The organism is Neisseria sp. P0001.S005, assembly GCF_051963715.1.
In genome coordinates this window covers 1-56,272 of sequence record NZ_JBQCTZ010000001.1, presented here as the reverse complement: position 1 = coordinate 56,272, position 56,272 = coordinate 1, and the positions used below count along the sequence as shown (strand labels likewise).

Here is a 56,272-nt window from a genome sequence, read left to right as displayed (position 1 = left end):
TGTTGCATTGATTTTCAAAGCTTACCGCTCATTTTCACGCATATGAAAACCCACAAAATCCTTTTCGTCTGCCTCGGCAACATCTGCCGCTCCCCCATGGCCGAATACGTCCTGCGCCACCGCGCCCGCGAAGCAGGCATGGGCAATGCCGTCATTACAGCCAGCGCAGGCACATCAGGCTGGCACGACGGAGAAGACATGCACGAAGGCACGCGCCGCGCACTCAAGCAACACGGCATCGACCCGTCAGGCTTTACCAGCAGCAAAATCAAACCCAGCGATGCCGAACATTTCGACTACATCATCGTGATGGACGACAACAACCTCAGAGAAACCGAAAAGCAGCTCGGTTTCCACCCCGGCAAAATCTTCAAACTGACCGACCTTATTCCCGATTCAGGTTACAACCACGTTCCCGATCCGTGGTACACGGGCGACTTTGACGAAACCTACCGTCTGGTCGATGCCGGCAGTTTGGCCTTGTTGGAAAAATTGAAACAGGCTTAAACCGGCTTTAACAAAAAAAGGCCGTCTGAACAGGTATCTGCAAAAGCCATGCTTTCGTGATTACCTGTTCAGACGGTCTTTATCTATGACCTCAATCAACCTACGCGATAAAACGCCAGACTGCCCAATAAATTCGGCAGATGTTTAATCTGTTTATTGCCGGTCATGACCGCACGCTCAAGCACGCGGATTTTGTTTTTGGCGCACAATAAATCGAAGTCTTTAAGGGTACACCAATGGATATTGGGCGTATCGTACCAATGATACGGCATCCGCTCGGAAACCGGCATATGGCCGCCGACGGCAATTTGAAAGCGGTTGCGCCAGTAGCCGAAGTTAGGGAAGCTGACAATAGCCTGCTTGGCCACGCGCATCAGGCAGCGCAGGATTTTTTCCGTGTTCTGCATCGCCTGAATGGTTTGGCTCAAGACAATCACATCAAAACTTTGATCGCCAAAAGCCACCAAACCTTCTTCCAAATCGGCTTGAATGACGTTCACGCCGCGGGATATGGCGGCAATCACGCTGTCGGTATCGATTTCAACGCCGTAGCCGGTGCAATTTTTATGTTCCACCAACGCGGCCAACAGTTCGCCGTCGCCGCAGCCTAAATCAAGTACGCGGCTGCCTTCGGGTATCCAATCGTAAATGAGTTGCAAATCGTCGCGCAGATTCATTTTTGGCAGTCCTTATAAACGTTGTTCATGTAAGCGGCAACCGCGCGGATATAGGCTTCATCTTCCATCAAGAAGGCATCGTGGCCGTGATTGGATTTGACTTCAATGTATTGCACGGATTTTTGCGCGGCGATTAATGCCTTGACCAATTCATGCGAACGTTGCGGCGAGAAGCGCCAGTCAGTACTGAAGCTGGCAACAAAAAATTTGGCCTGCACATTCTCCACGGCGCGCGTGAGGTTGTGGCCGTAATCGGCGGCCGGGTCGAAGTAGTCGAGTGCCTTAGTCATCAGCAGATAAGTATTGGCATCAAAACGACCGACAAACTTATCGCCTTGATAGCGAAGATAAGATTCCACTTCAAATTCAACGCCATAGCCGTATTGATAACCATCTGATTTTAAATCGCGGCCGAATTTTTTACCCAAGCCGTCTTCGGCAAGATAGGTGATGTGCCCCATCATGCGCGCGATACGCAAACCGCGTGAAGGAACGGTACGATGGCTACGGTAATTGCCTTCATGGAAATCTGGATCGGTCAAAATGGCCTGACGGGCAACATCGTTAAACGCGATATTTTGAGTGGAAAGTTTAGGCGCAGAAGCGATAACGAGCGCGTGGGCAACGCGTTCAGGCAAAGAAATCGTCCATTGCAATGCCTGCATACCGCCCAAGCTGCCGCCGACAATGGCCGCCCATTTTTGAATGCCGAGGTAATCGGCAAGCATGGATTGGGACTTCACCCAGTCTTTGACGGTTACAACCGGAAAATCCGCGCCATATTCGTGGCCGGTTTCAGGATTTTCGGACAAAGGACCGGTACTGCCGTCGCAGCCGCCCAAGTTGTTCAAACCGACAACGAAAAAGCGTTCGGTATCGATGGGTTTGCCGGGGCCGACCATATTGTCCCACCAGCCGGCGTATTTATCCTCCGCACTGTGCTTGCCGGCAACGTGATGATTGCCTGACAGGGCATGACAGATAAGGACGGCATTGCTTTTGTCGGCATTGAGTGTGCCGTAGGTTTCAATCATCAGGTCGAAACGGGGTAAGGTTTTGCCGTTTTCCAGAGCAAACGGTGTGTCAAACGGGATTTTCTGGGGCGTTACAATGCCCACTGAGGCATTTGTTGTCATTTGTAATTTCCAAGTGAAGCGGCAAAAGGGGTATTATAACGTTTCGTTTTTGTTTTGTGCATAAGGCTTCAGACGGCCTGCCCTGATTAAAGGCAATATTTTTGGGAGAATGTGAAATGATAGGCAGGCTTTTGAGATTTTTTTTCTTTTGCGCCATAGCGGCATTGATTGTGAACCGTTTGTTCAGCCGCAAACAAAAGCGCACCATTCGGGAAATCGCCAAAATCAGTGCGTGGGTATTGCTGGGTGCGGCGGCCGCTACGCTGTTTTGGTATCTGATGATGCTGTTTTTCAAGCATATTCCCAATTCTTATTGAAATAAAATATAAAAGGCCGTCTGAAACCTTAATCCAGCGTTTTCAGACGGCCTTTTGATGTTCAAACTTAAAACAGCTCTTCCGGAATCTTGCAAACCGGAATCGGATTGACTTTGTGCTGCATGGCTTTGTGCAATCGGGTATAGATTGCCAAAACTTCGCGCTGTCTGCCCTCAAAATCTTCAGGCTTGTGGCTGTCGTACACGCTCATCGCCCATTCGAGTTCAGGATATGATGCGCCCATTTGCTCTTCATCGGTACGCTCGGTATCCCAAAGTCCGTCCGTCGGTACGGCTTTTTGAATATCCTCCGACACGTCCAGCTCGGCTGCCAACGCGTACACTTGAGTTTTGGTCAAATCGGCAATCGGGCTGATGTCCACGCCGCCATCGCCGTACTTGGTAAAGAAACCGACGCCAAAATCTTCAATTTTATTGCCCGTTCCCGCCACCAGCAAACCATGCAACTGACCGTAATAATAAAGCGTCGTCATGCGCAGGCGGCTGCGTGCATTGGCAAGTGCCAGCTGTTTGTTGGGAAATTCGGTTTCGCTGACATCAACGGTATCGGCAAACGTATCGAAAGTTTGAGTCAAATCGACGCTTTGCGCTTTCACATTGAGATAACGCTGTTTCAGACGGCCCATGTGCTCTTGCGCGCGGTTGACTTGGTCGGATTTCTGACGAATCGGCATTTCCAACAACAAAACCGACAAACCGGTTTGCGCGGCAAGTGTGGAAACCACGGCAGAATCGATGCCGCCGGATACGCCGACGACAAAACCTTTGGCACGCGCCTGCTCGGCGTAATCTTTGAGCCATTGAACAATATGGCGGATGATGGCTTGGGTTTGCATAGGGATAAATGTTCGCTTCAAATAAAACGAATGATAGCCTGATTTGCACTTGTCTGAAAGCCGACAGGGTATAATGCCCTTTTTATTTCTTGCACGCACACCATGTCCAAACCCATACTTCTGCGCTGGCTCGTTGTCTGCCTGGTTCCGCTCGCCACCCTCTTGTGGTTTGCCCTCAACCCGCCCGAAGATAAAACGCAACACCTCATCAACGGCATCATCCTTGCCTGCGAAGCCACGTTCCTATTTAAATTCGTCCTCTTTGACGTCATCAAACACCACCTCAAACAAGAGCCTGAATTGAAACGGCAAAGCATTTTGATGTTTATCCCGATTGTTTTGCTGATTGTTTATTTGTTCCACTATTTCGGCGCATTCTGATGTTTTCAGACGGCCTTGGGCATATTTTTCCATGAACACCAACCCACCTTATACCTGCTGGATTTTCTGCAACGTCATCGACAACTTCGGCGACATCGGCGTTTCATGGCGGCTGGCGCGTGTTTTGCAACGCGAACTCGGTTGGCAAGTGCATTTATGGACAGACGACTTCCCGTCCCTTCAGGTACTCTGCCCTAACTTGGCCTCGATTCCCAATATCCACCAAGGCATCGGCATTCACGCTTGGCAAGCCGACCATGCCGAAGATACCGATACAGCCCCTACCCCCGACATCGTCATCGAAACCTTCGCCTGCGAACTGCCCGACAACGTTCAAACCATCATCCGCCAACACCGACCGCTTTGGCTTAACTGGGAATACCTCAGCGCGGAAGACAGCAACGAAAGGCTGCACTTAATGCCCTCGCCTCAAGCCGGCGGCATACAGAAATATTTTTGGTTTATGGGTTTCAGCGAAAAAAGCGGCGGCCTGCTGCGCGAACGCGATTACGCCGAATCTGCCCGCTTTGATACGGAAGCCTTACGCCGACAACTCAAACTTCCCGAAAAAAATGCGCCCGAATGGCTGCTTTTCGGCTATCAAAGCGATATTTGGGCAAAATGGCTGACCATGTGGCAACAGGCCGGCCAACCCATTACTCTGCTGTTGGCAGGTACACAAATCATCGCCAGCCTGAAAAACAGCGGCCTAGTGCCGCAAAATGCCCTGCTTGAAGACGGCGATGTGTATCAGAGCGAACACGTTACCCTGATCAAAATCCCTTTCGTTGCCCAACAGGATTTCGACAAACTGCTCACCCTTGCCGACGGCGCCGTCATTCGCGGCGAAGACAGCTTTGTCCGTGCCCAGCTCGTCGGAAAACCTTTCTTTTGGCACATCTATCCGCAAGAAGAAAATATCCATCTCGACAAGCTGCACGCGTTTTGGGACAAAGCGCATCAGGTTTATCCGGATGTTGTCTCCACGGCACACCGCCGCCTTTCCGACGAACTCAACAACGGTGAAGCACTCAGCGACAGCCAGCGCCTGCAGGCATGGCAAACCCTGACGGCACACCAAAACGAATGGCGGCAAAGCGCGGCAAAATGGCGGGACGGACTTTTTGCACAAAAAAGTGCCGTTGAAAAACTTGCCGCCTTTATTTCAAAGCACAAAAAAATACGCTAAAATAGCGCGTTTTATTACAACCGATTTGATTGGAAAACTACAATGAAAACAGCACAAGAACTGCGCGCCGGCAACGTATTCATGGTCGGCAACGACCCTATGGTTGTTCAAAAAACCGAATACATCAAAGGCGGTCGCTCTTCCGCCAAAGTCAGCATGAAACTGAAAAACCTGCTGACTGGTGCCGCTTCTGAAACCATTTACAAAGCCGACGACAAATTCGACGTCGTAATCTTGGCCCGCAAAAACTGTACTTACAGCTACTTTGCCGATCCAATGTACGTCTTCATGGACGAAGAATTCAACCAATACGAAATCGAAGCCGACAACATCGGCGACGCGTTGAAATTCATCGTTGACGGCATGGAAGACGTATGCGAAGTAACTTTCTACGAAGGCAACCCAATCTCCGTAGAATTGCCTACCATCATCGTTCGCGAAGTTGAATATACCGAGCCTGCCGTTAAAGGCGATACCTCCGGTAAAGTGATGAAAACCGCACGTCTGGTCGGTGGCACTGAAATCCAAGTGATGTCTTACATCGAAAACGGCGACAAAGTCGAAATCGATACCCGTACCGGCGAATTCCGCAAACGTGCTTAATCAGCCCGTAACACAAAAAGGCCGTCTGAATATTCAGACGGCCTTTTTCTCAATCTGCCTTATTGTTTCTTCAAGCCCTTGGCTTCGACAGTCGCAATCGTACCGTCAATACCTTTGCTCTTAATCAGCTCGCCAAATTGATTGCGGTATACCGTTACCAGGCTGGTACCGTCCACGCGGATGTTGTAAATCTTATACGCACCGCCGCTTTCGTAAAGCTGGTAGGCCACTTCATACTTGGTGCCTTTTTTGGTCTGAATTTCCGAGAAAACGTCAAACTTATTGCCGTTTGCCGTCATCTTCGGCAACAGGCGCACATTCGCATCCGCCGCACCAATCAGTGCAGAATGCGAGTACATCGCAATCACCATATCTTTGAATGCACGGATAAAATCAGCTTTCTGTTTGGCAGAAAATTCACGCCATGGCGCACCAACCGCCAAAGCCGAAATACGCTCATAATCCAAATAACGGTTGGCATACTGCTCAACTTGTTTCACACGTTGCGCTTCTGTCAAAGACGTATTGCGTGCAATTTTCAACACGGCATCAATGTTCTGCTGCATCTGCTTTTGCGCCGGATGCGTTTCCGCTGCCACATAAGGCGCGGCAATTACCATCGGTGCAGCCACAATCAAAGACTGAAGAAAACGGTTCATGACGATATCCATCCAAAATAAAACCGCATTGTAAAAACAATCTATTCCAAAAAACTTAATTCTTTGTAAAAGCAGTCATGAGCAATGAAAAATCCTGCAATTAAATTTCAGACGGCCTGATAAAAATAAGATAACATATGAACGTTATTTTAAAAGGAGACAGCCATGCCTTACGTCAACATCAAAGTAACCGGCGGCAGTGAAGCCCCGAGTGCAGAGCAAAAAGCCGAATTAATCCGCGGCGTAACCGAATTACTCTCACGCGTTCTCAACAAAAACCCTGAGACAACCGTTGTCGTCATTGACGAAATCGATATGGATAACTGGGGCATAGGCGGAAAAAGCGTGACGGTTCGCCGAGCCGAAGCGCGCAATAAGTAAGCTTTGGCCGTCTGAAATGCTTTTAATTTACCCGCAAAAAGAGTACATTTACCCCCATTGTTAACAATTTTACGGAACACACATCATGGAGAAATTTCCCAAATCGTCCAAGCTGGATCACGTTTGCTACGACATCCGCGGCCCGGTTCATAAAAAAGCCCTGCAACTGGAAGAAGAAGGCAACAAAATCCTCAAGCTCAATATCGGCAATCCTGCCCCATTCGGCTTTGAAGCGCCTGATGAAATCTTGGTTGACGTGATCCGCAACCTGCCGACCGCGCAGGGCTATTGCGACTCCAAAGGCCTTTATTCCGCACGCAAAGCCATCGTTCATTACTATCAAACCAAAGGCTTGCGCGATATTACCGTCAACGACGTTTACATCGGCAACGGCGTCTCCGAGCTGATTACCATGTCCATGCAGGCATTGCTCAACGACGGTGATGAAATCCTGATTCCTGCGCCTGACTATCCACTGTGGACCGCCGCCGCGACACTGGCCGGCGGCAATGTGCGTCATTATTTGTGTGACGAAGAAAACGACTGGTTCCCGAATCTGGCCGATATAGAAGCCAAAATTACGCCGAAAACCAAAGCCATCGTCGTCATCAATCCCAACAACCCTACCGGCGCGGTGTACAGCAAAGAAATCCTGCTGGAAATCGCCGAACTGGCGCGTAAACACGGCCTGATTATTTTTGCCGACGAAATTTACGACAAAATTCTTTACGATGGTGCTGTACACCATCACATTGCCGCCCTCGCTCCCGACTTGCTGACCATTACCTTTAACGGCCTCTCCAAAGCCTACCGCGTGGCCGGTTTCCGCCAAGGCTGGATGGTGCTCAACGGTCCGAAACATCATGCCAAGGGCTATATTGAAGGCCTCGATATGCTCTCTTCCATGCGTCTTTGTGCCAATACGCCGATGCAACACGCCATTCAGACGGCCTTGGGCGGCTATCAAAGCATCAACGAATTTATCCTGCCAGGCGGCCGCCTGTTGGAACAACGCAATAAAGCATGGGAACTGATCAACCAAATCCCCGGTGTTTCCTGCGTCAAACCAATGGGCGCGATGTATATGTTCCCAAAAATCGATACCGAAATGTACGGCATTCATGACGACATGAAATTCGTCTACGATTTGCTCGTGCGTGAAAAAGTCTTGTTCGTCCAAGGCACAGGCTTCAACTGGATACGCCCCGACCACTTCCGTATCGTTACCCTGCCGCCCGTTCATCAAATCGAAGAAGCCATGGACAAACTCAAACGCTTCTTGCAAAACTACCATCAATAAACCTAAGCCAAACAGGCCGTCTGAAAAAGCAAACTGCTGTTCAGACGGCCTTTTCAATCAATCGGCAACTTGGCAAAGCACGCTGACATGCGTATAATCGACTTTTCCTATCTGGGGGCGATCTTGGTTTCGACGGGGGTTGCAAAGCAGATGCGGGCATACCGGGGTCTCAGATTTCCCGTTAAACACTGAATTTAAATAGTCGCAAACGACGAAACTTACGCACTGGCCGCTTAAGGCCTGCCGTTGCAGCAGTTGGTCAATGGGCTGTGTAGCGCAAGCTACCGCAACGTCATTCTACATTGACTGGTTTTCTGTCAGGTTACTTGGCAGGAAACGAGATTTAAGGTAACTGGTTCTCTGAAGGCCTGTTGGTCGGCATGATGAGGACGAGATTCTAAATAGACACAACTAAGTATGTAGAACGCTCTGTAGAGGACTTTCGGACGGGGGTTCGATTCCCCCCGCCTCCACCAGATTTAAAGCGCAAACTTTTGACATAAAAAGGTTTGCGCTTTTTTATAAACTTAAACAGGCCGTCTGAAACTTTTCAGACGGCCTGTTTTTGTCTCAAATATCCAAGTGAAAAAACTTTTTCTTTCGATACATTGCCAATAGTGCTTTAAAAAAATTTCAACCTTACATTTTTCTATCTGATTTCATATTCATTTTACGATGCGGCCTAACCGTTACACTCAATGGCAGATGATCTGACAAATGCTGCCAGTCTTTACTGTTGTGGATTTCAGAATCAATGACATCAAGGTTGCGCGTGTAAATGCGGTCGAGGCTGAGGATGGGCAGGCGCGAAGGGAAGGTTTTGGGGCGTTTGCCTGTATTATCGACGAATACTTCGTTCAAATCTAATGCCCTGCCCAGCTCATGGGCTGATTTCTGCCGCCAGTCATTAAAATCACCGGCGATAATCAACGGGCTTTCCGGACAAATATATCGGCCAACGTAGTCGCTGATGGCACGGTATTGTTTGAGGCGGTCCGGCTCGCGCAGGTTGAGGTGGACGCACAAACACACCAGCGGATCTTCCCAACCTTCGGGCACGACTTCGCAATGCAACAGGCCTCGTTGTTCAAGTTTGTTGACGCTGATGTTGAGGTTGTTTTCCGTTTTCAGCGGCAGGCGGCTGAGAATGGCGTTGCCGTGATGGCGTTTAGGATAGACGGCATTTTTACCGTAGCTGCGATGATAATCGAGGCTGTCGCCGATGATGTCATAATGCGGCGCATCGGGAAAGTCGGTACGGCGGCTTCTGTTGAGATGTTGTCCTTGGACTTCTTGTAAAAACAAAACGTCCGAACCCAATGCACCCAGCGCGTCAGCCATGCGGTTGACCTGCACTTTGCGGTTGAGCGCAGACATGCCTTTGTGCATATTGTAGGAAGTAATGGTAACTGGACGGGGAGACATGATGTGTGATGAAGCGGTTTATTTGTTTCAGTATAGCACCGGAGCGTGTGGTTTTACGGCAATTTTGGTTATACTTGTTTAAAGAATAAAACGGCGTTTTGACAGGGAATTTCCCAATCAAAACGCCTTCTGTTTTTCAGATGGCCTTGCGTCCGAATTAGTTGTTGATTACTTCAACATTGGTTTCAAAAGTAACGGTGTGTTGATATTTAGATGCAGTTTTGCGTTTCGGATAAGGATATTTGGAAACGCTTTTCACTGCGCGTTCGTCCATTTCAGGATTACCGCTGGATTGAATGATATTCACGCGGTCAACATTGCCGGCAGGAGTTGTGAAAACATCCATCAAAACGGTTTTAACGCTGCCGTTTTGCGCTTTCATGGCTTCCAGGGTTTCGGTATCAGCTGCTTGTGCGGTACCGAATACAGCGGCAAACAACAGGGCTTAGGCGAGGAGTTTAGTCGTTTTCATGTTTTAGTCCTTATTAGGGTTGTGGTTAGGTTAAATATTTCAGACGGCCTGATTCATCGTTATTTGAAATTCAAAATCGGCCAACCTTTTGCTTTGGCTTCTTTTTCCAGCTCGGCATCCGGATTGACGGCGACAGGTTCGTCCACGATACGCAGCAACGGTAAATCGTTTTTGGAGTCGCTGTAAAAATAAACCTTGCCGTAGCTTTCAAAGGTCTCGCCACGCTCTGCAAGCCATTGGTTCAATCGGGTAATTTTGCCTTCTTTCAGGCTGGGCGTACCAACATAGTTGCCCGTATATTGGCCGTCTTCACCGGTTTCAAGCTGTGTGCCGATAATGTTGTGAATACCGAAAAGATGGCAGATAGGGGTAATGATGAATTCGTTGGTCGAAGAAATAACCAACATTTCGTCGCCCGCCATTTGATGGCTTTGCACCAGCATACGCTGCATCGGAGAAATATGCGGAACAATATATTCGGCCATAAACTCGCGATGAAACTCAGCCAATTCTTCCTTGCTGAAACGGGCTAAAGGCGCGAGATGGAATTTGAGGAAGGCATCGATATCAAGACAACCGTTTTGATAGTCTTGGTAAAACTTTTCATTTTGCGCCTCGGTTTCAGCCGCATCGACTATGCCTTTTTTAATCAGGTATTGCGGCCAGGAGTGATCCGAATCGGTATTGATCAAGGTATTGTCGAGGTCGAAAATGGCAAGGTTTTTCATTGGGTTTCCTGTTGTTTTAAAAGCTGGCGTAAAAGCGGCAAAGTAATGCGCTTGCCCATCATAACGGCGTAGTTGTCGAGGGTATCGAGCATTTGCATCAGGCTGTCCATATCGCGCCGCCAATGGTTCAGCAGGTATTCGAAGATTTCCGGATCGATGGTTACCTGACGGGCGGCCGCCATGCTGACGAGCGCATCAATTTTTTCCCGGTCGGTGAGCGGTTTGACTTCGTAAACCAAGCAATACGCCATGCGTGTGCGCAGGTCTTCGCGGATAACGAGCTGTTGCGGCGTATATTCGGAACTCAAAAGCAAAAAGCCTTTGCCGCTGTTGCGGAAGCGGTTGAAGATGGCAAACAGTAACGCCTGTTCTTCATTATTAAGCTTTTCGATTTGGTCAATGGCGAGATATTCCGCATCCAGCGCGGCTTCTGTCAGCGGCGTGGCGGCGGCATCAATATAGAGGGCATTTCGTCCGGCATCGAGTGCCTGGACGACCCATGCCTGCAAGAGATGGCTTTTGCCTGCGCCCTCTTCGCCCCACACATAGATAAATTGCCCATGTTTGTGCTGCAACACATACACCAACTCGGCATTTTCTGTTCCCAGAAATTTGTCGAAGCCGGGATAATCATGGCTGGCAAAATCGAAGATGAGCTGGTTCACAAAGGCGCACCTGTTAGGTTGAAATCGGCTTTATTTTACGTTGTTTTGCCGTCCACCATCAAGGATAAAGGCCGTCTGAAGCCTATACCTGCAACATATCTGCACTTCTAAACATATCTTGACGCGCTTACGGCATTGGTTTTATTCCTCTTTGGTTTTACAATGTCGAACTTCTCGCCGAAACATTTGTCTGTTCTTTTTCAGACGGCCTTTTTATTTGGGGAACCCTAGTGATTTCTACCCTTATTGATTTCATCCTCCATATCGACCAACACCTTGTCCACCTCTCCGCCCAATACGGCCCGTGGATTTACGCGATTTTGTTTGTTGTGATTTTCTGCGAAACCGGTTTGGTCGTAACGCCATTTTTACCCGGCGACTCGCTGCTGTTTGCCGCCGGCGGTATTGCGGCCATCGGCGGCATGAACATCCACGTCATGGTATTGCTGCTCTTAGCGGCTGCCATTTTAGGCGATGCGGCCAACTTTATGATTGGCAAGTATTTTGGACAAAAACTGTTTGCCAACCCGGATTCCAAAATTTTCCGACGTTCGTATTTGGAAAAAACCCATGCTTTTTATGAAAAACATGGCGGCAAAACCATCATCATTGCCCGCTTTGTGCCGATTGTGCGGACGTTTGCGCCATTTGTCGCAGGCATGGGCGATATGCACTACGGCACGTTTATCCGTTACAACATTATCGGCGCAGTGTTGTGGGTATTGTCGTTTTCCTATACAGGCTACTTCTTCGCCAACATCCCCGTCGTCAAAAACAATCTGGGCTTAGTCATGGCGGCAATCATCGTGATTTCGATTTTACCCGCGGTAGTCGAAGTCATTCGTGCCAAACTTAACGCCAAAAAATAACAATCAATCGAAAAGTTTGAAAGTTTAAACACATCAAGGAATTGTCATGCCGTTGCTGTCCATTGAGTTTGCGGTATTCTTTATCGCATTTTTGCCGCTGTACTGGGCATTTGCACGTTTGCCGCAAGTTCAAAACGTTTTACTTTTGATTGCCGGACTGGGCTGGCTTTACCGTATCGACCCTATCTTTGCCGCGCTGATTTTGGTTTACTCGTCTGTGGTTTACCTGGTCAGCGTGCTGATGTTTTCTGAAAACGAGAATATCCGCAAATTTTGGCTGGGTTGCGGTATTTCGGCGGCATTGACTGTTTTGTGTTTCTTCAAATACTTCGACTTTTTCCGCCCGATTATTCAACAATATACGGGGCAAAGCGCCGTCATCGACATCCTTTTGCCCTTGGGCCTGTCTTATTACACTTTCCAATCGCTGGCTTACTTGGTGTATTGCTACCGCGAGCCCAAAGGAGACCGTTTTGAATGGCACGAGCTCCTACTGCATCTGAGCTTCTTCCCCACCATCACATCCGGCCCGATTATCCGTGCGGCCGCTTTTAAAAGCATAGACGGCGAACAAGCGGGCGCATTGGCGCAAATCCGCACCAAACAGGCGCGCCAACTGATTTATCCGGCGTTGGCGGTCGGCCTGATTGTATTGGGCATCGCCAAAAAGTGGTGGCTTGCCGGCGTATTGGAGGAAGGCTGGGTATCGCCTGTTTTTGAAAATCCAGCCCAGTTCGACGGCTGGGGCGTGTTGTCTGCGATTTATGGCTACACTTTCCAACTCTTTTTCGACTTTTCCGGCTATTCGGATTTGGTCATCGGCTTGGCCATGCTGCTCGGCTTCAAGCTGCCGAAAAACTTTGCCGCGCCGCTTCGCGCCATCAACATCCGCGACTTCTGGGACAGATGGCACATCAGCCTGTCCAGTTGGATTCGCGACTATATCTATATCCCTTTGGGCGGCAGCAAAAAAGGCTTCGGACGTACCCAACTCAATCTGATGATTGCCATGTTGCTTTCCGGCATTTGGCATGGCTATGGCTGGAGCTTTTTGATTTGGGGTGCGCTGCACGGTGCGGCTTTGGTATTCCTTAACTGCGGCGATAAAATCGTCGGCCGTAATGCCTTAGGCCGTCTGAAAATCGGCAAACCGCTTGCCTGGCTGTTTACCTTCCATTTCGTTTGTTTCGCTTTTGTCGTGTTCAACAGTGCAACGCTTGCCGATACGGAAATGCTGTTCAGCGCATTATTTGCCAATGACAAAGGTTGGAACGCGCCTCTGCCGACCGACCTCATGTTGTTGGGTGCATTTGCACTGATGCTTTTGCTTTACCCGTATTTGCTTCGCTTATTTGAAGCATCGGTAAAAGGCTTGGACAACCTGCCTGCATGGCTGTGGTTTATCCCCATCACGCTTATCCTCGCCCTGATTATCGTCTTCGCCCCGTCCGGCATTCCCGGCTTTATTTACGCCAACTTCTAAGGAGCAGAACATGAAACGCTTTATCTCCCTGTTTGTTTCTATTCTGCTCAGTGCGGTTGCACTGACGTGGTTTGCCCAAAACTCCATCAATGCCTATTGGCAGCAGACCTATCATGAAAACAGTCCGCTTGAGCCTTTATCCGAATACGCTTGGTGGCGTATCGGTGCAGATTGGCAACAAAAAGCCTACGAATTTTCAGACGGCCTGAAAGCTTCACTGGAAACAGAAGACGCTTGGGCCTCGGAAGACTCAGGCATTGAAACAACAAGGCCGTCTGAAAATACGGAAGACATTGAAGTATCGGACAACCAAAAAGACTCTGCTGCTTCCGATGCGGCTAACAATACGGATACCACCGCCAGTGAGCCAAGCAATCAGGCTGATCAGTCGGCAACGCAGGCCGTATTGAAAAAAGGCAATAAAGTTTTCTTTGCCGGCGACTCGCTGATGCAGGGCGTTGCACCTTTCGTACAAAAACACCTCAAGCAAGAATATGGCGTACAATCGGTCAACCTCAGCAAACAAAGTACCGGTTTGTCCTACCCCAATTTCTTCGACTGGCCGAAAACCATCGAACAAACTTTGCAAAAAGAACCCGACATCCGCGTTTTAGTTGTATTCTTAGGCCCTAACGACCCTTGGGATTTCCCAATGGGTAAAAAATACCTGAAATTCGCCTCCCCCGAATGGGAGGCAGAATACCTCAACCGCGTCCGCCGTATTCTTGATGCAGCCTCCGCACATGATGTCCAAGTCATTTGGCTGGGCATTCCTTACATGAAAAAAGCCAAGCTCAACGAACAGATGCGCTACCTCGACAAAATCCTGTCGGGTACGGTGTCGTCTCAAGCCATTTGGCTGCCGACCGACAAACTGTTGAGCAATGGCGCAGAAGAATATGCCGACTCTGTCAAAGTAGATGGAAAAATCATCCGTTACCGCAGCAAGGACGGCATTCACTTTTCCGCAGAAGGCCAAAAACTATTGGCCGGAAAAATTATGGAAAAAATTAATTTTACACACGATACACAACCATGAAATTTAATAAAACCTTACTCCTCACGCTTCTCGCACTCCCTATTACCGCCTGCGCCGCCAATGACGGCCTGTTAAGCAACTACGGCTCCAACCGCCCTGCCTGGCTGAATAAACTGCAACAGCTCAACCATACTTCAGACGGCAAATTCCGCATTATCCAAGTTGGCGACTCCCACACCGCCGGTGACTATTTTACCGACCGCCTGCGTCGCCGTTTGCAACAACAATGGGGCAATGGCGGCATCGGTTGGGTTTATCCCAATGCTGTCAAAGGCCAGCGTATGGCTACCGTCCGTTACAACGGCAGCGGTTGGAACACCATCAGTAGCCGCAAATCACACAGCAATTTTTCTTTCGGCGGGATTGAAGCACGCGCCGATGGCGGCAGCGTTACCTTAAGCGCAGCCGACGGCAGCATGGATATGCAACAAATCTCCATTTTCGGCAAACCCGTTTGGTCCGAGCAAACACTGACTGTCAACGGCCGTGAAATCCCTGCCACACAAAATGGTTGGCAACTGCTGCATACCCATGCTTCCCTGCCGATGACCCTCAGCAGCAGCATGCCTTGGCAAATCGGTTTCATTAATATCGAACGCCCCGGACGCGGCATAACCGTTTCCGCTATGGGCATCAACGGCGCGCAGTTATCCCAATGGTCAAAATGGCGGCCGGGCATGTGGGAAGATTTGGCACAAACCAAAGCCGATTTAATCATCCTTGCCTACGGTACCAATGAAGCCTTTTCCGGCAATCTCGATATTTCCTCTACCGAGCAGACATGGCGCAATTACATCCGTCAAATCAAAAACACCCTGCCCAACGCAGGTATCCTGATCCTCGGCGCTCCGGAATCTTTGAAAACCGCCTACGGCAGCTGCGGCAACCGCCCTGTCTTGCTCAGCGAAATACAACAAATGCAGCAACGTGTTGCCCGTGATGAAAAAATCATGTTCTGGTCTTGGCAGGATGCAATGGGCGGAGCATGTAGCATGAAAAACTGGATGGCTCAAGGCTTGGCAGCCAAAGACGGCGTTCACTTCTCTGCACAAGGTTATGAAACTGCAGCCGATAAGCTTGCCGACAGCCTGATCCGCTTTGCCCAATAAATTGGCAAAAGCCTAAGTGCTTTTCATTAACAGTACACAAAAGGCCGTCTGAAATTCATATTTCAGACGGCCTGATACCTTGGTAAAAAACCTCTTTACACAAAAGCTTAAATCTTGTACTTAGGTTTCGACTATTGAGTAAAAGATAAAGATAGCTACCTTGCTACTTTTTCAAGTAACATCCAAACAAGATAATATTACTTAAAACTACAGATTTTCCTGAAAGAAATCCGCAGTTTTTTAACCTCCTTGTCTGCGTCTTTATCATATAAAAAATGTGGATTGCATCCTCAATGCACACCAGCTCTTTCTTGGCTGGAGTAGCGCACCCAAAGGTGGATTCTCCTGATATGCTGTGTTGGATTAAACTCTGGACGAGGAATTTATTCGTGAAACGCAGAGCATCATGAGACAGCCTTCAGAAAAACTGCGTATTAGCAATTTGTTTTCTGCTGTTAGGCAACATGACGCGCATGTGTAAGGTATAAATCATAGGCTTCACAAGCGTAAGCAAATGGTGCGGACACCGCTTCTCCCGATGTATAAAAAACATAATTCCCCATGATCAGCTCCGTCCCTTGGGCTTCGACCGTTCTGCCTTGAGCCAATGGACTTTTCCAAAAACGCTGTTCGCCACCGCTAAAAAACCTACTTCAGTAAGTTTACGCACACAAACCCCTACTGTTTGCTCTTTTACACCCCCACCTGGATGAACTACTACAATGACAGGATATTGTTTGGTTTTGTCGAAGCGTTCAGTTATAAAAAGTACTCACGCCAATCAATACCGTTGAGTGAGACTTAGATACGCTGTTGCATACTATACATATTTGATATTTCAATATAAATTACATAATTTAGAAATTTTTTTTAGATATTTTATATAGAGAAATTAAATGGATATTAAATCAATAGAAAAAATATTAAAAATGCCGTCTATCGGTAATTTTAAATGTATTGAGCTTTTTGAAGTGATTGGTATAAGAGATAGTAACCCTTCTTTTAATATTTTCTCACTGGCAGTTGCTCATGAGACAGATTTGCCTTTGACAGAGAAAGAGAACATTACACCAAATCTTATTAAATTAAAGGCTGATAAATCTCAAAAGTTTGGAGTTCTCAAAAGAATTGTTTCTATAGAAGATTTTCTTAAAATCATTTCTTACTTAGTTACTCCAGGTTCGAATGAAGATGATCGCAATAAACTTTGTTATGGTCATTTAAAAGCTATTCCTCCTGTTTATGTTCCGCCTTTAGAGCAAGGGAAGAATGAATTTTTAGGTTTACTCAAGAATAATTTTTTTGGAGGCTCACATCTTTTTGAATGGTTTGACGAAAGCAAAGAATACGTTGCGCCACTGATAAAAAATCTTGCTGCCTTGGACGAGCTTTCTGGAAGGTTACAGGAATACTTACCCATTAAAATCGGTACTCATTCTGATAGATTAGGCAATATCATCGTGCAAATTCCTTGTGCTGCGGTGGCATTTACAATAGAAAGAAGAGATGAACAAAGTCATCAGTTATTGTCTAATTTGGCAGTTAGCCCCCATTTCTCAGGAGAGATGAACTTTTCAGGCATTTTTTGGAGGGAACAATATGGCAGTATTATTGATTTTCAGAAAATTCCATTAGTCGCGGGGAGGAATATCATTCCATTTCAGCAAATTAATGGGAAGGGGTATTATACAATTTGGGATGAAAGTAATCAGATAATTTGTAGTGGCGGTCAAGTACGCTCATTCGTCGAGAGTGTAAATTCCCCTATGAGCCTGCAGGAGTATAATCAACGAATATTCAAATTACCTAATGGAAAAGAGAAAAGAATCAATATTTTTACCCCGACATCACAAAGCCAAATTGGCAAGAATACTAAAGATTATCGAAATTGGGTTAGAAATAGATTTCTTAAAATAGAAAAACAAGAATTACATGATACTTTGAAATTAAGGCAATTTAAGCGGGATATGCGTCAAGAAGCGTTGGATTTTATTAGAGAGTTGATTAAAAAATATGGAAAAAATGGTATTTATCTTTGGGATCCCTATTTGAATGCAAAAGATTTATTGGAAACTGTATTTTTTAGCCCGTCTGCTAATTCACCAATCAAAGCACTAACTGGCTTAAAAATTGCTCCACAAGAAAATAAAACATCATCTTATAAAGCCGACCTTGCAAACGAAATTAACCAAGCAATTCGTCAAGCTGGCTGGTTAAATCTGACCTTTGTCAATGCTGACCGTTCTAAGGTTGGCGATTTTCATGACCGTTTTATTATTTTTCCACAAGCAATAGATGAACCTGTAAGAGCTTGGTCATTGGGAACATCGGTGAATAGCCTAGGAAAAAGCCATCACATCATTCAAGAAGTTGAAGATGGGCAGATTATTGCTGATGTTTTTGAAGAAATGTGGGAACAATCAATTAATGATGAGAATAATATTCTATGGAAATCGAAGAACAATTAACTACTGCTCAAATACTTTGCCTCGCTCAATCCCCTGAGTATGATGCCAGCGTTCCTGATGGAATATTTTCATTCTTTGATGAGCATTTTGATTTTGCTAATTGGAAATGGGATGATAAATCCCATTTTTGGCAATATCAGGATAATTTCTATCCATCAAGCATTGATTACCATGATGCGGTTATTTATATTGATGATATAGATAAGAAAAATACGTTGATAGAAAGTATTTCATGGCTGATTAACATTTTACAAGATGAGCATTCTAGTGATAAAGATCAAAAGATAGCTTTTGAATTGACTTGTCTTCTTCCTAAATTTTGGGTAATCAGCTATGAAAAAGGAATTATTTTCTCTCAATCCTGTAAAAATTTAGCTATGAAATATTTATCTCATCTGGAAATTGAGTTGTCTACTCTTCAGAATGCATCAATTAATGACAATGAGAGAATGGATTCTCTAACAGAAAATTTAGAAAATGAACGATGGAAAGAACTCGCAGAAGATAAATGGCATTTAAATGAATTATATAATCGTCTGTCTTTAAATTTTCATCAATCATATTCATTTATATCCGAGCATTATGACCACGAAATATTATCATTGATTAATCAGGAAACTAAGGTTTTTAATCTTTTATATTGGCTTGCTTTGCTACCAAAAAAATATCGCCAACCTTTTGCGCTGCACACAACCAATAATTTGGCAAAATTTCTTTTGTTGTTTAGATTAGATCATTTATTTAGAAATAATATGAAAAATGAGCAAATCCAATTATTAGATATTTGGAAAGATTGCCCTAATGAATGGTTTGATGTTTTTAACCAATATCCTGTCAGATACCCTTCTTTACAGCTAGGATTCGGTGCATTTTTGAGCAATGCTACCGATGAAAAAATCCGCATCTATATTGACAGTCTGCAATTAAATCAAGATGAGGCACATATCAAAGAATGTTTGGCGTATTTTTTTGCTCATGCTGATGAAAATAGGGTTCAGTATTTATGCAAATTAGCTTTTGAGAAGTGGAAGGACTGGGATTTTGGGAATCCTTACTCAATTGCTAGAAGTGTCCTAGATAGAGCTTTAGTGAAATATTTCCAAATAATGCTTCCTAAACAGGATAGAGAAAATTTCATTCAAAACGAAATTAATCAAATCCTGAATTTCCAACAAGAATGGTTTGCTTCGATTGTAGAACTGGATAAATTTGTTTATCTGCATTTGTCCCGAATGCAACCAGCTTGTATCGCTGAAGAATTAGAACAAGATTCATCACTATCGTTTGAAGATATTCAGAATGGTATTTATTACCCTAATCAATTTAACAATGATTTAAGGTGGAGAAATTGGACTCATTTGGATAGATTTAATGGATGAAAAATTTCCTACGTTGTTTGCAGTATTTAGTGTCAAGACATTAACAAGCAAAAACGCTTTGCTTACCATACTTATTTATCAAGTAGCAAATTGGTAAAGCTTTTCCCCGAACTTCCCCGCAAGCAGTGGACAGTATATGTTTACCGCCCGCAACGAAATATTACCCCTCCTCGCGTAAAACCCGTGTTTGATTGGTTAATAGAAAGTCTGACAAAGATATTGAGGAGATAAAGTGCGAATAGATATAGTGTCAAATGTAGTTGGTAAGAAAGATAAATGAAATAGGGAATATCCCAGAAGTGACCGCGTAAAGCCATCTGAGGACACCATATTTAAACCTATTGAAAGTAACCAACAGACTAAGCGTACCTGTTGTTGTCTAAAAGGTGACCTGGATGCCTAACAATTGCGCATCTAGCGTGCCTAAAGAGAATAAAATGGGGATCGAGAACAAACAACAGCCGAAATCCTGTATTTGGATTTCAGCTGTCGAGCAAAGAGTTTTTTTGTAAAGATCTTAGCCGTTCATTTATATCCGTTCAGCCAAAATAACAGCTTAACCTGCTTTGGTGTCATTTCAATATCAAGCCAAAACGTTGCTGCTCATTCGTTGCGTTTGGTTTTCCGTAAAACGAACCAATCTTGCCTGCTTATCAAAGCCTAATGGCTTGGCAACAAGGCGGTTGGGCAATTTGTTCAAATGATGGTTGTAGCTTCCGGCTCTGCGGTTGTAAGTGCGGCGTGCCGATGTGACTTCCGCTTCTGCAGCATCCAGCATTTCCATCAAACCGGCCAATTTCTCATCAGGATACTGTTTCAAAAGGCCGTTGACGGCAATTTGCAATTTTTTCAGCGCATAATTCAATGCTGTTTCGGCTTCGCACAGATGTTTGATTTTAGATTCGGAAAAGGTTTTGGCAGTTTGCGCCAATGCGGTTTCGACTTCAGCACACATCTGCTGAACGTTTGGATCCGATGCAATGCCCTGCTCTTGCAGATGTTTGCTGTATGCATCCAATACATGACGGACGGCCTGATGTCGGCAGTCGAGCGCAATGCGCAAAGAAACAAAGGATTCGCGACAGTCTTTTTTGCGGTCTTTCAACTGTTGTTTGAAATACAATAAGACGGTGGCGATTGATACGAAGATAAGTGTAAGACTAATAATGCCCATAGTGAGTTCCCTAGTTATGATGCCACTCATATCGATGGCTGATTTTTTACATTGATTATAATCCAATTCCAATATTTTTTCCCAGTTTTTATAAAAAAGGCCGTCTGAAATTCAGACGGCCTGAAGTTTATATTTCTATTTCAATGCTTTGACTTGATGTCGATAACCCACACTTCTGATTGCGAACCCAAACGAAGGGGAATGCCCCAGAAGCCGTAGCCCGAAGTGGTGAAGAAATGGCCGTTGCCGATCGCCTCATAACCGTAAGCAAGACGATAAAGCGTACGGACAATAAGGTTGGCAGGTGCAACTTGGCCGTTGTGAACATGGCCGGAAACTTGCACATCAATCGGCAGCCGGGCATGGGCTTCGATTGAAGTAGGACGGTGGTCCATCAATAAAACCGGTAATTGGGTATTTTGACCTTCCAAAAGCTGTTCCGCACTGGGACGCTTGCGATCCAAATCATCGCTCCGCCCTACCAGCAACACGCCATTCACTTCCAAAACCTGATTGGCCAAAACCGTCAAACCTGCCGCTTCCAATTCATGCTTGATACGCTTCTGATCGCGGAACCAGTCATGATTGCCTAAAGTGGCATAAACGCCCATCGGTGCAGTCAGCTTCTGCAAATGCGGTTTCATGTTTTCTTTAAGGTAAGCATCGACGGTATCGTCCATCAAATCGCCCGGCAGCAACACCATATCGACTTGTTCCCGCTTCATAATGTCCGTCAGCTTGTCCAATTGACGCGCGCCAAACAAAATCCCCAAGTGTAAATCGCTGGCCACGCCGATACGCAGCGGCTTATCCATTTTCTTATTGATGAATACGGTTTGATGGCGGACAACGGGCGTATAGGCGTTATACATCCCAAAACCGAGCAAACCGGCCACAAACAAAGGCGCAAACAGCCGCAGGCTTCGTGACAGCGGTTGGCGCGCCACAAAACGGCGCAGCAAAAGATACAGGATAAATGTCGCCAACGCGGCATACATCACAAACAGCAAGATCACCATCCAAAACGCCACCATGCGGAACATCATATGTCCCAACTCCAGCAGCAAGCCGACCAACAAGCCGTTTGTAATGAAATAGGAAATACCCATCAGCCAACGTCTGCCGACTTTACCAATCCAAGGCGCAAACAGCCATTGCAACGAACGACCAAGCCCGAATGTAAACACTTGCAACAGAATGACGCTCACAAAAAACATCTTGCCAAACATGCCTTTTTGCCCTAAAAAATCAAAAGGAAGATTTTAGGCCGTCTGAAACTTTCAGTGTATAATCCCACGCGTAAAAACCCATAATATTTTGAAAGGAATCATCATGAGCCATCCCCAATCAGCCATTATTCCTGATCACGCACAAGCCGGTATTTTTATCGAAGCAGACATTTCAGACGGCCGCAACGAAGACATCAAATCTGCCTGCCGTCTTTCTTTGGAGGCACTGGCCAAATTAAAAACCCGTTTTCCGAATGATATTTTGGGTTTGACCATTGCCTTCGGCAGCCGCGCATGGCAATCGTTCGGCCATACTGACGAAGGCAGCGAAATCAAACCTTTCCCTGAATTGGGAAACGGCCTTGCCCCTTCCACCCAACACGACCTCTATATCCACATTCAAGCCACCGAGCAAAAAGCCGCCTATGCCTTGGCCCAATCTGTTTTAGGCGCATTCGGCGACAGCATTCGCGTAGCCACTGAAGAACACGGCCTACGCCTGTATGAAGACCGCGGCTTGGACGGTTTTGTCGATGGTACGGAAAATCCGCAGGGCGATGACAATGTACGCAATGTTGCCATCATTCCCGAAGGCAAGCCGGATGCCGGCGGAAGCTATGTTTTGCTGCAAAAATACCTGCACGATTTGAAAAAATGGGATGCCGTTTCTACTGTCGAACAAGAAGCCTGCGTGGGCCGCAGCAAAGAAGCCAATGACGAATTCAGCAAAGACGTGCGCCTGCCCGACTCCCATCTCGGCCGCGTCAATGTCAAAGAAAACGGCATTGGCCTGAAAATTGTCCGCCGCAGCCTGCCCTTCGGCAAACTCAGCGGCGAACATGGTTTGATGTTCACTTCCTATTGCAACACGCTGCACAATATTGAAGTTCAGCTACTCAATATGTTCGGCGATGCAGACGGCAAAACCGACTTACTGCTGAAATATTTGTCTAAAGCCGTATCAGGTGCTTACTACTACGCACCTTCTGTCGAGCGTTTGCAAAATCTTTAACGGCTCACAGGCCGTCTGAAAAAAAACCTGCCTTTTCAAAGGCAGGTTTTGTTATTTAAATTCCCTTAATATTTTTTATGGTATCATCATAGAAATTTATCCTATCATTTCTTAATAAACCCTGATTACAGACAACGATAAAAACCGATAAGGGGGTATATACTGTTAAATCTTCTGTTAAATCTTCTGTTCTTATAACGGCTGTTGATTCCTTACTCCCCGAATGTTGATTTTGAAGTTCGGGGCTGTTGATATTGCATTTCGGGGCTGTTGATTCCTCACTCCCCGAATGTTGCAACATCAAATCATCAAAAGCGTCTAAATTCAGCTTGTAGTAAATGCGGTGTTCAATTCGTTTTTCAATCTCGGTCAAGACACCGCGTTCTTTCAGTTTATTCCGTGCCGTTCTTTGCTCTTGAACGGATAGCCCAGTTTCAATTTCAATTTCTTCCGCTGTCCGGTAAATGCCTAATTCATGCCGTGTCTTATCGTGCCAGTAGAAGAAATGACTGAATAAGATTGACGCGTTCACGCCGCCTAAAGGCTTTGCCAATTCCGGGTAATACGCGATTGGTTTACCTGCCACTCTCAACATTTCAGACGGTTTCATCATCAACCCCTTGACTACACGGCGGACGAATTGATTTACCGCTCACGCAATACCTGAAGGGCGGTTACTACGCTTTCAAATTTTTAAAGAACCGTTGAAACTGTGTTTTGCTTCGATGGGTGTATTTAAACATAGTGTTTAATAATATGCAACACTCTGTTTAATATTTTTGTTTAAAATTTATAAACATTTTGATTATTAAAAGAATTTATTTTTGAAATTTCGAAGGCACAAAAAAACCGCATTTCGGGCGGTTGTGTCGGTTTTGTGTCGTTTCAGGTTCAGCGGGCGTGAAAAAGGCCGCCTGAATTTCAGACGGCCTGAAATTTACACTTTGTGTAAATCGGTAATTTTACAAAGTTAGGCTAATCTGACACGCGCCGGCTTCAGTTTTAATTTGGCGAAATTCCACCAAGTTAAAAACGGGGCAATCAGGCGGAGGCAAAGTTTCTGATGATTGCGTCGTCCTTGTTGCGAGCAAGCTGTATACGTTGCTCCTTCAGATCGCCCAGCACGTCAAGCAATGCCTTTTGTTGTGCCTTGTCTGGATACTCCGGGGGCTCGTAGGCAAACAATATTTCAGAGCGGTCGATGTATCCGCTGCGCCGCAACCATTTTATGCTGGCAATCCACTTATCCGACTTGTGATAGATGTCGGCAGGGTCTTTTTGTCCGAAATATATCGGCTTAATGATTTTCCGTATTTCGCCGTTTTCCGCCTTTTGCACTAAGGGGATGGAGGCGTGAAAGCCTGACGGGTCGCCGATTGTGCTTTCTTTGAAGGGGTATACCGTCTGAAGCGGCTTTAACATTGCCTGTATTTGGCGGGTAAGTTCTGCTTCGGGTTGGCTTTTGGCAAAGCTGTGGGCGACAAAATAATCAAACAGGCGGTTCAGTTCCTGCTCCCTGTCGGAGGCGAGGGTTACGCCCGGTTGGGTGGCCATAATCAGGGCTTCGCGCGGGCGGGTCAGATGGTTGAGCATGGCGCGTATCTGATCGGGCGCGGAGTGTGCCGCCAGTTTTCTAATCCGCTGTAATTCTTCTGCAAAGGTATGGGTTGCCGCTTTATAGACGAACGGCTCGAAGTGGCGGAAAAAACGGCTCAATCTGCTGTAGCGCTGTTCGATTTTAAAGTCGAAGTAGCCGCTTTGAGGGTGGGTTATGATGATGCCGATGTTGGCAAATTCGCGCGTTTGGACATAGGGCATAAACCGTATGACGGCAAAACGCATGGCATATTGGTTCATGAGATGCTCCAAAGTGTTCCGTTATCAATGCGGCGGACGGTTTCGTCGGTATAGCTGCGGTTATAGGCGGCGGGCAGGTCGCGCTCTTCGTTTGCCCATGCCCACTCCAGCGGCAGATTATCACACGCTTTTCTGTAGGCTGGCAATGCGCTTTTCAGCTATAATTCCATCTCTTCCTGAAGCACCCAGTCTTCCAAAACCTGTTTAAATGCCGATGAGAAAATATGATTTTGCAGGAAGTTTTTTGGATTGAAGCCGGTGTCGAAGGCGCAGTTATGGTCGATGACGATCAGGGGATTGTCGCAATTTCTATACAAAAGGTTAGGGTTGCCGATTGTTCTGTCTTCATTGCGGATAAACCAATCGAAGGTGGCGATTTGACGCTGCATAACTATATCGATTCGGGGGATGTCCGCCGGCTCAAGCAATGCGTAGCCTTTTTTGCGTCTGCGAGCCGAAACAGATGCCTTTGCCGATTTCCTTCATCCTTGCGGGTAATTCTTCGTACAGCTCTTCTCCGACTTCCAACAGATCAAACGGGACAACGGGCAAACTTAAAGCCTGCGCTATGTTTCCACCTATCCATTCGTTTATTTGGCTCGCACGGGTGGCATGCAGCCCTTTGACGAAATATTCCAGACTATTCTCCGCCATACAGATGAATGGCGAGGTAATGCCTTGCTCTGCACGGTCCATTATTGTCTGTATCTGCAACATTTCTTTTCCCTATGAAAATTACACTTTGTGTAAATCTGTAAATCCGACTTTTTGAGATTTTCCCAGGGCGGAATTTGTCAATCCAACACGCTCCACCAGAAGACGCGGCCGATAACGGTCAGGCTGTCCAAAGGGGCGGTTTCGTCTGGATAGAACCCGCTGTTGTGGCTGCGAATCAGCACATTGCCGCCGGGCTGCCGTATCAGGTATTTGACGCGGAACATCCCATCTTGTGCGAAAGCATATATTTTGCCGTCGCGTATAGCGGTTTCGCCTGTATCTACCGCGATTGCCGCGTCTTCTGCGATTTTCTCCTCCATGCTGTCGCCGGTTAGGGTGCAGCAGAAGACGTTGTCGGGATTGATGCCTTTGCGTTTGAGCGTGGATTTGCCGAACGGCAGGCGGTAGCCGTTGTAATCTGGAATCTCATACGCGCCGGTTCCCCCTTTAAAACAACTTTCCTTTAGATATGGAACAAACGTGTAGTCATCCTCCGGCAGCAGGTCGTTGCTGCTCCACATCATCGGGCTGTGAATGTCTTTGACTTCATGGGGTAGGCCTGGGTCAATGAGGACGGGCACGGTTCGGCTGCCTTCTCCTGTTCGCAGCCATGTTTCCGATACGCCGAATACTCTTGCTACTTCAGGCAACGCCTTTGCCGCTATACCTCGACTTTCCCAGTTTTTCAACGCCTGCTGGCTGATATTTAGACGCCCTGCTATATCAGCCGGCTTTAAAACTCCCTGCTCTTTGGCTATCTCAAAAAGTCTGTCAGTTGTTTCGTGCATTGTCATTTTTAATCCTATTCGCAGTTGGTTTAATTATTCTCCCATATTTAAACAAAATGTTGTCAAACAAGACTTAATTTTTATCTAAACATAGTGTTTAATATTGGCATTAGATTTAAATATTTGGTTTATTTATGGATAAAAGAGTCAGCGAAGACAAACGCCTGTTGCAATCAATCGGCAGTTACGCGGAGATTGGTCGAATAACGGGGAATAGCCCTCAATGCGTTTTCAATTGGACGAAGCGCGGAATACCTGCACGGATAAAGCTGAAATATCCCGACTTGTTTTTGAACTCAAAGAAATCAGACGATCAACCCAAATAAAAAAGCCCGTCGGGAATGGCGGGTACGAGATTTGGTCGGAGTTGAAAAGGAAAGCCCCACGCAGGAACGTGGGGCAGGGTTGAGGCACGAGGCCTGCAACAAAAGGAGTGAATATGATAGACCAAAAACAGACACAGTGCAAGAAGATAATTAATTGCGCAAAGGTGTATGAAGCACGGTTGAAAGTCTTGGATTATATGCAAGCAGAAGATGTCAAAAAAAACGCAGGAAGCGTTGAATTAAGTGGGCTGAAATTGTGAAACCGCCGCCATGCCGTGTAAGATTTGCTGATACGCTGTATCAGGCGGTGCTGGCAAGCGGCCTGTATTGTCCAATACGCGCTTAATTGTTGCGCCGTCTATCACTTCAAGGGCGAATAAGTCGCCGCCCAGTGTTTTACGCGGATAGATACATGGCGCGTCAATGACAAACAAATCTTCCAGCAAGATGCGCAGCCAGTCCGCCCATGTATGCTCTTTGTCAGGCGACTGAAAGAACGCAATAGCTTCGTCAATCTTTCTGTCTTTGCGCTGCGATTCGTTGTTTGCCGTTGATTCGACATCGCGCTTTTGGATTGTCCATTTTAGGCACTCCATTTGGTCTTTGCGCGTCTCAATAACCAAACGCAGCACATCGTAGTTATCGGCAAGGGCGCGTAATTGTGCAAAGCCTATTGCCTCGCGTTCACGCGGCTTAGAATGCCCGACGTTGTAGAACGGCTCATAGTCGAACCGCCGCCCCTCTGCCTGCTGTGCGACAGGGGCTAAAGGCTCGCCCGCATCAAACCACCCGTCCGCGTTGCCGGTAAAGGCGTAACGGACACCAGCGGCAACGCGGGCAACAAAGCCTTGCGATAATGGTGTCTTTTTACTCATTTGTTTGCCTCAACCTGCGAACGCAGGTAATCAATCATGCCCGTTCGGGTGTCCAATAGCTCACTAAATGCACGGCTCAAACAGTCGATTTGGTCATCGTGCTGACCGTTTGGGAACATCCGCATTTCTGAAATCAGCGCATCTGTATCCCATGTGCCGTCATCCAGCACCATCACATTACCGATGTTGACCTGTGCCGCGAACGGCTCGGCGCGTGTTACCTTGTCGCCCGATTCAGGACTGGCAGATACAGAAAAACCCGCCAATTGACGGGTCAGATATAGTGTTTGCGATTTACCAGCCTGACCAGGGTCTTGCGGAATGGATATTTTTGTTTTCACGCCGTCTTTTTGCGCCGTGTTTTTCAAAATCCTATCCCGTTCATCCGCGCCATACTGACCGCGCACGACGTTGGCGATGATATACCGCCCATCTTCTGTTACGCCAAGCCTGCCGCCTGCTGTATAGTCGCCGTCGTTTGCGGTTGAGGCTAAGTCCCATCCGCGCACCCATCTGATATTACCGGCAGGCAATGCCTTAACAAATCGCAGATTATCAGGCTTGAGCGTACCGCCATCAGGCGGTGCAGGTTTTTGCAAATACTGCCCGGCAAACACATACGGCGCGGCTTGTTCCATTCGGCGCAGTGTTTCAATATCGTGCTTTTCAGGCCATAACGCCGTGCCGTCATCTTGAATCGCTGGTAAGCACAAATGTTCCCATTCTTCGCCGTTGCCGCCGTCAAGCAGCCATCCTGCAATATCGTTTTCATGCAACCTTTGCATAATCACGACAATCGGTGTATCGGGGCTGTTCTTCCGTGATTCCAGCGTATTTTGAAACCAGTCGATAACATTCTGCCGTCTGACCTCGCTTCGTGCTTCGTCTGCCTTGTGCAAATCGTCCAGTATGATTGCGCCGCCGAACCCCTCGCGGTGTTTGCCCGCGCCAAAGCCGGTAATCGTGCCCCCCGTACCTGTTGCGTACATCACGCCGCCGGCAGTTGTTTTCCAGTGATGACTACTCTCGCTTGCAAGTGCTAAATCAGGGAAAATTGCCCGATACTCTTCGTGTTGCACTAAATTCCGAATCTGTACGGAGTTATTGACCGCCAACGTAGCCGAATAGCTCGCATGAATAAATTCACAATCCGGCACGCACCCCATCGCCCACGCGATGAAGTTCACGACCGCGATTTCCGTTTTCGAGTATCGCGGCGGAATATTAATAATCAAGCGTTTTGTTTCGCCGTTGAAAACACGTTCTAGGGCGTTACAGATTAGGGCGTGATGATTCGCTCGCTGCCAAATATAGCCACGTCTTTGATAAAACATCCAGCGTGTAAACATATACAAGCTGCCGTATGATTCCTGGGGTATTTGTCAAAAGCGTGGGTAAGTGGTTTCACACCAACGATGAGAGCTGCACCCAATACATCCTACTGCGCACCATGAAAGAGTTGCCGGTGGGGTTACGCTGGAAAACGATGGAAAACGATTTCGTCCTCATGACCCGCGAGCTACTGGATGAGATGACTACGCAGATGGTATTGGATGAGCAAGCCGACTTTGCCAACGCCGAACGCCATAAAGCCGCCATGTTAAAGGCCGAAAATCTGCTGGAATACGATTATTCGGACGGCTGGACAGCTAACTACGAGCAGCCCGCCGCCGAGCTGGAGGAGGCGTAATCATGAAACCACGATACTACCTAGCTCTCTATAAAGGCCATCGGGGCGGCTCCGGCTGGCGCGTATGGTGTGCTCGAGCCACCGACTGGCTGACCCGCATTCTCACTCGTGACCAATACAGCCTACGGCCTAGTCGAAGGCGGCGGGTACGACTGTATTTCATCTTCCGTGCGCGACGGCGGCGTGCGCGCCAAAACGATGCTGCTGCCCGCTGATAAGTGGGATCTAATCACGTTGCCCGACAGCATCAATGAGCACGGCCAGCTCGACCGCCTATACCGCAATACCGTCAGCCAGCCCTACGACTAGTTCGGTGCCGTCGGCGTGGTATTCAAAACCCGCCAACGCGGCGACAAGTGGTTTTGCTCCGAGTGGTACGCCGCCGCATTGGGGCTGCCCGACTGCTGGCGCTGGTCGCCCAATGACCTTGCCACCATCGTGTCCGTCCTAAAAAGGCAGGCATGAAAAATCCCGCCACGCAGGCGGGGAATAAGAAAGATGAGACGGCGACGCGGCAGGTGCGGGAACACCCGCAGCGAACTGCCCGCCTATCTCGACCTCGTGGCCGAACTGCACCTGCCCGGCTGGGAGTGTTTTGCAGACAGCCAAACCTTTACTGTGAGCAGCACCATCAACTGCAATTCGAGCTACGACGACCACCTGATTTATAAGTTCTGTCGACAAGCGGCAAAGCAGTAGAAAACAAACAGGTCAACGAGTATTCCATTAAAGGCTACTCTGACACCGAAACCAATAAAGAAAACGGCAGCGTGACTGCCAAAGCCGGTATCAAACTCATCGATACACCAAAGACGGTTCAAACGTTGATGTAAATGCCAACCTGAACGTCAACTACGCTGATGAAAACAAAAAAGAATCTACCGCCGTCAAAGGCGATATGAATGCGACCAATGTTGTCATCAACGCCAAAGACTCTGCTGAAATCGCATCCAACATTACTGCCAACAACAACGTCAACATTACCGCAGGCAACGGCGTAACCTTCACCGAGTCAGCCAATACTGCCTCCAACCAAGGTACAGCCGTTAATGTCGGTATCGGCGCTGGTACGACAATCAATGTTGAAACCGGTGTTGCCGTTCCTCACGTCAATGGCTCTGTCGGCGTCAACAAAACCGATAACGCTTCTTCTACCGCCACAGGCGCGAATGTAGCGGCTGGCAATGACATTAAAATCAATGCCAACAACGGTGACGTCAACCTGCACGGTACCAACCTGGTATCCAACAACTCCGTTGAAGTAGAAGGCAACAAAGTCAATACTTCCGGCGCAATCAGCAGCGTTAACGAAAAAAACCTGACCGTCAATGTCAACGGCAGCTACGCTTCAGGCAAACCTGACGGCGGCATCAACGCCAAAGGTAAAAACGAAGCCAACGTAACCAATACGGCAAACACCATCCAAAACGACAATGTTGTTATTACTACCGGCTCTCCAACCGGTTTGAGCGTCAACAATACGACCATTAACGGTAATAATGTTGCGTACTACTATGACGACAGTAAAGCTCCTGCGGCGAACCGTTATACCTATCGTCCTCGCCAACCAAGCTACGCCAAACGCCGTTTGCGCTACTAAGATGCGCTATTGAAGTCATTTAATAGCCCTTAAGACATGCCGTCTGAAAACAGAAAGTTTTCAGACGGCATTTCTATCATCAATGCAAAACAACACACTATCTCTGTTATGATAATGCCTCGCTAATATTATTCCGTTCCAACCATGTCTTCCGCCCTTCCTTTTGACGCGCTCACACTTTCCATCGACGGCACCAACCTCATCGAAGCTTCTGCCGGTACGGGTAAAACCTACGGCATTGCCGCACTCTTTACCCGACTGATTGTTTTAGAAAAAAAAGACATCGAGAAAATTTTGGTCGTTACCTTTACTAAAGCGGCGACGGCAGAACTGAAAACCCGTTTGCGCGCGCGTTTGGACGAAGTGTTGCAGGTTTTGAACGAAATTCAAACCTTGGGCGGCGAGCCGGAACATATTTCAGACGGCCTGAACACATATTACGAAAAAGAGAAAAAATCTCCCGATGACTTTCTCAATCGTTTGATTCCTTTGGCTTTAGGTGAGCAAGACGGACAGGAAAGCTGCCATCGCCTGATTCTCCGCCTCAAAGCCGCGCTGAGCCAGTTTGACAACGCATCGATTTACACCATCCACGGCTTCTGTCAGCGCGTCTTGCGCGATTACGCGTTTTTGTGCGGCGCACCTTTGGATGTCGAGCTGTCGGATGACTCGCGCGAGAGGCTGCTGATTCCTGCGCAGGATTTTTGGCGGCAGAAAGTGGCAACCAATGCCACATTGGCACAATTGGTTTTTGACCGGAAATGCACGCCTGAAGAAATGCTTGCCGAAATCAAAAGCTATACCGGCCGCCCCTATCTGAAATTCAGACGGCCTGAAGGCAGTTTGAAAGAAGCCCAAGCCAACCTTCAAGAAACATGGCAAAAAGTTTGCGGCCAGTTGGAAGACTTGGAAAAAGCGTTTTGGGCAATCTTTCCCAAACTTAATGGCCAGACCTACAAAAGAAATACCTTTGAAAATGTTTTTACCGATTTAAAAACAAACGCCGAATCCAGCCGCCTACCCCGCCTGAGCAAACAAACGCTAGGAAAACTAAACCATTTCAGTATCGATACACTCAACAGCAAACTGAAAAAAGAATATAAAGCCGATGCCGATGCGCCGGAAATTATTCAGCTGCAAGTCTTAGCCAATCTGGGCCGTGATTTGCAGGCAATGGAAAGCGCGGAAGAAGCGGTCTTCATCTGCCTGCAACTTGACCTCCTTTCCTACATCAACCAATCTATTGCCGAACAAAAAAAATCACGCCGCGAGCGCGTGTTTGACGATTTGCTGCTGGATGTCCATCAGGCATTGACTACCAATGAACACGGCAACGCATTGGCAAAAGCGGCGGCGGCAAACTGGGAAATCGCGCTGATTGACGAATTCCAAGATACCGACCCGTTGCAATACGAAATTTTCCGCCAAATTTTTATCGAACAAGGCTGCCCGCTGTTTCTCGTTGGCGACCCCAAGCAGGCTATTTACAGCTTTCGCGGTGCGGACATTTACGCCTATCTGCAAGCCGCGCAAGATGCGGACAGGCATTACACCCTCGCCGTCAACTACCGCAGCCATGCCAAGCTGATTAACGGCATCAGTGCCTTGTTCAAACAAAAAAAACATCCCTTTGTGTTGGAAAACATCGATTACAGCGATGTCTCCGCCAGCCGTGCCGAAAGCCGGCTGTCGCCACACCGCCCCGCCATCCAAGTGCGCTGGCTCAATACGGACGACCAAACCGGTAAAGATATTTTGCGTGGCCGTGCCGCCGAATATTGCGCCGATGAAATTGCCTTTGCGCTCAATGAAGCAGCCGAAGGCCGTCTGAACTTCAAAGGCCGCGCGCTGGAATCCGGCGATATTGCCGTCTTGGTGCGCACCAACAACGAAGCGGCGATGATTGCCGGAAAACTGAAACAGCGCCGTATCCAAAGCGTGTTGCTGTCGCGCCAGTCCGTTTTCGATTCTGCCGAGGCCGACTCGCTGTCCGCGCTGATCGGCTTTTGGCTCAACCCAAGGCAAACCGACTGGCTGCGCTTTGTCTTGACCGGCGTTTTGTTCGGCTATACCGCTAAAGAAATTTACGAACTCAACCACAACGAACACCAGCTGCTGAAATGGCTGGAGTCGTCTGCCGAAGCCATGGAAAAATGGCGGAAAGGCGGCATTTTTGCCGCCGTGCAGCAGTTTGCCGCCCTACATGATATCGAAACACGCCTGCTCAAAGGTGGCAACGAGCGTAGCCTGACCAACTACTACCAAATTCTGGAGCTTTTGGCCGAAGAAGACAGCCAAAGCCGTAACCCTGCCGCCCTACATAAATGGCTGAACGAACAAATCAGCCGTGCGCGCAGCGGCCATTTCCCGTCAGACGCACAAACCATCCGTCTTGAAAGCGACGAAAAACTGGTCAAAATCGTTACCATGCACGCGTCGAAAGGTTTGCAATATCCTTTGGTGTACTGCCCCTTCGCATGGGATACCAAAGACAATTCCAAAGAAAACTGGAAAATCCTGCATACCGAAAACCATGAAACTGAGCTGCTGGCAACATCGCAAACCTCGGAAGCAGAACTAAGCCACCTTACCGATGAAAAGACGGCAGAAGATTTACGCCTGCTCTATGTCGCCCTTACCCGCGCCGAAGAACAGCTCAACATCTACGCCGCCGCCAACAAAAACTGTACGCCAAACAATCCTTTTGCCTATCTGCTCGAAGGTTTGCCGGATGCCGACCGCGAAAGTGTCAGCCAAAGCTATAAAAGCACGACAGATGTTGTGGAAATGCTCAAGCTCAACTGGCAACGCTTTATCACAAACGCACCTGAAAATACGGAGTTTTCCTTCACGGAAGAAGCCCCGCTGGAAACCGTCTACCAATACAGCCGTCAGCAAGACCAAGCTTTTAGCGCTCATAGCATTAAACGCCGCGATTTTGACTTTATCCGCCACACCAGCTTTACCGGTTTGAGCAGGCACACCAAGTCAACCGACGAACAACACGAGCCTTTGCAACCTGCCATCGATCCGGCAGAAAGCGCAGACCGTGCCATGCCGTTTGAAAACCTGCCGTCCCCGCTTTCAGACGGCCTCGACATCCACCATTTTCCCCGCGGCACCAATGCCGGTGTATGTTTGCATGAAATGTTGGAAAAACTCGACTTCGCCGCCTCTGCCGAGAGCCAATCCGAAATGATTGCCGAAGTTTTGCAACGCCACAGCTTTGAAGAAAAATGGCTGCCGACGGTAAGCGCCATGCTCGACACCTGCCGCCTTACGCCTTTAATCGGCGAGAGCCTGTCGCAGATTCCGCCAACCCGACGCCTGCCCGAAATGGGGTTTACCCTGTACATGGACGATTTCAAACTGGACAACTTGCGCCGTTGGTTTGCCTCAAGCGAAGCAAACCTGCCGACCGAATGCGTCCAAGCCGCGCAACTGCTTGATTTCCATGATTTGCAAGGCTATTTAAACGGCTTTATCGATATGGTTTGTCAAGATTCAGACGGCAATGTCGTTTTAATCGACTACAAATCCAACCATTTGGGCAACGATACAAGCGCGTACACGCAACAAGCGATGAACGAAGCCGTGGCGCATCATCACTACTACCTGCAAGCCCTGATCTACGCCGTTGCCATTGCGCGCTACTATGCCCTGCGCGGCAAGCCGTTGACCAAAATCGCCATCCGCTACCTCTTCCTACGCGGCATGGACAGCTCGGAACGAGGCATTTGGAAATGGGACATCGATACCGCCCTGCTTTCCACTTTCGTTGAACGAAAAACAAATTCTTGATAAATCATTTTGTTAAACCGTCAAAAAGGCCGTCTGAAACGTTTTCAGACGGCCTGTTTAAACGGCTGCCGATATGGTTATGGAACAATATTGTCCTGCGCCCTATCTTCAAACGGAAAACATGCTTTTCTATTTCTTTATAACCAAAGCGTCTGCTGCTGGTTTTTCGGCAACAAATGACTCACTCCGATACCGATCAGGCGGAAGGCGTCTTCGCGTTGCGGCGGTATGCGTTGCAGCAAAGTATGCACCGCCTGAAGCAGCGAGGCGCTGTCGGGAAGGACGGAAGAATACGTCAACGAACGCGTGATAATGCGGAAATCGTGGGTTTTGAGTTTGAGGGTAACGCCTTTGGCTTCGACGTTTTTGCGTTCGATCTGCCGCCAGAGGTCTTCGGCAAGATGCGGCAAATGGCTTGAAGCCTGCGCCAAAGACAAATCTTCGGGCAAGGTGATTTCGGTTGAGATTTGCAGGCGTTCGCGTTCGGCTTTGACCGGCCGCTCGTCGATACCGCGTGCCAAATCGTAAAGGCGGTAGCCGTAACGGCCGAAATGGTTTAAAAGTTCGCCGCGCTCAAAACGGCGTAAATCGCCGGCGGTCTGCATACCGAGGGTATTCATCTTTTTCAGCGTGACTTTGCCGACACCGGGAATCTTACCCAACGGCAGGCTCTCCAAAAACACCATGATTTTTTGCGGCGGCAGCACAAACTGCCCGTTCGGCTTGCGCCAGTCGGACGCGATTTTTGCCAAAAACTTATTGGGCGCGATGCCTGCGGAGGCTGTCAAACCGGTTTCTTCAAAAATCTCGGCACGAATGCGTTTGGCTACCTCGCTGGCGTACGGGATATTTTCAAAATTTCGGGTAACATCCAAATAGGCTTCATCCAAAGACAAAGGTTCGATCAAATCGGTATAACGCCGAAACACGGCATGAATCTGCGCCGAAACTTGGCGGTACAAATCAAAATGCGGCGGCACAAACACCGCCTGAGGACACAGCCTTTTCGCCGTCGCCACCGACATGGCCGAGTGCAAACCGAATTTGCGTGCTTCATAAGAAGCGGCACAAATGACCGACCGCGTACCGTCCCACGCCACAACGACGGGCAGCCCTTTCAGGTGCGGCTGCTCGCGCAGTTCTACCGAAGCGTAGAATGCGTCCATATCGATATGGATGATTTTGCGTTGGGACATGGGAAAAGGTGGATAAGAAAAAGGCTTATTGTAACAAAAGGCCGTCTGAAGTTTCAGACGGCCTCTATGTTTAAGCCTTATTTTTTACTGGAAAGCTGGTCAAATAATCCGCCGTCGGCAAAGAATTTTTTCATGATTTCTTCCCACGATCCAAATTTCTCATTCGGATTAAATGTCTCAATTTCAGGGAAATCGGCTTTGTGTTTCGCCAATACTTCGGCATTGCGCGGACGCAGATAAAGATTGGCGGCCAACTCTTGGGCCTGTTCGCTCCAGAGGTTTTGCAGATAGGCTTCGGCAGCGGCGCGTGTTCCTTTTTTATCGACTACGCTGTCCACGACGGCAACCGGCGCTTCGGAAAGAATGGTGTAGCTTGGGTAGACAATTTCAAACTGGTCTTGGGTCAGCTTTTTGCTGACGTAGTTGGCCTCATTTTCAAAGGTAACCAAGACATCGCCGATATTGCGTTGACTGAAGGTCGTCGTCGCCGCGCGGCCGCCGTTTTCAAACACAGGTGTGTTTTTCAGCAATGCAGCCACAAAATCTTTGGTTTTGCCTTCATCGCCGTTATTCACTTTCAAACCATAACCGTACGCACCCAAAAAGGCGTAGCGGCCGTTGCCGGTGGTTTTCGGGTTGGCCAAAACGATTTGCACGCCGTCTTTGGCCAAATCGCCCCAGTCTTGGATGTGTTTCGGATTACCTTTGCGTACCAAGAAAACGACGTTGCTGGTATACGGCACGGCATTGTCCGGCAGGCGCGTGTTCCAATCGGCTTTGACCAAACCTTTTTTCACCAAAAGCTCGATATCGGAAGTCTGGTTCATGGTCACCACATCGGCAGCCAAACCATTAGCGACAGCCAGAGCCTGCTTGCTGGAGCCGCCGTGCGACTGTTGGACTTCAACCAACTGTCCGCCGTTTTTTGCGGCAAACTCTTTGACAAATAAAGGATTGTATTCTTTATAAAAATCGCGGGCGACATCGTAGGAGACGTTCAGCAATTTGACTTCTCCTCCCTTACCTCCGGCAGCTTGAGAAGCATTGTCGGCGGATTGTTCGGCTTTTGGCGAGCACGCGCTCAAAGCCAGTGCGGCGGTCAAAGCGGCAAAAGAAAGCGTACGGATATTCATGGTCGACTCCTGTTGAAAATATGGGAGCACTTTATCGGGATTGGATGCAAACTGGAAATAATGTTTGCTTTCGCGTTTATCAGTTTTGGTTATATACAATCCGTGCGGAAGTCGGGAAAAAATGCCCACACAGATAAGCATTACGATAAATTATATATACATCAATCAGATAAAGATTAAAGCAGCTATTTATACAAGATAAACATACGTTGCAAACAGCATGACCCAATACGTCAGGCCGTCTGAAAATCCAATATAAATAATTATTTATAATTAAAAAATCTAATCCTTTTTATTTACAAAAAATGCAAATAAGAGTAATGTTTCTACTCGCCAAAATACAAGGCCTTTCATTCAACAACAAAATGGAGTGTAGAAACTATGAAACAATGGATGCTTTTAGGATTGCTGGGATTAGGCGCAGTGGCGCAGGCGCACGATGTTTGGGTGGCCGCACCGACACATCAACCTGCCGGCCAAATCCTGCATGCGGATTTGGGTTACAGCCATGACTTCCCCAATGTCGAAAAAATCGCCGATGACCGCGTGCATATTTTCAAACCACTGCAATTGACCGGCAGCTCAAAGAAAACCGTTGATTTGGTAAATAAAGGCGAAAACTATCAATACGTTTCCAAAGCCGCTTTGCCTGAAGGTTCTTACTGGGTCAGCGCAACCTACAAACCGACTTTCTGGTCGAAAAACCAAGACGGCTGGAAACAGCAAAACTTGAAACAGCTGGCCGGCGCCACCTATTGCGAACAGGCGCAAATGTTCGGCAAAAGCTTTGTCCAAGTGGGCAATGGCGCAGTTGATGAAGCTGTATTGACCCGCCCTATCGGCCAAGAGCTGGAACTGGTTCCGCTGAAAAATCCGAACGAAGTCAAAGCGGGCGGTATTTTGCCGGTCAAAGTCCTGTACAAAGGCGAGCCTTTGGTTAAAGCCACCGTTACCGCCAGCTCGGACACTTTGGCCGAAATGGACTTGGAATCGACCCACGACCACCGCGAGCCTCAAGGCTTCTCCGGCAAAACCGATAAAAACGGCGTGGTCAATGTGATTATGTTGATTGATGGTTTGTGGAAAATCAAAGTGGTAAACGAGACCGATTACAGCGATAAAAGCGTATGTCAACAAGACAACGCTTACGCAACGCTGATCGTACCTGTCGGTACCAAACGCGCGGCTGCACGCCATGCCCTCCATCATCAACACTAACAGCCATTAACAAAAGGCCGTCTGAACTTTCAGACGGCCTTAATTTATTCCCATTCATAACCCAAATTTCTAAAAAAACGGGAGTATGTTTCCAATCTATCCTCATTCAATTGGGCAAACCGGACACGATTGCAGCCGGTCAAGACCACATTTCCCATCCAGTGCGCCCCAAAGACACGCTCTAAAGGGACATTCCTCATTTGATTGATAAACGGTACTTCTAAAGAAAATTGCGTAGCAATATTCGGAGGCGCAAATTTCAAACCCAAGTCCTGCAATCTATAACGGTGTTGCGCCGTCAAAAACATATCCTCGTGGTGCAGCCGCACCAGCCATTCCATACCGGCAATTTTTCCGTCTTTCGGCGGCAAAGGCGGCCGGATTTCTACATTTAAGCCCAGTTGCCGCGGCATGGTTAAAAGCCGCTTGCTGCGCAGGCTGAAACCGCCGTTCTGCGGCTCGTCCAAATTCGGGGAAGTCTGAATCAGATGCTGTTTGGCCAAATATTGGTCGGTCCCCTTCAGGAAAAACTGCCCGTCGGCTTCGGTTTCCAACAAAATCGGCAAAGGTGCGCCGATATAGTCATATTCCCGATAGGCATCCTGCCAGTTTTGACCGTTCAACACCCAACCGTCATTTTGAACAATCAAACAATAATCAGTATCGATGTAATACATCAGTTGGTACAAAACAAACAGATTGTATTCCAGATAACCGAATTTCCGGCAAGGCTGATGTCGGATATTTTCCGGCAAACCTTGCGGACAGCTCGGGCTGATCAGCAATCCACGGCTGCCGGGCAATTCGGCACAGCTACGGATAATGGCATACATCGTGCCCCCGGTATAAGAATCTGCGCCGGTAATACCAACCACGGTAATGTCAGTAAAACTCATTAATATATTCCCCTGTTTCAGACGGCCTTTGAGTTATTTACGACGCCTTATTGCAGATATCTTTCAAGCGATACAAGGCATCCAAGGCTTCGCGCGGCGTGAGGTTGTCGGGCTGAATTTGCGCCAACGCTTCAGCCAATTCATTGTTCTGCAAATTATCAACAGGCTCAACTTCTTGTTCTTTCCCTTCCTCTTCAGCCCCATTTTCAGACGACATGGCACTGAAAATATCCAACTGCGGACGGTTGGCGGCGGCTTGGTTTTCCAAATCGTTTAAATGCTTTTGAGCCGCTTTCAAAGCGCGGTTGGGCAGACCTGCGAGTTTGGCGACGGCGATGCCGTAGCTTTTGCTGGCGGGGCCGGGTTCGATGTGGTGGAGGAAGACGATGTCTTGTCCTTGTTCGAGCGCGGAAAGGTGCATATTGACTGCCGTTGCGTGGGCTTCGGGCAGTTTGGTCAGCTCGAAATAGTGGGTGGCGAAGAGGCTGAAGGATTTGTTTTTTTGCAGCAGGTGTTCGGCGATGGCGTGCGCGAGGGCGAGGCCGTCAAAAGTCGAAGTACCGCGTCCGACTTCGTCCATGAGGACGAGGGATTGGTCGGTGGCGTGGTGGAGGATGTAGGCGGTTTCGCTCATTTCGACCATGAAGGTGGAGCGGTTGGAGGCGAGGTCGTCGGAGGCGCCGATGCGGGTGAAGATTTGGTCGATGGGTCCGATTTGGGCGGCATCGGCGGGGACGAAGCTGCCGGTGTGCGCCATGAGGACGATGTGGGCGACTTGGCGCATGTAGGTGGATTTGCCGCCCATGTTGGGGCCGGTCAGGAGCATGAGGCGGTGTTTGTGGTCGAGGCGGGTGTGGTTGGCGGTGAAGTGGCGCACTTGTTGCTCGACGACGGGATGGCGGCCGTTTTCGATATGGATGACGGGGTAGTCGGCGAACTCGGGGCAGACGAAGCCGCGTTCGGCGGCGGTGGCGGCGAAGGTGGAGAGTACGTCGAGGGCGGCAGCGGCTTTGGCGGCTTTTTGAAGCTGGGGAAGGGTCGTCTGAATGTCTTTGAGGAGGGCTTCAAACAGGCGTTTTTCCAATGCCAATGCCTGCTCTTGCGCGGTCAGGACTTTGTCTTCGAAGGTTTTGAGTTCGGGGGTGATGAAGCGTTCGGCGTTTTTCAGGGTCTGGCGGCGTTGGTAGTCGGCGGGGGCTTGTTCGGCCTGGACTTTGGATAGCTCGATGTAGAAGCCGTGGACGCGGTTGAACTCGACTTTGAGGGTGGAAAGGCCGGTGCGTTCGCGTTCGCGCGCTTCGAGGTCGAGCAGGAATTCGTCGCCGTGGTTTTGGATGTGGCGCAACTCGTCAAGTTCCGCGCAATAACCTTGGTTGATGACGCCGCCGTCTTTGAGCCAGACGGCGGGTTCGGGCATTACAGCGGCTTTGAGGGTTTCGGCGACGGGCAGGGTTTCGGGGAAAACGGCTTTGAGGGTTTCTAAGAGACTACTGCCCTCGGCGGACAATTCGATTTCAGACAGGGCAAACAGGCTGTCGCGCAGGGCTGCGAGGTCGCGCGGGCGGGCGTTGCCGACGGCGATGCGGGCGGCGATGCGTTCGATGTCCGCGATGTTTTTCAGACGACCTTGCAGGGCTTCGTATTGCGAACCCAGCGCGGCAACGGCTTCTTGGCGGGCGCGGATGTGGGCGCGGCTGCGTAAGGGGTGGTGCAGCCAGAGTGCCAAGAGGCGGCTGCCCATGTGGGTGGCGCAGCTGTCGAGTATGGAAAACAGGGTTGGCGATTTTTTGCCGGAGAGGGTTTGCGTGATTTCGAGATTGCGGCGCGTGGCGGCGTCCATGCCGATATATTGGCTGTCGGTTTCGAGCGAAATGCCGTCCAAGTGTTGCGGCATCAGGTTTTGCGTCAGGCGGATGTAGTTCAACAGTGCGCCCGCCGCGCCGACGGCGGCTTCGTGTTCCTTGCCGTCCAAACCGAAGCCGTGCAGGTCTTGGCAGCCGAAGTATTCGGTCAACAATTTCGCGCCCGCATCGGCGGCAAACTGCCATGAGTTCAGGCGCGTAATGTTGGCGGAGGTCGTCTGAAAACCATCAGGCAGGCTTTTGCCTTCGGGCAACAGGATTTCCGCCGCCTGCAAACGCGCCAGCTCGTCGGCGAGTTTGTCCGCCGTCGTCAGCTTGGTTTTGAATTCGCCGCTTTGCAAAGAAGCCCACGCGATGGCGATGTGTTTTTTATCCGCGTTCACCGCCACGATGCGGTTGGTTTCCTTGTCTTCCAGAAACGCCGCGTCGGTCAGCGTGCCAGGCGTTACGATGCGCACGACTTTGCGCTCCACCGGCCCTTTGCCCGCGCCGACTTCGCCCATCTGCTCACACACTGCCACGCTTTTGCCCATCTTCACCAGCCGCGCCAAATACTGCTCCGCCGCGTGAAACGGCACGCCCGCCATCTTAATCGGTACGCCGTCCATCTGCCCGCGCGTGGTCAGGGTGATGTCCAGCAGCTTTGCCGCCTCCACCGCATCATCCAGAAACAACTCGTAAAAGTCGCCCATACGGTAAAACACCAGCTTGTCGGCGTGTTGCGATTTGATGGCTAGATACTGCTGCATCATCGGGGAAACGGTGGGTTTGGACATGGAAAAGCCTTAGGAACGCAAAAGCGTTATTGTAACAAAAGGCCGTCTGAAAAACAGGTTTCAGACGGCCTTTAACAGCAGCTTGGGTTTAAGCCAAAGCCACTTCCAAATTATCAATCAGTCGCGTTGTACCCAGACGGGCGGCGGCAAGCACCACCAATTCTTTATCGCCAACATGAGCCACTGCCAAGCTGTGTGCATGGCGGATTTCAACGTAATCAACCACCCAGCCGGCATCGGTCAAATGGCGGATACATTCGGCTTCAAGCTGGGCGTAATCCAGATTGCCGTTTTTCAGGGCAGCGGCAATATTTTGCAACTCTTGATAGAGGCGCGGCGCTTCTGCGCGTTCTGCTTCGCTCAAATATTGGTTGCGGCTGGAAAGTGCCAGGCCGTCTGAAGCGCGGCCGGTGTCGACAGGAACAATGTCGATATTGAAGTTCAAATCTTCAACAAAGCCTTTGATAATCGCCAGCTGCTGATAGTCTTTTTTGCCGAAGCAGGCGGTATCAGGTTGAACAATGTTGAACAACTTGGTCACAACAGTCGCCACGCCGCGGAAATGGCCCGGACGGAATTTGCCGCACAATTCGTTTTGCAAGTGCGGAGGCTCGACATTGAAACGCTGTTCCACATTCGGATACAGCTCTTTTTCATCAGGCGCGAACACGACGGCAACGCCCTCGCCTGCCAATTTGTCGGCATCTTGTTGCAAAGTGCGCGGATATTTATCGAAATCTTCGCCTTGTCCGAATTGCAGGCGGTTGACAAAAATACTGACCACAACGTTATCGGCACGTTTTTTCGCTTCGCGCACCAGCGCAAGATGGCCTTCGTGCAGATTGCCCATAGTCGGCACAAATGCCACTTTTCCGGCGGTTTTGCGCCACTCGCGCAATTCTTTAATCGTATGAATGATTTGCATGGTTTGAAAAATCCTTTATATTTTCCGCCGTTTCACCAACGGAAATCACGGGCCGATTATACGCTTTTATTCATCAAAAAGACCGTCTGGAATAAGTTTCAGACGGCCTGGTTTTTATTTTATCCGGCAAACGTATGTTCGACAGATGGGAACGTTTTTGCTTTGACTTCGTCCACATAAGCTTTGACCGCGGCTTGAACGCTGTCTTTGCCCTGCATAAAGTTCTTCACGAATTTGGCGGTTTTACCGGGGAAAATGCCGAGCATATCATGCATCACCAAAACCTGACCGTCGCAATCCACGCCTGCTCCAATACCGATGGTTGGGCAAGAAACTGTCTCGGTCACTTTTTTCGCCAACTCTGCAGGAACGCATTCCATCAATACGATTGCCGCACCTGCCACATCATGCGCTTTGGCATCGTTGAGCAACGCTTCTGCCTTGTCGCCGCGGCCTTGAACTTTATAGCCACCGAATGCAAACACGGATTGCGGGGTCAGGCCGATGTGGGCGCAAACAGGGATACCGCGCATTTGCAGAAATTCAGTGGTCTCCGCCATCCAGACACCACCTTCAAGCTTGACCATATGCGCGCCGGCCGCCATCAACTCTGCCGCTGCCGCAAATGCCTGCTCTTTGCTCTGCTGATATACGCCAAACGGCAAATCGCTGACAATCATGGCATTTTTAGTACCGCGAGCCACACATTCAGTGTGGTAGCACATATCCTGCAAGCTCACCGGCAAAGTGGACTGACGACCTTGCACCGCCATGCCCAAAGAATCGCCTACCAGCAATACATCCACGCCGGCATTGTCCATCAGCGCGGCAAAGCTGGATTCATAAGCGGTCAGCATGGCGATTTTTTCGCCCTCTGCTTTCATTTTTTGCAAAGTGTTTACGGTAATCATGGTGTTTTGTGTGTTCCGCCCGACGGGCAGCCCTTTGTTGTAATGGAAACGCGGTATTATAAGGTCTGCTTTTAAAATATCAAAGCATAAGCAAAAAGCCCGACTGCTTTCACAATCGGGCTTTTAATTGGTGCCGGCACCAAGAGTCGAACTCGGGACCCCCTGATTACAAGTCAGGTGCTCTACCAACTGAGCTATACCGGCTTACTGAAATGCCTTGCGGCATCATCAGTCTTTAACTGGTGCCGGCACCAAGAGTCGAACTCGGGACCCCCTGATTACAAGTCAGGTGCTCTACCAACTGAGCTATACCGGCAAGGAAGTCGGCATTATGCCGATAAGTTCCCATCTTGGCAAGCATTTTAAAACAAAGTTACTCACGAAATTATAAAAACCAATGATTCTAAAGAAAATTAAATACCTGCCTTATCTTTTCATCCAACATACTCAAAGGCCGTCTGAAAACCGCCCCAGCGCAAAACATCATTGTTTCTGTTAAAATAACTCCTTTTACATCTTTCGTCTGCACCCATGCCACCCCGCCATCCTTACCGCCGCCTGCGCCCAGCCAAATCCCATCTGCCCGAAGTTGGCATTTCTGAAGAAGGCAATATCCGTTCCCTGCACTTGGGCAGCGACACCATTCAAAGCTCCATGAATGTCGATCATCCGTCAGAGCTGGTGTTGTCGTACAGCCGCGCCATGATGGGTTGGCTGCTGTTTGCAGAAACTCCGCCCAAACACATCACCCAAATCGGCTTGGGCGGCGGCTCGTTTGCCCGTTGGATAGACAGCTATCTGCCCCACACCAAGCAAACCGCTGTGGACATCAATCCTCAAGTCATCGCCGTGGCGCGCAGCCTGTTTGAATTGCCGCACGAAGGCGAAAATTTTGAAATTATCGAGGCAGATGGTGCGGAATATATTAAAGTGTTCCGCCACAATACCGATGTAATTTTGGTAGATGGTTTTGACGGCGAACAGATTATCGATGCTTTGGTAGAAGAACCCTTCTTCCAAGACTGCCGCAACGCCCTCTCTCCAGACGGTGTATTTGTCACCAACTGGTGGAGCGGCGACCAGCGTTATCAACGCTTTGTCGAACGCCTGCTCAACGTCTTTGACGGCCGCGTACTCGAGCTGCCTGCCGAGAGCCACGGCAACGTAGCGGTCATGGCATTCCAAAGTAGCCCTAAAGAGCAAAATATCGACAACTTAAAAAAACGTGCCGAAAAATTAAGCGAGAAATACGGCTTGGACTTCAAACGGATGCTTGCTGATTTGAAAGCCAACAATCAAAACAATGGCAAGAATTTTTATCTGTAAACCGTTTCAGGCCGTCTGAAAACAAACAAGGACACACTCATGCTCAAACCCGACATCATTCAAATCCCCGGTCCGGCCGGTTTGCTGGAAACCATCTATCTGCCAAGCACACAAGAATCCACCCGCGGCGTTGCCGTCATCAACCACCCCAATCCCCTGCAAGGCGGCACCAACACCAACAAAGTCATCCAAACCGCCGCCAAAGCCCTCAGCCAACTCGGCTTCCATTGCTACCTGCCCAATTTGCGCGGCGTAGGCAATAGCGAAGGTGAACACGACTACGGCCGTGGCGAAACGCAAGACTGTATTGCCGTTATCGACTACGCCCGCGCGCAACATCCTGACGCGCCGCAATTCGTCCTGGCAGGTTTCTCATTCGGCGGCTACGTTTCCACCTTTGCCGCACAAGCGCGCACGCCTGATTTACTGTTACTGATGGGCGCCGCCGTCCATCACTATACCGATCGCCCGGAACCATCCAACGTTCCCGATGTCGCCAAAACATTGATGATTCATGGCGCGGAAGACGAAGTCGTTGAAATCAACAAAGCCCTGGCATGGGCAGAACCACAAGGCCTACCTGTTGTGACCATTGCCGGTTCGTCCCACTTCTTCCACGGCAAACTCATCGTTTTGCGCGATACGATTACACGGTTTGCACCGGCTTTATTAGGCTAAAATCTGGCTACACAATAAAACAAGGCCGTCTGAAAGCTTTTTCAGACGGCCTTGTTTGTATGAAACCTTATTATCTAAATATCAGGCTCAAGTATTCAGAAATCCATCAAGGATTTTCTGCTTAACATATCAATTCTGAGTCAACCAATACTGCAGACCAATCAAAGTCTTACCATCTTTGATTTTATCGTTTGCCAATGCATTGCGCACCTCTTCCTTACTCATCAGGACGGTTTCTGTAATTTCATCCTCATCGTTGCTTAACTCGCTGCCCAAACGCACACCTTGCGCTTGGTAGAGATACATTTTTTCATCGCAAAAACCGACTGCAGTATAAAAGGAGTACAACAGTTTGACGCTGTCGGCGACATATGGCGTTTCTTCTGCCAACTCGCGCAAAGCGCATTCGGCAGGATCTTCGTCCGCCACATCCAATTTACCCGCCGGCAATTCCAACGTTGCCTGATCGGCGGCATAACGCCATTGGCGTACCAAAACAACTTTGCCGTCTTCCGTTTCCGCCAATACACACGCAGCACCCGGATGACGGATCACAACCCGTTGGCTTTCGTTGCCGTTGGGCAGGCGTACCCGATCGCGGCTGATGGTAACAAAAGAACCTTCGTAGATTGACTCGCTGCTTAATTTAGTTTCTTTCAAATCCATTTTTTACCTCATGTCCAAATTATTAAATATTAAAGGCCGTCTGAAATTTTACAGAAATAAACTCAGAGGATGCCTTTTCTAATAGTTACCGCTGATGTCGTTGTTGCAAACGCTCCGTATGTGTTCGCAGCTTTTCACTATTTGCTTGGTAGTCACTTGAAGACAATACAGCAACTATTGCCTCTACTTCATGAGGAAGCAATAAGGCCGTCTGAAAATTCTTAATATAAGCCGCCGCCTGCCTAATACGGCAAACATTTGGTGGCATTTTCGATTTCAACTCACAATCACCTAAGAAAACTACCATTGAATGAAACTTCTCCTCAGGAAATTGCAATAGTTCTGACAATGCTTTGATATGAGCATAATTCTGACGCAACGGGTTTTGGAAATAATGTTTCTGTTTATAGATGATTTGCGTCCATTTAGATTGCTTTTCACTACCAAAAATCCAACCTGTGTAATTTTTAGTTTCTATCACAAATATCCCAAAAATTGAGACATAAATATGATCAATTTGTGTCGTACCATCTCGAGATGGAATAATTAAATCGTGAAACTCAGAATAAGTTTTCTCATCTAAATTTTTTCCAATTACAGAACGAACTGCTATTTCCCCCATACTTCCCTTTATTTTAGGATTTTTCAACAATGCTTTTAATAAAAGCAAAGGAATAATGATCAGAAAAATCCAAAATATACCCGACATACTTCCCAATATTTGTTCAATCATGACGTTTTCTTTTTTATTTAAAACTAAAAATTTATATATTTATGGTTTATTCCCGAGTACGTTCAATCTCAATACCGACCTGCGCAACATCTGGCAAGATACCCGGCTTCACAATACGGACACGCACTTTGGCCGCACCAAAATCATTTAAAATCAATTGGGCGATATATTCCGCCAAAGTTTCCAGCAGTAAAAAATCCTGTTCAGCAAGGCTGCGGCGTACAACTTCGCATACTTCGCCATAATGAATGGTGTCGCCGATATCGTCGCTCGTGCCGGTACGCTCGGGAACACTGATTTCCAAATCCAAAATCAAAGTCTGTTTACGCTCGCGCTCCCAATCATATACGCCGATTAAAGTATCGGCCTTCATGCCGTACAAAAAGATTTTATCCATTTGCCTGTCCGTTTTTTTGATAGAATAACCGTTCCCATTTTAAGTAAAGCACCCAAAATGTTCAATGTACTCGCCATTATTGCCGCCTATCTTATCGGATCCCTGTCTTTTGCCGTCATCGTATCAAAATATTACGGCATGGACGATCCGCGCACTTACGGCTCCGGCAACCCCGGTGCCACCAACGTCTTGCGCAGCGGTAAGAAAAAAGCAGCCGCACTGACCCTGCTCGGCGATGCAGTAAAAGGCTTGATTGCCGTCATCTTGGCGCGCTGTCTGCAAGACACTTTAAATTTGTCTGGTGCAACGATAGCACTGGTTGCCATCGCCGCATTGGTCGGCCATATGTGGCCAATATTTTTCAATTTTAAAGGCGGCAAAGGCGTAGCCACCGCATTGGGCGTCTTACTCGCCCTCTCTCCTGCAACCGCCCTACTCTGCGCCTTGATTTGGCTGGTCATGGCATTCGGTTTCAAAGTCTCCTCACTCGCCGCACTGGTCGCCACCATCTGCGCACCCATCTTCGCCTTCTTCATGATGCCGCACGCCTCTTGGGCATGGGCAACCGTATTCATTGCAGCATTGGTGTTGTACCGCCACAAAAGCAATATTCAAAACCTGATTCAAGGTAAAGAAAGCAAAATCGGAGATAAAGCCGGAAAATCTTAAAAACATAAATACAATCAATAAAAGGCCGCCTGAAAGTATATTTTTCAGACGGCCTTTTGTAGTTTCATTCGCTTTATTCACGCATAATCAGTCAATCTTAATATACTCCACCGACAAAATCTCTATAACCTCACGTCCTTCCGGTGTATCCAAGACAACTTCATCGCCTTCGCGTGCTTTAATCAGGCTGCGCGCCAAAGGGGAAATCCATGAGATTTTGTTTTTAGCGGTATCGATTTCATCTACGCCGACGATTTTAACGGTTTGTTCACGACCATCTCCGCGCAATAAGCCAACGGTGGCACTGAAAAAAATCTGGTCCGTCGCTTCACGCGCTTCAGGATCGACGACGACGGCAGCTTCCAAGCGTTTGGTTAGGAAGCGGATACGGCGATCGATTTCGCGCATACGGCGTTTGCCGTAAAGATAGTCGCCATTTTCGCTGCGGTCGCCATTGCTTGCTGCCCAGTTAACGATTTGGACGATTTCCGGGCGTTCTTTGTTGACCAGATGATAAAGTTCATCTTTCAGTGCCTGCCAACCGGTAGGTGTGATGTAATTTTTGGTTTCGGTACTCATGATGTGTCTAAAACATAATTAAAGGCCGTCTGAACGTTAATTTTCAGACGGCCTTTATTGTAAGTCAATTTACTTTATTCTTCATCATCACTATCGCTATCGCTGATACTGATGCTGTGTTCCATTTTGCTTGGATGAACTTTCAAGCCGCCACAACCTGATTTTTCAGTAGAGAGGCGGTTCAGATACGCCTCGTCGATATCACCGGTTTGATAGACACCATTAAAGCATGAAGAATCAAAGGATTCAATTTTTGGATTGAGTGCTTTGACTACTGCTTCCAGGTCTTCTAAGTTTTGGAAGACGATGCCATCCGCGCCAATCTCGGCCGAGATTTCTGCTGCGCTGCGGCCGTTTGCAATCAGTTCTTCACGGGTCGGCATATCGATACCGTACACATTCGGATAGCGCACTTCGGGAGCAGCGGAAGCAATGTAGACTTTGCGCGCACCTGCCGCGCGTACCATTTCAACGATTTCACGACTGGTCGTACCGCGCACGATAGAATCATCCACCAACAAAACGCTTTTGCCGTTAAACTCGGTTTCCATCGGACTGAGTTTTTGGCGTACTGATTTTTTACGCGTTGCTTGTCCGGGCATGATGAAAGTGCGGCCGATATAGCGGTTTTTAATCAGACCTTCGCGATATGGTTTTTCGAGATGGACGGCAAGCTCCATCGCGCTGGGTCGGCTGGTATCAGGAATAGGCATCACGACATCGATATCGTCGACGGGCAACTCGCGTTTGATTTTTTCCGCCAAAGAAACGCCCATATCCAGACGGGCCTGATAGATGGATACACCGTCGATGACGGAGTCGGGACGCGCGAAATAGACGTATTCAAAGAGACAAGGGCTGAGTTTGACTTTATCGCTGCATTGACGCGACACGATTGAACCGTCAAAGCTGACAAACACGGCTTCACCCGGCTGGATATCACGTTCCAAATCATAGGCAAGCGCGTTGAAAGCAACTGATTCAGAGGCAACGGCATACGATTTTTTACCGGATTCATCGGTTTGCGAACCCAATACCAACGGACGGATACCGTGAGGATCGCGGAAGGCAACCATGCCATATCCGGCAATCATGGCTACGACACCGTATGCGCCGCGCACTATGCGGTGTACTTCGGAAACGGCGTTGAAAATATTGTCGATGGTGAGTTGATAAGGGGCTGTATTTTTAGAGACTTCGCGGCGTAATTCATGCGCGAATACATTGAGTAGAACTTCAGAATCGGAGCTGGTATTAACGTGGCGCAGGTGTTTGTTGCATACATTTTCATACAACTCTTCTGTATTGGTCAGATTACCGTTGTGTGCCAAAACAATGCCGAATGGGGAGCTGACATAAAACGGCTGGGCTTCTGCACTGCTGCCCGCATTGCCTGCAGTCGGATAGCGGACGTGTGCAATGCCGGCATTACCGACCAAGTCGCGCATGTTGCGGGTACGGAACACTTCGCGCACCATGCCTTTGCCCTTGTGCATATGAAATATATTGCCTTCGGCAGTAACAATACCTGCTGCGTCCTGACCACGATGTTGCAACATCTGCAAACCATCATACAGCATCTGATTGACCGGCTCATGACTAACCAAACCTAATACACCACACATATCGTGCTTCTCCGAGTTTGAAGATTAAATGGGTAAGCTGTCATTATAAAATAATTTAGATGAGTTTGCTCGAATTGTTGACAATATGATGCTAAATTTACGCAAATAAAAACGGACTCAGACGACCCATAGGCCGTCTGAATCCGTCAAACTCAATCATCCAATTCTTCAACTTCAGCTGCTTTACCCGAAAGATGCGGCATTGCGGTATCTTTTCCAGGCAAATAAGGCATCGCAGCATCGGAAAGTGATTCAAAATACGGAATTGTGTACGAACTTTGCCACTCTTCCGTTTTCGGCAAATCAGTGTGTGAAAAAACCATCACTGCCAGCGTCACCAAAATCACACCTTTCACTGCACCGAATACGCCGCCAAGCAAACGGTTAATGCTTCCCAAACCAACGGCAGACATCAAACTGCTTAACAGCGATCGTGCCAGTTTCTGCAACAGCCATGCCAGAAAAAACACAGCGGCAAAACCCATGGCAACCGCCAAAGAATGCGGCTCAACCGATTTAAAGACCACATCGGCAAACGGCACGGCGAGCGTTCTGGCTGCAATAAACGATACTACCCACGCCACCATCGCCCCTGCTTCGGCAATAATACCCCGTGTCAACGAGATAATGATGCAGATGACGATGACGGCGGCCGCCAACAAATCGGCAACAGGCAGATTACTCACTGGTCACCTGCCCGGCAATGCCATGTACACGCAATTTGTTCAAATCGCGCTCTGCATCGCGTGCATTTTTATAACTGGCTGATTTCACGCGATACACCTTACCTTTATCGGTCATGACTTCAGTAATGGTCGAATCGATACCTGCGGCTTTCATTTTACGTTGCAGGCTTTGTGCGCGTTCTTTTTCAGCATAACCAGCCTGAATAGCGGCCTTTTTAGCAGGTTTGGCTTCTGCTTTTTCTTTTTCAGCTTTAGGTTTGGCTTTTTCAGACGGCTTCTCGGCAGTTTTTACCTTATCGGCTTTTTCTGCTTTGGCCGTTTCTGGTTTAGCCTTTTCATTTTTTGGTTTTTCAACTTTGGCTTCTGCTTTCTTAGCAGGCTCGGCCTTATCTTTTACGCTGTCTTTGCTGTTTTTGGCAGATTTACGCTCGGCAATGGCTTTCTCTGCTTTTTCCAATTGTGCCAATTTATTGCGTTCGGCAGCGGCTTCACGCTCTGCTTTCTCAGCACGCGCTTGAAGTGCGCGTTTTTTAGCTGCCAATGCGTTTTCTTTCTCAGCAGCTTCCTGTTGGGCTTGTGTTTTACGGGCCGCAGCAGCACGTTGTTCAGCCTGACGTTGGCGGCGTTCTTCGGCTCGGCGCTCCGCAGCTTCACGTTTGGCGGCCTCGGCTCGTTGAATACGTTCGGACTCTTCCAAACCTTTAATATTGCCGTCATCCAAAGTATCGTTGATCAAAACCAACGACTCGCCAACATCTTCGGGAGCAGATTCACGGCTTGGCTTCAATACTTCAACCGGCGCATTATCTTCTTCGTCGCCAGCATTTTGCGGTTTATTTGGTGCTTCGGCATCCGCATGGCGGGCAGCCTCTTCAGCAGCAGCGACATCCTCTTTATTCGGCTCTAAAACAACGGCCTTGCTCGGCTCGTCAGCCGTTTTGACTTGGCTCTGACCGACAGGGGCTTCTTTAAACGGTGAATTTTTATCGTCACCCGATGTCAGCGCCAGGCCGAACAGCATACCTGAAGCCACCACCAAGCCGGAGGCCAAAACCAAGCGGCGGCGGTTGCGGCGTTTGAGTTGTTCGTAACCGTCTAAATCGTATCCGTTTGGAGTTTCTTTTTGTTTATTGTCGGACATGATAATTTCCTCGTTAGTGTTCTTTCAAAACAGCCATTACATCGGCAACAGTATGGAATGAGCCGAAAACAACGATTCTATCATTTTCGGTTGCTTTCGCCAAAGCAGCGCGGTAGGCTGCGACGACGGTTTCAAAAACATTTACATTGTCGATGCCGTGTTCAGCCAATTTGGCCTGCAAAGCCTCCACAGTCATGCCGCGCGGCACATCTAAAGGCGCGATATTCCACTCGTCAAACTGGTCTTTAACGATTTCCAGCACGCCATCAATATCTTTATCGGACAACATACTGAATACGGCGGTACGTTTTTGGGCAAAGGCAAGGTTAATCAGGCTGCGGCGCAAAGCACGGGCTGCGTGCGGATTGTGGCCGACATCCAAAACTACCAGCGGACGACCGGGCAAAACTTGGAAACGTCCAGGATTCTCAACCAACAGCAAACCGCGTTTAATCGCGCCGATATCAACCGGCAATTGTTCGTTCAAACATTCCAGCGCCGTCAATGCACACGCGGCATTAGACAACTGATAGGCACCGCGTAAAGCAGGAAACGGCAAGGAATTGCGGTTACGGCTTTGGCCGTCTGAAGATTGCGGATGGAAGCGGTAGTTCCACTGTACGCTTTCCATTGACGCAAAATCAAAATCTCGCTGAACCATCAACAGTTTTACGCCAATTTCTTCTGCGTGTTTGAGCAATGATTCAGGCGCAGGATTCTGACCACACACGGCTGGTTTGCCGCTACGGAATACTCCAGCTTTTTCAAAACCAACCTGCTCGACAGTATCACCCAAAAATGCCTGATGATCCAAATCCACGCTGGTAACAACCGAGCAGTCGCCATCGAATACGTTCACAGCATCCAATCGTCCGCCCAAACCGACTTCTAAAATCATTACGTCTACATTTTCATGCATGAAAATATCGACAGCCGCCAAAGCATTAAACTCAAAATACGTTAGCGAAATTTCGCCGCGCGCCGCTTCGATACGCTCAAATGAGGAAACAATCAATTCATCTGAAACCGGCTGAGTGTTGATGGCGATTCGTTCGTTGTAACGCAAAAGGTGCGGACTGGTCAGCGTACCGACTTTGAAACCGGCTTCTTTATAAATATGCGACAAATAGGCGCATACCGAACCCTTGCCATTGGTACCTGCCACCACGACGACAGGACATTGCGGCACCAAATTCATGCGTTTTTTCACTTCTCCCACGCGTTCCAAACCCATATCGATAAGGCCGGAACTATGGGCAGTCTCCAAATGAGAAAGCCAGTCTTGTAATGTTTTCATTGTATTTATCGCTTCAAAAGGCCGTCTGAAACAGCCGTTTAATCCATATCTGCCGCAAGTTCTGCTTTGTCTTCTTTTTCACGACACCAGCGCGCCCACACTTTCAGACGGCGGTAGGCATCGCGGTCGGTCATGTCGGGCAAGATGCAGTGTTTAACCATTTTTCCATCAACATTCCATTGCAAAAACAAAGCATAAACTGTCAACATACTGCCGTCTTGCAAAACCGTGCTTCTTCCCTCTTCCTCGTCATTCAAGTAAACCGTCGCACGGTATTGGCGGTCGATGATGATTTTTCTGACCGCATTTCGAGTCTGAAAATTAACGCTGCGCCAAGCATAGGTAAAACTACCGGCCAATGCCGTCAAACCCAGCCACATCATCCAGCCGTAAAACTCGGCAAGGCATAAGGCCAACGCCGAAAGGTGTAAGAAGACAATCAGAATTTTCAAAGAACGCGAGGGCTTTAATGCCGTCTGAAAACTTCGCACGGCTTTACATCATATTGTCGAAAACAGGCGTAATGTTCAATTCCGCCTCTTCCATATCCAAAACCATATCGTGGATTTCGGTATCGAAAAATTCCCAAAAAGCCTTCAAACTCATGTCTTGCGGCCATTTGCTTTTATCGATGTCCCAGCCTGCCAATTCGGCTTCAAAAATCTGCTGGTAGCGTTCGTCAAAATAAGAAATGACGGATTCGGGTTCGTCAAATTGCGGCACAAGGAATACGGAGCAGTTGGTGCGCAGTTGCTCGACGGTCAGGTCGGGCATATTTTCATCGGCAGATTTCAGCCATTCCAAAAAACGGGCGGTCGGCTTCAGCACAACAGCAGTACGGTCAACAAAATACATTATTTTCAACTTTCAAAATCATTCAAACCGATCATGCCGTCTGAAATTTCAGACGGCCCGAGTTTAATGTGTCATCACCTGTTGCAGGAATTGTTTGGCACGCTCGTGTTTCGGATTGGTAAAAAACTCTTCCGGCGTTTCATCTTCCAGAATCTGGCCTTTATCGACAAAAATCACACGGTCGGCGACTTCACGTGCAAAACCCATTTCATGGGTCACACACATCATGGTCATGCCGCTTTCCGCCAAGTCTTTCATTACTTTCAATACTTCGCCGACCATTTCAGGGTCAAGCGCAGAAGTCGGCTCGTCAAACAGCATGACGCGCGGCTCCATCGCCAAACCTCGTGCAATCGCCACACGCTGCTGCTGACCGCCGGAAAGCTGACCGGGCAGTGCGTCTTTTTTATGTGCCAAGCCGACACGTTCCAAAAGCTCCATCGCTTTCTTTTCCGCTTCTTCGCGGCTTTGGTTTTTCACTTTCATCGGAGAAAGAATAATATTTTCCAAGACGGTCAAATGCGGATACAGATTGAAGCCTTGGAACACAAAACCCACTTCTTCGCGCACTTTGTTCAAATCGGTTTTCGGATCGGCAACATTGATGCCGTCCACCCAAATCTCGCCGCTTTCAATGCGCTCGAGTTGGTTTACCGTACGAATCAGCGTAGATTTGCCACTGCCTGAAGGGCCGCATACAACGACCACTTCGCCTTGTTTGACTTCCAGATTCACGCCGTTGATAACGTGTAAATCTTTAAAATGTTTGTGTACATTTTTGAATTTAATCATGTTTATTTGACATTCTCTAAAATTGACCAGATTTTGGACGGCCTGTTTTTAATCTGTTTGGCGTAATGCTCGATTTTCTCACTGTTGTCCTTGGTATAAATGCCGCGACACAATATATCCAATGCATCTTTGTTCAAGTCGCCATAACGGTTGTTGGTATATACCGACAGGATGCAGGCTTTCAGGGGATGGAAGGGAACGCCGTATTTCTGCGCATTGTCCCGATTTCCAAACAGCCATGCGGTATCTGCTAAAGCTGCGTAGTTGCTCAAAGCTGCCGCTTTAAATAATTTTTCTTTGATCAGCGGATAATTTTTCTGCTTCTGATTTTCCAGTTTGAACACTTCATTCATCAATTTTTGTGAACCGTTAGGTGCAAGTTCGTCTTCTAAAGCTGTTTTATCATATTCAGCTTCAATATCATCAAGTAAGTCTTGCGCCGCTCCCTCGCCGTTTTCTGCGGCTTTTTTCAGCCAATAGTAAAACTCGCTTTCTTTGAGGTTTACAGGATCTGTTGTCATTTCCAACTGCATGGCCAGCAGATATTGCGCTTCAGCATCGCCGGCTTTTGCTTTGCGCCGCAGGTTTTCTTCTCCGCCGGTGCCTAATGCAAATGCCGTACCGGTAATAAGTACAGCCAGCCCACACCAGACATATTTTTTCAACATTAAGTTCCCAACCTTTCAGACGGCCTTTTGAACCAGATAATTGCTCAATTCCACATATTTCTCAGCGGCAACGTGTTCTGCCCTGTCCTGCGGATTGATGCCGACTGCCTGCAAGTCATCATCGCCGGCAAGTTCCTTCAAATTATTGCGTATGGTTTTGCGGCGTTGATGGAAAGCCAGTTTCACCAGTTTGGCAAAATATTCAAAATTTTCTGCTTTACCGATACGGTGTTTCACCGGAATCATGCGCACCACGGCCGAATCCACTTTCGGCGCAGGATCAAAGGACTCGGGTGGTACTTCAATCAACATTTCCATATCGAAGAAATATTGTAGCATCACGCCCAGACGACCATAGTCGTTGGTTTTCGGCTGCGCCACCATGCGTTCGACCACTTCTTTCTGCAGCATAAAGTGCATATCGATCACATCGTCTGCCACTTCGCTCAATCGAAACAAAAGCGGCGTGGAAATATTGTACGGCAGGTTGCCGACAATTTTTTTCTTGCCTTCAATGCTGTTGAAATCAAA

General features: G+C 48.3%; 60 protein-coding genes, 2 tRNA genes, 1 other RNA gene and 1 pseudogene. 24 read left to right on the top strand and 40 right to left on the bottom strand.

Going from position 1 to position 56,272, the window contains the following annotated elements:
* Positions 1-42 precede the first annotated feature (42 nt).
* Positions 43-507: a low molecular weight protein-tyrosine-phosphatase gene (locus ACTHSP_RS00320; RefSeq protein ID WP_003685247.1), complete on the top strand. Its 465-nt coding sequence runs from the start codon at positions 43-45 to the stop codon at positions 505-507.
* A 95-nt stretch (positions 508-602) separates the two neighbouring features.
* Here the strand turns inward: ACTHSP_RS00320 and metW are convergent, their stop codons facing one another.
* Both metW and metX read right to left on the bottom strand, forming a co-directional pair.
* A complete protein-coding gene (gene metW / locus ACTHSP_RS00315; RefSeq protein WP_003682452.1) occupies positions 603-1,184 on the bottom strand; it encodes a methionine biosynthesis protein MetW in 582 nt (193 codons plus the stop codon).
* Complete coding sequence (gene metX, locus ACTHSP_RS00310; RefSeq protein WP_049351372.1) at positions 1,181-2,320, bottom strand: homoserine O-succinyltransferase MetX; 1,140 nt, start codon at positions 2,318-2,320, stop codon at positions 1,181-1,183. The genes metW and metX overlap by 4 nt, the downstream gene beginning before the upstream one ends.
* 116 nt (positions 2,321-2,436) lie before the next feature.
* Between metX and ACTHSP_RS00305 the strand changes: the two genes are divergently transcribed.
* Entirely contained in the window at positions 2,437-2,637 is a 201-nt protein-coding gene (locus ACTHSP_RS00305; protein WP_003682450.1) for a protein MIGRI, read from the top strand.
* Positions 2,638-2,704: 67 nt separating this feature from the next.
* Here ACTHSP_RS00305 and nadE read toward each other — a convergent pair whose 3' ends face one another.
* Entirely contained in the window at positions 2,705-3,493 is a 789-nt protein-coding gene (nadE, locus tag ACTHSP_RS00300; RefSeq protein WP_049351373.1) for an NAD(+) synthase, read from the bottom strand.
* Positions 3,494-3,595: 102 nt separating this feature from the next.
* On the opposite strand from nadE, the gene ACTHSP_RS00295 reads away from it, so the two are divergent.
* The 3 genes from ACTHSP_RS00295 to efp are packed head-to-tail and all read left to right on the top strand — an operon-like array spanning position 3,596 to position 5,666.
* Entirely contained in the window at positions 3,596-3,874 is a 279-nt protein-coding gene (locus ACTHSP_RS00295; RefSeq protein ID WP_049351374.1) for a hypothetical protein, read from the top strand.
* A 31-nt stretch (positions 3,875-3,905) separates the two neighbouring features.
* Positions 3,906-5,063, top strand: coding sequence for an elongation factor P maturation arginine rhamnosyltransferase EarP (earP, locus tag ACTHSP_RS00290; protein ID WP_049351375.1), 1,158 nt, complete (start codon positions 3,906-3,908; stop codon positions 5,061-5,063).
* A gap of 42 nt (positions 5,064-5,105) precedes the next feature.
* Positions 5,106-5,666 carry an elongation factor P gene (gene efp, locus ACTHSP_RS00285; RefSeq protein WP_049351376.1) on the top strand — a complete coding sequence of 187 codons (561 nt, stop codon included), beginning with the start codon at positions 5,106-5,108 and terminating at the stop codon, positions 5,664-5,666.
* A gap of 59 nt (positions 5,667-5,725) precedes the next feature.
* On the opposite strand, the gene ACTHSP_RS00280 is transcribed toward efp, so the two are convergent.
* The gene (locus ACTHSP_RS00280; protein WP_049351377.1) at positions 5,726-6,325 is read right to left on the bottom strand and encodes an MlaC/ttg2D family ABC transporter substrate-binding protein; all 600 of its coding nucleotides are present in this window, start codon (positions 6,323-6,325) and stop codon (positions 5,726-5,728) included.
* Positions 6,326-6,490: 165 nt separating this feature from the next.
* Here ACTHSP_RS00280 and ACTHSP_RS00275 point away from each other — a divergent pair, with 165 nt between their 5' ends.
* The 3 genes from ACTHSP_RS00275 to ssrA all read left to right on the top strand — a co-directional run bounded on the left by ACTHSP_RS00275 (position 6,491) and on the right by ssrA (position 8,482).
* Positions 6,491-6,706 carry a tautomerase family protein gene (locus ACTHSP_RS00275; RefSeq protein ID WP_003682441.1) on the top strand — a complete coding sequence of 72 codons (216 nt, stop codon included), beginning with the start codon at positions 6,491-6,493 and terminating at the stop codon, positions 6,704-6,706.
* 85 nt (positions 6,707-6,791) lie between these two features.
* Positions 6,792-8,006, top strand: coding sequence for a pyridoxal phosphate-dependent aminotransferase (locus ACTHSP_RS00270; RefSeq protein ID WP_049351378.1), 1,215 nt, complete (start codon positions 6,792-6,794; stop codon positions 8,004-8,006).
* Positions 8,007-8,119: 113 nt separating this feature from the next.
* Positions 8,120-8,482: a transfer-messenger RNA gene (gene ssrA, locus ACTHSP_RS00265) on the top strand.
* 163 nt (positions 8,483-8,645) lie between these two features.
* Here ssrA and ACTHSP_RS00260 read toward each other — a convergent pair.
* From ACTHSP_RS00260 to hda, 4 genes are all read right to left on the bottom strand, one after another.
* On the bottom strand, positions 8,646-9,431 hold the full coding sequence (locus tag ACTHSP_RS00260) for an endonuclease/exonuclease/phosphatase family protein (protein WP_049329699.1): 786 nt from the start codon (positions 9,429-9,431) through the stop codon (positions 8,646-8,648).
* Positions 9,432-9,588: 157 nt separating this feature from the next.
* Entirely contained in the window at positions 9,589-9,870 is a 282-nt protein-coding gene (locus ACTHSP_RS00255; RefSeq protein ID WP_224783503.1) for a TonB family protein, read from the bottom strand.
* A 92-nt stretch (positions 9,871-9,962) separates the two neighbouring features.
* On the bottom strand, positions 9,963-10,631 hold the full coding sequence (locus ACTHSP_RS00250; protein WP_049329700.1) for an HAD family hydrolase: 669 nt from the start codon (positions 10,629-10,631) through the stop codon (positions 9,963-9,965).
* A complete protein-coding gene (gene hda / locus ACTHSP_RS00245; RefSeq protein ID WP_440345393.1) occupies positions 10,628-11,296 on the bottom strand; it encodes a DnaA regulatory inactivator Hda in 669 nt (222 codons plus the stop codon). The genes ACTHSP_RS00250 and hda overlap by 4 nt, the downstream gene beginning before the upstream one ends.
* Positions 11,297-11,526: 230 nt before the next feature.
* On the opposite strand from hda, the gene ACTHSP_RS00240 reads away from it, so the two are divergent.
* Genes ACTHSP_RS00240 through ACTHSP_RS00225 form a run of 4 tightly spaced genes read left to right on the top strand, consistent with a single transcriptional unit; the run spans position 11,527 to position 15,796 of the window.
* The gene (locus ACTHSP_RS00240) at positions 11,527-12,165 is read left to right on the top strand and encodes a DedA family protein (protein WP_440345392.1); all 639 of its coding nucleotides are present in this window, start codon (positions 11,527-11,529) and stop codon (positions 12,163-12,165) included.
* 46 nt (positions 12,166-12,211) lie between these two features.
* Positions 12,212-13,648, top strand: a complete 1,437-nt coding sequence (locus ACTHSP_RS00235; RefSeq protein WP_440345391.1) for an MBOAT family O-acyltransferase — start codon at positions 12,212-12,214, stop codon at positions 13,646-13,648.
* Between the two features lie 10 nt (positions 13,649-13,658).
* Entirely contained in the window at positions 13,659-14,687 is a 1,029-nt protein-coding gene (patB, locus tag ACTHSP_RS00230) for a peptidoglycan O-acetyltransferase PatB (RefSeq protein WP_440345390.1), read from the top strand.
* Positions 14,684-15,796, top strand: a complete 1,113-nt coding sequence (locus tag ACTHSP_RS00225; protein ID WP_440345389.1) for an SGNH/GDSL hydrolase family protein — start codon at positions 14,684-14,686, stop codon at positions 15,794-15,796. The genes patB and ACTHSP_RS00225 overlap by 4 nt, the downstream gene beginning before the upstream one ends.
* Positions 15,797-16,361: 565 nt before the next feature.
* Here ACTHSP_RS00225 and ACTHSP_RS00220 read toward each other — a convergent pair.
* Entirely contained in the window at positions 16,362-16,559 is a 198-nt protein-coding gene (locus ACTHSP_RS00220; RefSeq protein ID WP_371464512.1) for a dienelactone hydrolase family protein, read from the bottom strand.
* Positions 16,560-16,692: 133 nt separating this feature from the next.
* Between ACTHSP_RS00220 and ACTHSP_RS00215 the strand changes: the two genes are divergently transcribed.
* Together ACTHSP_RS00215 and ACTHSP_RS00210 are read left to right on the top strand one after the other, a co-directional pair.
* Positions 16,693-18,264: a VPA1262 family N-terminal domain-containing protein gene (locus ACTHSP_RS00215; protein WP_049351383.1), complete on the top strand. Its 1,572-nt coding sequence runs from the start codon at positions 16,693-16,695 to the stop codon at positions 18,262-18,264.
* Positions 18,243-19,643, top strand: coding sequence for a hypothetical protein (locus ACTHSP_RS00210; RefSeq protein WP_049351384.1), 1,401 nt, complete (start codon positions 18,243-18,245; stop codon positions 19,641-19,643). Before ACTHSP_RS00215 ends, ACTHSP_RS00210 begins: the two co-directional genes overlap by 22 nt.
* 583 nt (positions 19,644-20,226) lie before the next feature.
* Here ACTHSP_RS00210 and ACTHSP_RS00205 read toward each other — a convergent pair.
* Together ACTHSP_RS00205 and ACTHSP_RS00200 are read right to left on the bottom strand one after the other, a co-directional pair.
* Positions 20,227-20,817: a LemA family protein gene (locus ACTHSP_RS00205; RefSeq protein WP_049351385.1), complete on the bottom strand. Its 591-nt coding sequence runs from the start codon at positions 20,815-20,817 to the stop codon at positions 20,227-20,229.
* Between the two features lie 140 nt (positions 20,818-20,957).
* The gene (locus tag ACTHSP_RS00200; RefSeq protein ID WP_049351386.1) at positions 20,958-22,046 is read right to left on the bottom strand and encodes a metallophosphoesterase; all 1,089 of its coding nucleotides are present in this window, start codon (positions 22,044-22,046) and stop codon (positions 20,958-20,960) included.
* A 103-nt stretch (positions 22,047-22,149) separates the two neighbouring features.
* Here ACTHSP_RS00200 and ACTHSP_RS00195 point away from each other — a divergent pair, with 103 nt between their 5' ends.
* Entirely contained in the window at positions 22,150-23,058 is a 909-nt protein-coding gene (locus ACTHSP_RS00195; RefSeq protein ID WP_049351387.1) for a Dyp-type peroxidase, read from the top strand.
* Between the two features lie 148 nt (positions 23,059-23,206).
* Here the strand turns inward: ACTHSP_RS00195 and ACTHSP_RS00190 are convergent.
* The 8 genes and pseudogenes from ACTHSP_RS00190 to terL all read right to left on the bottom strand — a co-directional run.
* A pseudogene (locus tag ACTHSP_RS00190) lies at positions 23,207-23,671 on the bottom strand (hypothetical protein); the annotation flags it as partial.
* A 428-nt stretch (positions 23,672-24,099) separates the two neighbouring features.
* The gene (locus tag ACTHSP_RS00185; protein ID WP_440345388.1) at positions 24,100-24,915 is read right to left on the bottom strand and encodes a DUF3037 domain-containing protein; all 816 of its coding nucleotides are present in this window, start codon (positions 24,913-24,915) and stop codon (positions 24,100-24,102) included.
* On the bottom strand, positions 24,912-25,061 hold the full coding sequence (locus ACTHSP_RS00180) for a hypothetical protein (RefSeq protein ID WP_003684959.1): 150 nt from the start codon (positions 25,059-25,061) through the stop codon (positions 24,912-24,914). Before ACTHSP_RS00180 ends, ACTHSP_RS00185 begins: the two co-directional genes overlap by 4 nt.
* 12 nt (positions 25,062-25,073) lie before the next feature.
* Positions 25,074-25,343 (bottom strand): HipA family kinase, encoded by a 270-nt coding sequence (locus ACTHSP_RS00175; protein WP_308862632.1) that lies wholly within the window; start codon positions 25,341-25,343, stop codon positions 25,074-25,076.
* A complete protein-coding gene (locus ACTHSP_RS00170) occupies positions 25,336-25,632 on the bottom strand; it encodes a HipA family kinase (protein WP_244285031.1) in 297 nt (98 codons plus the stop codon). The genes ACTHSP_RS00175 and ACTHSP_RS00170 overlap by 8 nt, the downstream gene beginning before the upstream one ends.
* A 77-nt stretch (positions 25,633-25,709) precedes the next feature.
* Positions 25,710-26,426, bottom strand: coding sequence for a LexA family transcriptional regulator (locus tag ACTHSP_RS00165; RefSeq protein ID WP_049351389.1), 717 nt, complete (start codon positions 26,424-26,426; stop codon positions 25,710-25,712).
* Between the two features lie 559 nt (positions 26,427-26,985).
* Entirely contained in the window at positions 26,986-27,621 is a 636-nt protein-coding gene (locus ACTHSP_RS00160) for a hypothetical protein (protein ID WP_440345387.1), read from the bottom strand.
* Positions 27,618-28,970, bottom strand: coding sequence for a phage terminase large subunit (terL, locus tag ACTHSP_RS00155; RefSeq protein ID WP_440345386.1), 1,353 nt, complete (start codon positions 28,968-28,970; stop codon positions 27,618-27,620). Before terL ends, ACTHSP_RS00160 begins: the two co-directional genes overlap by 4 nt.
* Before the next feature lie 14 nt (positions 28,971-28,984).
* Here terL and ACTHSP_RS00150 point away from each other — a divergent pair, with 14 nt between their 5' ends.
* The 5 genes from ACTHSP_RS00150 (at position 28,985) to recB (ending at position 34,712) form a co-directional block, all read left to right on the top strand.
* On the top strand, positions 28,985-29,311 hold the full coding sequence (locus ACTHSP_RS00150; RefSeq protein WP_440345385.1) for a DUF4376 domain-containing protein: 327 nt from the start codon (positions 28,985-28,987) through the stop codon (positions 29,309-29,311).
* 2 nt (positions 29,312-29,313) lie between these two features.
* Positions 29,314-29,526: a hypothetical protein gene (locus ACTHSP_RS00145; protein ID WP_440345384.1), complete on the top strand. Its 213-nt coding sequence runs from the start codon at positions 29,314-29,316 to the stop codon at positions 29,524-29,526.
* A gap of 109 nt (positions 29,527-29,635) precedes the next feature.
* Positions 29,636-29,776: a hypothetical protein gene (locus ACTHSP_RS00140; protein WP_308111178.1), complete on the top strand. Its 141-nt coding sequence runs from the start codon at positions 29,636-29,638 to the stop codon at positions 29,774-29,776.
* A 433-nt stretch (positions 29,777-30,209) separates the two neighbouring features.
* Positions 30,210-30,911: a hemagglutinin repeat-containing protein gene (locus ACTHSP_RS00135; RefSeq protein WP_440345383.1), complete on the top strand. Its 702-nt coding sequence runs from the start codon at positions 30,210-30,212 to the stop codon at positions 30,909-30,911.
* A 144-nt stretch (positions 30,912-31,055) separates the two neighbouring features.
* A complete protein-coding gene (gene recB / locus ACTHSP_RS00130) occupies positions 31,056-34,712 on the top strand; it encodes an exodeoxyribonuclease V subunit beta (RefSeq protein WP_440345382.1) in 3,657 nt (1,218 codons plus the stop codon).
* A 137-nt stretch (positions 34,713-34,849) separates the two neighbouring features.
* Here the strand turns inward: recB and dinB are convergent, their stop codons facing one another.
* Positions 34,850-35,908 carry a DNA polymerase IV gene (gene dinB, locus ACTHSP_RS00125; RefSeq protein ID WP_440345381.1) on the bottom strand — a complete coding sequence of 353 codons (1,059 nt, stop codon included), beginning with the start codon at positions 35,906-35,908 and terminating at the stop codon, positions 34,850-34,852.
* 77 nt (positions 35,909-35,985) lie between these two features.
* Positions 35,986-37,035, bottom strand: coding sequence for a sulfate ABC transporter substrate-binding protein (locus tag ACTHSP_RS00120; RefSeq protein WP_210398841.1), 1,050 nt, complete (start codon positions 37,033-37,035; stop codon positions 35,986-35,988).
* Between the two features lie 387 nt (positions 37,036-37,422).
* On the opposite strand from ACTHSP_RS00120, the gene ACTHSP_RS00115 reads away from it, so the two are divergent.
* Complete coding sequence (locus tag ACTHSP_RS00115; protein WP_049351394.1) at positions 37,423-38,259, top strand: DUF4198 domain-containing protein; 837 nt, start codon at positions 37,423-37,425, stop codon at positions 38,257-38,259.
* Between the two features lie 44 nt (positions 38,260-38,303).
* Here ACTHSP_RS00115 and ACTHSP_RS00110 read toward each other — a convergent pair whose 3' ends face one another.
* The 6 genes from ACTHSP_RS00110 to ACTHSP_RS00085 form a co-directional block, all read right to left on the bottom strand.
* Positions 38,304-39,155, bottom strand: coding sequence for a DUF5672 family protein (locus tag ACTHSP_RS00110; RefSeq protein WP_049329715.1), 852 nt, complete (start codon positions 39,153-39,155; stop codon positions 38,304-38,306).
* A 37-nt stretch (positions 39,156-39,192) separates the two neighbouring features.
* Complete coding sequence (gene mutS / locus ACTHSP_RS00105) at positions 39,193-41,793, bottom strand: DNA mismatch repair protein MutS (RefSeq protein WP_440345380.1); 2,601 nt, start codon at positions 41,791-41,793, stop codon at positions 39,193-39,195.
* A gap of 88 nt (positions 41,794-41,881) precedes the next feature.
* On the bottom strand, positions 41,882-42,718 hold the full coding sequence (gene panC, locus ACTHSP_RS00100; protein ID WP_371464466.1) for a pantoate--beta-alanine ligase: 837 nt from the start codon (positions 42,716-42,718) through the stop codon (positions 41,882-41,884).
* 119 nt (positions 42,719-42,837) lie between these two features.
* Positions 42,838-43,629, bottom strand: coding sequence for a 3-methyl-2-oxobutanoate hydroxymethyltransferase (gene panB / locus ACTHSP_RS00095; protein WP_049351397.1), 792 nt, complete (start codon positions 43,627-43,629; stop codon positions 42,838-42,840).
* Between the two features lie 128 nt (positions 43,630-43,757).
* Positions 43,758-43,833: transfer RNA gene (locus tag ACTHSP_RS00090), tRNA-Thr, on the bottom strand.
* Between the two features lie 36 nt (positions 43,834-43,869).
* Positions 43,870-43,945: transfer RNA gene (locus ACTHSP_RS00085), tRNA-Thr, on the bottom strand.
* Positions 43,946-44,160: 215 nt separating this feature from the next.
* Between ACTHSP_RS00085 and ACTHSP_RS00080 the strand changes: the two genes are divergently transcribed.
* Complete coding sequence (locus tag ACTHSP_RS00080; protein WP_049350624.1) at positions 44,161-44,955, top strand: polyamine aminopropyltransferase; 795 nt, start codon at positions 44,161-44,163, stop codon at positions 44,953-44,955.
* Positions 44,956-44,994: 39 nt separating this feature from the next.
* Positions 44,995-45,633 (top strand): alpha/beta hydrolase, encoded by a 639-nt coding sequence (locus ACTHSP_RS00075; protein WP_049350623.1) that lies wholly within the window; start codon positions 44,995-44,997, stop codon positions 45,631-45,633.
* Positions 45,634-45,762: 129 nt separating this feature from the next.
* Here ACTHSP_RS00075 and ACTHSP_RS00070 read toward each other — a convergent pair whose 3' ends face one another.
* The 3 genes from ACTHSP_RS00070 to folB all read right to left on the bottom strand — a co-directional run bounded on the left by ACTHSP_RS00070 (position 45,763) and on the right by folB (position 47,429).
* The gene (locus ACTHSP_RS00070) at positions 45,763-46,299 is read right to left on the bottom strand and encodes an NUDIX hydrolase (RefSeq protein ID WP_440345379.1); all 537 of its coding nucleotides are present in this window, start codon (positions 46,297-46,299) and stop codon (positions 45,763-45,765) included.
* 85 nt (positions 46,300-46,384) lie between these two features.
* Positions 46,385-47,032: a nuclease-related domain-containing protein gene (locus ACTHSP_RS00065; RefSeq protein WP_049350621.1), complete on the bottom strand. Its 648-nt coding sequence runs from the start codon at positions 47,030-47,032 to the stop codon at positions 46,385-46,387.
* Between the two features lie 46 nt (positions 47,033-47,078).
* The gene (folB, locus tag ACTHSP_RS00060; RefSeq protein WP_049329397.1) at positions 47,079-47,429 is read right to left on the bottom strand and encodes a dihydroneopterin aldolase; all 351 of its coding nucleotides are present in this window, start codon (positions 47,427-47,429) and stop codon (positions 47,079-47,081) included.
* A gap of 57 nt (positions 47,430-47,486) precedes the next feature.
* On the opposite strand from folB, the gene plsY reads away from it, so the two are divergent.
* Positions 47,487-48,098, top strand: a complete 612-nt coding sequence (plsY, locus tag ACTHSP_RS00055; RefSeq protein ID WP_049350620.1) for a glycerol-3-phosphate 1-O-acyltransferase PlsY — start codon at positions 47,487-47,489, stop codon at positions 48,096-48,098.
* 87 nt (positions 48,099-48,185) lie between these two features.
* On the opposite strand, the gene greB is transcribed toward plsY, so the two are convergent.
* The 10 genes from greB to rsmA all read right to left on the bottom strand — a co-directional run.
* A complete protein-coding gene (gene greB / locus ACTHSP_RS00050) occupies positions 48,186-48,677 on the bottom strand; it encodes a transcription elongation factor GreB (protein ID WP_003685038.1) in 492 nt (163 codons plus the stop codon).
* A gap of 74 nt (positions 48,678-48,751) precedes the next feature.
* Entirely contained in the window at positions 48,752-50,302 is a 1,551-nt protein-coding gene (purF, locus tag ACTHSP_RS00045; RefSeq protein WP_254323054.1) for an amidophosphoribosyltransferase, read from the bottom strand.
* 152 nt (positions 50,303-50,454) lie between these two features.
* Complete coding sequence (locus ACTHSP_RS00040; RefSeq protein WP_049350617.1) at positions 50,455-50,988, bottom strand: CvpA family protein; 534 nt, start codon at positions 50,986-50,988, stop codon at positions 50,455-50,457.
* Positions 50,981-52,129, bottom strand: coding sequence for a cell division protein FtsN (ftsN, locus tag ACTHSP_RS00035; RefSeq protein WP_440345378.1), 1,149 nt, complete (start codon positions 52,127-52,129; stop codon positions 50,981-50,983). The genes ACTHSP_RS00040 and ftsN overlap by 8 nt, the downstream gene beginning before the upstream one ends.
* A 13-nt stretch (positions 52,130-52,142) precedes the next feature.
* Positions 52,143-53,426, bottom strand: a complete 1,284-nt coding sequence (gene folC, locus ACTHSP_RS00030) for a bifunctional tetrahydrofolate synthase/dihydrofolate synthase (RefSeq protein WP_440345377.1) — start codon at positions 53,424-53,426, stop codon at positions 52,143-52,145.
* A 38-nt stretch (positions 53,427-53,464) separates the two neighbouring features.
* A complete protein-coding gene (locus ACTHSP_RS00025) occupies positions 53,465-53,917 on the bottom strand; it encodes a protein YgfX (protein ID WP_440345376.1) in 453 nt (150 codons plus the stop codon).
* Positions 53,918-53,921: 4 nt separating this feature from the next.
* Entirely contained in the window at positions 53,922-54,281 is a 360-nt protein-coding gene (locus tag ACTHSP_RS00020) for a hypothetical protein (RefSeq protein WP_003747228.1), read from the bottom strand.
* Positions 54,282-54,344: 63 nt separating this feature from the next.
* Positions 54,345-55,073 (bottom strand): amino acid ABC transporter ATP-binding protein, encoded by a 729-nt coding sequence (locus ACTHSP_RS00015; protein ID WP_003747231.1) that lies wholly within the window; start codon positions 55,071-55,073, stop codon positions 54,345-54,347.
* A gap of 2 nt (positions 55,074-55,075) precedes the next feature.
* Entirely contained in the window at positions 55,076-55,741 is a 666-nt protein-coding gene (locus ACTHSP_RS00010) for a sel1 repeat family protein (RefSeq protein WP_003685189.1), read from the bottom strand.
* Between the two features lie 15 nt (positions 55,742-55,756).
* The coding region (gene rsmA, locus ACTHSP_RS00005; RefSeq protein WP_440345375.1) for a 16S rRNA (adenine(1518)-N(6)/adenine(1519)-N(6))-dimethyltransferase RsmA at positions 55,757-56,272 on the bottom strand (516 nt) is incomplete at its 5' end.

What these genes read in the sequence shown, in the direction of transcription:
- ACTHSP_RS00320 (WP_003685247.1), top strand. Translation starts at nt 43, where the DNA reads ATGAAAACCCACAAAATCCTTTTCGTCTGCCTCGGCAACATCTGCCGC.
- metW (WP_003682452.1), bottom strand. Translation starts at nt 1,184, where the DNA reads ATGAATCTGCGCGACGATTTGCAACTCATTTACGATTGGATACCCGAA.
- metX (WP_049351372.1), bottom strand. Translation starts at nt 2,320, where the DNA reads ATGACAACAAATGCCTCAGTGGGCATTGTAACGCCCCAGAAAATCCCG.
- ACTHSP_RS00305 (WP_003682450.1), top strand. Translation starts at nt 2,437, where the DNA reads ATGATAGGCAGGCTTTTGAGATTTTTTTTCTTTTGCGCCATAGCGGCA.
- nadE (WP_049351373.1), bottom strand. Translation starts at nt 3,493, where the DNA reads ATGCAAACCCAAGCCATCATCCGCCATATTGTTCAATGGCTCAAAGAT.
- ACTHSP_RS00295 (WP_049351374.1), top strand. Translation starts at nt 3,596, where the DNA reads ATGTCCAAACCCATACTTCTGCGCTGGCTCGTTGTCTGCCTGGTTCCG.
- earP (WP_049351375.1), top strand. Translation starts at nt 3,906, where the DNA reads ATGAACACCAACCCACCTTATACCTGCTGGATTTTCTGCAACGTCATC.
- efp (WP_049351376.1), top strand. Translation starts at nt 5,106, where the DNA reads ATGAAAACAGCACAAGAACTGCGCGCCGGCAACGTATTCATGGTCGGC.
- ACTHSP_RS00280 (WP_049351377.1), bottom strand. Translation starts at nt 6,325, where the DNA reads ATGAACCGTTTTCTTCAGTCTTTGATTGTGGCTGCACCGATGGTAATT.
- ACTHSP_RS00275 (WP_003682441.1), top strand. Translation starts at nt 6,491, where the DNA reads ATGCCTTACGTCAACATCAAAGTAACCGGCGGCAGTGAAGCCCCGAGT.
- ACTHSP_RS00270 (WP_049351378.1), top strand. Translation starts at nt 6,792, where the DNA reads ATGGAGAAATTTCCCAAATCGTCCAAGCTGGATCACGTTTGCTACGAC.
- ACTHSP_RS00260 (WP_049329699.1), bottom strand. Translation starts at nt 9,431, where the DNA reads ATGTCTCCCCGTCCAGTTACCATTACTTCCTACAATATGCACAAAGGC.
- ACTHSP_RS00250 (WP_049329700.1), bottom strand. Translation starts at nt 10,631, where the DNA reads ATGAAAAACCTTGCCATTTTCGACCTCGACAATACCTTGATCAATACC.
- ACTHSP_RS00235 (WP_440345391.1), top strand. Translation starts at nt 12,212, where the DNA reads ATGCCGTTGCTGTCCATTGAGTTTGCGGTATTCTTTATCGCATTTTTG.
- patB (WP_440345390.1), top strand. Translation starts at nt 13,659, where the DNA reads ATGAAACGCTTTATCTCCCTGTTTGTTTCTATTCTGCTCAGTGCGGTT.
- ACTHSP_RS00225 (WP_440345389.1), top strand. Translation starts at nt 14,684, where the DNA reads ATGAAATTTAATAAAACCTTACTCCTCACGCTTCTCGCACTCCCTATT.
- ACTHSP_RS00215 (WP_049351383.1), top strand. Translation starts at nt 16,693, where the DNA reads ATGGATATTAAATCAATAGAAAAAATATTAAAAATGCCGTCTATCGGT.
- ACTHSP_RS00210 (WP_049351384.1), top strand. Translation starts at nt 18,243, where the DNA reads ATGGAAATCGAAGAACAATTAACTACTGCTCAAATACTTTGCCTCGCT.
- ACTHSP_RS00205 (WP_049351385.1), bottom strand. Translation starts at nt 20,817, where the DNA reads ATGGGCATTATTAGTCTTACACTTATCTTCGTATCAATCGCCACCGTC.
- ACTHSP_RS00200 (WP_049351386.1), bottom strand. Translation starts at nt 22,046, where the DNA reads ATGTTTGGCAAGATGTTTTTTGTGAGCGTCATTCTGTTGCAAGTGTTT.
- ACTHSP_RS00195 (WP_049351387.1), top strand. Translation starts at nt 22,150, where the DNA reads ATGAGCCATCCCCAATCAGCCATTATTCCTGATCACGCACAAGCCGGT.
- ACTHSP_RS00185 (WP_440345388.1), bottom strand. Translation starts at nt 24,915, where the DNA reads ATGAACCAATATGCCATGCGTTTTGCCGTCATACGGTTTATGCCCTAT.
- ACTHSP_RS00170 (WP_244285031.1), bottom strand. Translation starts at nt 25,632, where the DNA reads ATGTTGCAGATACAGACAATAATGGACCGTGCAGAGCAAGGCATTACC.
- ACTHSP_RS00165 (WP_049351389.1), bottom strand. Translation starts at nt 26,426, where the DNA reads ATGACAATGCACGAAACAACTGACAGACTTTTTGAGATAGCCAAAGAG.
- ACTHSP_RS00160 (WP_440345387.1), bottom strand. Translation starts at nt 27,621, where the DNA reads ATGAGTAAAAAGACACCATTATCGCAAGGCTTTGTTGCCCGCGTTGCC.
- terL (WP_440345386.1), bottom strand. Translation starts at nt 28,970, where the DNA reads ATGTTTACACGCTGGATGTTTTATCAAAGACGTGGCTATATTTGGCAG.
- ACTHSP_RS00150 (WP_440345385.1), top strand. Translation starts at nt 28,985, where the DNA reads ATGATTCCTGGGGTATTTGTCAAAAGCGTGGGTAAGTGGTTTCACACC.
- ACTHSP_RS00145 (WP_440345384.1), top strand. Translation starts at nt 29,314, where the DNA reads ATGAAACCACGATACTACCTAGCTCTCTATAAAGGCCATCGGGGCGGC.
- ACTHSP_RS00135 (WP_440345383.1), top strand. Translation starts at nt 30,210, where the DNA reads ATGAATGCGACCAATGTTGTCATCAACGCCAAAGACTCTGCTGAAATC.
- recB (WP_440345382.1), top strand. Translation starts at nt 31,056, where the DNA reads ATGTCTTCCGCCCTTCCTTTTGACGCGCTCACACTTTCCATCGACGGC.
- dinB (WP_440345381.1), bottom strand. Translation starts at nt 35,908, where the DNA reads ATGTCCCAACGCAAAATCATCCATATCGATATGGACGCATTCTACGCT.
- ACTHSP_RS00115 (WP_049351394.1), top strand. Translation starts at nt 37,423, where the DNA reads ATGAAACAATGGATGCTTTTAGGATTGCTGGGATTAGGCGCAGTGGCG.
- ACTHSP_RS00110 (WP_049329715.1), bottom strand. Translation starts at nt 39,155, where the DNA reads ATGAGTTTTACTGACATTACCGTGGTTGGTATTACCGGCGCAGATTCT.
- mutS (WP_440345380.1), bottom strand. Translation starts at nt 41,793, where the DNA reads ATGTCCAAACCCACCGTTTCCCCGATGATGCAGCAGTATCTAGCCATC.
- panC (WP_371464466.1), bottom strand. Translation starts at nt 42,718, where the DNA reads ATGCAAATCATTCATACGATTAAAGAATTGCGCGAGTGGCGCAAAACC.
- panB (WP_049351397.1), bottom strand. Translation starts at nt 43,629, where the DNA reads ATGATTACCGTAAACACTTTGCAAAAAATGAAAGCAGAGGGCGAAAAA.
- ACTHSP_RS00080 (WP_049350624.1), top strand. Translation starts at nt 44,161, where the DNA reads ATGCCACCCCGCCATCCTTACCGCCGCCTGCGCCCAGCCAAATCCCAT.
- ACTHSP_RS00075 (WP_049350623.1), top strand. Translation starts at nt 44,995, where the DNA reads ATGCTCAAACCCGACATCATTCAAATCCCCGGTCCGGCCGGTTTGCTG.
- ACTHSP_RS00070 (WP_440345379.1), bottom strand. Translation starts at nt 46,299, where the DNA reads ATGGATTTGAAAGAAACTAAATTAAGCAGCGAGTCAATCTACGAAGGT.
- ACTHSP_RS00065 (WP_049350621.1), bottom strand. Translation starts at nt 47,032, where the DNA reads ATGATTGAACAAATATTGGGAAGTATGTCGGGTATATTTTGGATTTTT.
- folB (WP_049329397.1), bottom strand. Translation starts at nt 47,429, where the DNA reads ATGGATAAAATCTTTTTGTACGGCATGAAGGCCGATACTTTAATCGGC.
- plsY (WP_049350620.1), top strand. Translation starts at nt 47,487, where the DNA reads ATGTTCAATGTACTCGCCATTATTGCCGCCTATCTTATCGGATCCCTG.
- greB (WP_003685038.1), bottom strand. Translation starts at nt 48,677, where the DNA reads ATGAGTACCGAAACCAAAAATTACATCACACCTACCGGTTGGCAGGCA.
- purF (WP_254323054.1), bottom strand. Translation starts at nt 50,302, where the DNA reads ATGTGTGGTGTATTAGGTTTGGTTAGTCATGAGCCGGTCAATCAGATG.
- ftsN (WP_440345378.1), bottom strand. Translation starts at nt 52,129, where the DNA reads ATGTCCGACAATAAACAAAAAGAAACTCCAAACGGATACGATTTAGAC.
- folC (WP_440345377.1), bottom strand. Translation starts at nt 53,426, where the DNA reads ATGAAAACATTACAAGACTGGCTTTCTCATTTGGAGACTGCCCATAGT.
- ACTHSP_RS00020 (WP_003747228.1), bottom strand. Translation starts at nt 54,281, where the DNA reads ATGTATTTTGTTGACCGTACTGCTGTTGTGCTGAAGCCGACCGCCCGT.
- ACTHSP_RS00015 (WP_003747231.1), bottom strand. Translation starts at nt 55,073, where the DNA reads ATGATTAAATTCAAAAATGTACACAAACATTTTAAAGATTTACACGTT.
- ACTHSP_RS00010 (WP_003685189.1), bottom strand. Translation starts at nt 55,741, where the DNA reads ATGTTGAAAAAATATGTCTGGTGTGGGCTGGCTGTACTTATTACCGGT.